The sequence below is a fragment of the Streptomyces sp. NPDC096310 genome (genome assembly GCF_044763125.1).
In the GTDB taxonomy this organism is placed as follows: Bacteria; Actinomycetota; Actinomycetes; order Streptomycetales; family Streptomycetaceae; genus Streptomyces.
Map to the genome: position 1 here is coordinate 229,204 of NZ_JBIWFO010000001.1, position 57,671 is coordinate 286,874.

Sequence of the window (57,671 nt, forward strand, 5' to 3'; positions counted from 1 at the left end):
ATCGGGTCCGGGGTCGTCGCCGCCGTACGGCGCGGCCGGCCCGAGGAATGGCTCGCCAACGCCGTCGCCCTGCTCGGGCTCTCCGTGCCCACCTTCTGGCTCGGCATCGTCCTCGTCCTGGCCTTCGCCATCGCACTGCCCGTCTTCGCGGCCTCCGGCTACGTGCCGTTCACCACCGACCCGCTCGACAACCTGCGCCGTATGGTGCTGCCCTCGATCGTGCTCGGATCCGGGCTCGCGGCGGTCGTGATGCGCCAGACCCGCGCCGCCATGCTCGACTCGCTCTCCGCCGACTACGTCCGGACGGCGCGCGCCAAAGGGCTGACGCGGCGTCAGGTCATCGGCGGGCACGCCCTGCGCAACTCCCTGGTCACGGTGGTGACCGTGCTCGGCCTCCAGCTCGGCCACCTCATCTCCGGAGCCGTCGTCACCGAACAGATCTTCGTCCTGCCGGGCTTCGGCAAGCTCACCATCGACGCCGTCTTCACCCGCGACTACGCGACACTGCAAGCCGTGGTGCTGTGCACCTCCACCGCGTACATCCTCATCAACCTGCTGGTCGACACGGTCTATTCGGTGATCGACCCGCGCATCAGGATCGGAGGTGCCCGGTGACCCCGTCCCGTACGGCGCGCGGACCGGCCGCCGCGGGGGCCGCCGCGGCGGCGAGAGCGGCCCGGGCCGTGGCACACGGTCCCCGGGCGCGGGCGCTGCGGGCGAACCGGCTCGCGCTCACCGGCTCCGTCATCGCGGTGGTGTTCGTGCTGGCCGGACTCCTCGCCCCGCTGATCGCCCCGTACGACCCGGCCCGGCCGGACTTCACCGACGCCCTGGCCCCGCCCGGTCTCTCGCACTGGCTGGGCACCGACGACCTCGGGCGCGACCAGCTCTCCCGGATGATGTACGGCGCGCGCGCCTCGCTCCAGGTCGGCCTGGTCGCGGTGGCGTTCGCCTTCGCGGTCGGCGTACCGCTCGGACTGCTCGCCGGGTACTACGGCCGGTTCGCGGACAGCGCGGTCTCCCGGCTCACCGACACCATGCTGGCCTTTCCCTTCCTGGTGCTGGCGGTCGGGCTCGCCGCCGTCCTCGGCCCCTCCCTGACCAACGCGACCATCGCCATCGGCATCGCGCAGATCCCCGCCGTCATCCGGATCAGCCGCGCCGAGACGCTCCGGCTGAAACACACCGACTACGTGGCGGCGGCGGTGGCGAGCGGCGGCGGCGACGCCACCGTCCTCGGCCGTCACATCCTGCCCAACGCGTCCTCCGCGCTCATCGTCCAGGCCACGGTCGGCATCCCCACCGCCATCATCGGCGAGGCGCTGCTCAGCTTCCTCGGCCTCGGGGTCCAGCCGCCCGAACCCTCGCTCGGTGTGATGCTCTCCGGCGCCCAGTCGTTCCTGGCCCCCGCGCCTTGGCTGGCGGTCTTCCCCGGGCTGGCGATCGTGGCCGCCACGCTGGCGTTCAACCTGCTCGGTGACGGGCTGCGCGATGTCCTCGACCCCCGGGGAGGCACCCGATGAGCACCGGTTCGGCGACCGGATCCACCGGAGTCGGCGGCCTCGGCGGCGTGGGTGACGCGTCGCCCGTCGTGGCGCCCGTACTGCGCGTACGCGATCTGTCGGTGTCGTTCCGCTCCGCCACCCGGACCGCGCACGCCGTCGACTCCGTCTCCTTCGATCTCGCACCCGGCGAAGTCCTCGCGGTGGTGGGGGAGTCGGGGTGCGGCAAGTCCGTCACCGCCCTGGCCGCACTCGGCCTCCTGCCGCCCACCGCGACGGTGACGGGCTCGATCAGGCTCGGCGGCCGGGAGCTGGCGGGTGCGCCGGACAAGGAGCTGCGGAAGGTACGCGGCAAGGACATCGCTATGATCTTCCAGGAGCCGATGACCTCACTGAACCCGGTCCTCACCATCGGCCGGCAGATCGGTGAAGTGCTGCGCAGACACCAGGGCTTGAGCCGGAGGCAGGCCAGGGCGCGAGCCGTGGAACTGCTGGCGCTGGTCGGCATCCCGGCGCCCGCCCGGCGCGTCGAGGAGTACCCGCACCAGCTCAGCGGTGGTATGCGGCAGCGCGTGATGATCGCCGTCGCCGTGGCCTGCGATCCCGGGGTGCTGATCGCCGACGAGCCGACCACCGCACTGGACGTCACCGTCCAGGCGGGCATCCTGGAGGTCCTGCACGCGCTGCGGGAACGGCTCGGCACGGCGATCGTCCTGATCACCCACGACCTCGGCGTCGTCGCCGACACGGCCGACCGGGTGCTGGTGATGTACGCCGGCCGCGCCGTCGAACAGGCCCCCGTGCACGAGCTGTTCGCCGCACCCCGGCACCCGTACACGGCGGGCCTGCTGGGCGCGGTGCTGCGCCCGGGCGAGGGAGGGGGTGTGGGGGCGGGCAGTGCGAAGCGCCGGCTGACGGAGATTCCCGGACTCGTCCCCAGCCTGGACGAACAGCCGGACGCCTGCACCTTCGCGCCGCGCTGCACCCGCGCCGACGCCGGGTGCACGGAGGCACGGCCCGTCCTCGCACCGGCGGGCGAGGCCGCGCGCCACCTCGTCGCCTGCCTCCACCCCGTCCCCGCCCCGACCGGCGCGGTGGCGGCCACCACCGGGACGCCCGTCACCGGCACACCGTCCGCCACCGCCACATCACCCGTCACCGAGGAGGACAGCCCATGACGACAGAACCACCCGTCCTCGAACTCGTCGACCTCACCCGGCACTTCGCCGCGGGCAAAGGAACGGTCCGTGCCGTCGACGGGGTCACCCTCACTGTGGGGCGCGGGGAAGTCCTCGGCCTGGTAGGGGAGTCGGGGAGCGGCAAGTCCACGGTCGGGCGGTGCGCCGTACGTCTCGACGAGCCGACCTCCGGAACCGTACGCGTCAACGGCACCGACGTCACCCGTCTTTCGCGCCGCGCACTGCGTCCCCTGCGCCGAGAGTTCCATCTGGTCTTCCAGGACCCGTCGTCCTCGCTCGACCCCCGGATGACCGTCGGCCGGATCGTCGCCGAGCCGCTGCGCCTCCACCAGATCGCCCGTGGCGAGGCCGCCCGCGTGCGGGTCGCCGCGCTCCTCGCCCAGGTGGGGCTGCGGCCCGAACACATCGACCGGCACCCGCATGAACTCTCCGGAGGCCAGCGCCAGCGCGTCTCTCTCGCCCGGGCCCTCTCCGTCGACCCGGATCTGCTCGTCGCCGACGAACCCACCTCGGCGCTCGACGTCTCCGTCCAGGCATCCGTCCTCAATCTGCTCGCCGATCTCCAGCGCGACCGGGGCTTCGGCTGCCTCTTCATCACGCACGATCTCGCGGCCGTGGAGTTCCTGGCCGACCGGATCGCCGTGATGTATCTGGGCGAGATCGTCGAACTGGCCCCGACCGCCGAGCTGTTCGCCTCTCCCCGGCACCCGTACACGCAGGCACTGCTCTCCGCCGCGCCGGTACCCGACCCGGTCGCCCAGCGCTCCCGCGAGCGCATCGTCCTCAGCGGGGAACTGCCGAGCCCGCTCGCGCCGCCGCCGGGCTGCCGCTTCCACACCCGCTGCCCGGTCGCGGTGGACCGGTGCCGTACCGAGGTCCCCGTACCCCGGACGCTGCCCGGCGCGCCGGGAGCGGCCGGCGACCGGCGGGTGTCGTGCCATCTCGTCACCGACGACGGCGCCGCACCGGACGCGGCGGCCCCCGGTCACGCCCGGCCCGTGCGACCGGGGTCAGCGCCCGGCGGCGGCTGACCCCGTCGAGAGCAGCGCGCCGACCGCCGCGACCGCGCCCGCCACCATCGCGGGGTCGGCGCCCCGCCGGGCGTGCGCGCTCATCCGGATCGCCGGGACGGGCGGCAGGTCGTGGCGCTCGGTCAGTCCCTCGGGCCCCGGGCCCACCGAGGCCAGCAGTGCGGCGCCGAGACCGGCACGGGCGGCGTCCAGGACCCCGGCGAGATAGCCCGCGTCACAGACGACGGTGGCGGGTATGGCGCGTTCCGCGAGGACGACCAGGGCCCGGCGCCGGATCGCGCAGGGCGCCTCGACCGCCACCAGCGGCAGCGGCGCCGGTGCCTCGGGCGGCACCCAGCCGGGCGCCGCGTACCAGCTCAGCGGCAGACCGCCGACCGGGGTGCCCTCCGTCGCGGCCGCCTCGGTCACGTACACCGCCAGATCGACCGTGCCCCGCTCCACGGCCTCCACCAGCCGGGCCGAGCGGTCGATCCGGAACCGCACCCGGCATTCGGGCCGCGCCTCGCGCACGGCGGCGGTCAGCAGCGGCAGGATCTGGTCGGCGGCGTGCTCGGTGGAGCCGATGACGACGGAGTCCACGGTGTCCCCGAGCAGCGTACGGACCGCCTCGTCATGTACGGCGATGATGCGGCGGGCCTGTTCCAGGAGCCGCGCGCCGTCGGCCGTGAACCGGGTGCCGCGGCCCGCGCGTTCGACCACCGGGCGGCCCAGGGTCTTCTCCAGCCGCCGTACGTGCTGGCTGACCGCCGACTGGCTCAGCGCCAGCGCCTCGGCGGCCCGGTGGAAGCCGCCGCGGTCCGCGACGGCGACGAGGCTGCGCAACGCCGTGATGTCCAGGACGGGTGCCATGGACGCACGCTAACATCGATCGATCAGAGAACGTGATCGATGATGAGTGCGAATCGTCGTTGGACGTGTGACATGTACGTCAGCCATGCTGGGGCCATGTTGCGAACCGTGCACGGGGTGGCCGTCGAGCCGCACCCCTTCGACGCCCGGCGGCGTGCCGCCGTGGGCGCGCCGCTGACGCAACGCCGCGTGGTCGACTTCGGCCTCGTCAACAGCGCTCGCTGTCGCTGAACACCCTGCTCGCGGGCTGATCCCCGGCCGCCGGCCGTCCGTCAGGACACCGCGCCGTGCCGCGCCGTGCCGCGTCGCGTCGTGCCGCGTCATGCGCGCGTCCGGCCGACGGGGCGCAGGGACGACGTCCCGCCCCGCGCCTTCCTCCCCCTTCCCTTTCCATGCCGCACCTCCTCGGTGGGCCCGGCAACCCCGGTGCGCCCGGTGCCCCCGGGCGGTCCACCCCACCCTTCCCTCTCCCGCCCGGCTGACCGCTGCCCTGCCGTGACCGCTGAGCCCCGTCGAGACCGCTGAGACCCGTCGAGACGTCCCCACCCCGCCGGAGGCGACCGTATGCCCGCGCATGTCACCACCACTCCAGGGAGCACCACCCCTCCCGGTGTCCCCGCCGAACACGACCCCGCTCCCCGTGTCCTGACCACGGTCGCCGAACTGGCGGGGCTGCTCGCCTCCGCCGACCCGCCCGTCGTCCTGGACGTACGGTGGGGCCTCGGCGACCCGCACGGTCGCGCGCACCACCGCGCCGGGCACATCCCCGGCGCCGTCTTCGCCGACCTCGGCACCGAACTCGCCGCCCCCGCCGCACCGCACGACGGTCGGCACCCGCTGCCCGCCGTCGACGTCCTCCAGGCGGCGGCGCGCCGCTGGGGCGTCAGCGCCGGGCGGCCGGTCGTCGTGTACGACGACAACGGCAACACCGCCGCGGCCCGCGCCTGGTGGCTGCTGCGCTGGGCCGGGGTCGCGGAGGTGACCCTGCTCGACGGCGCGCTCGGCGCCTGGCGCGGCGCCGGGCTCCCGCTGGAGACCGGCGAGCCGGCCGTGGAGCCCGGGGACATCACCCTCGGCGCGGGGCACCTGCCGACCGTCGACGCCGACGAGGCCGCCGCACTGGCCCGCTCCGGCACCCTGCTGGACGCCCGCGCCGCCGAGCGGTACCGGGGCGAGACCGAGCCCGTCGACCCCCGCGCCGGCCACATCCCGGGCGCCCGCTCGGCGCCCACCGGCGGGAACCTGGCCCCCGACGGCACGTTTCTGCCGCCGGACGCCCTGCGTGCCCGCTTCGCGGCGCTCGGCGCGGGCGGTGCCGGACGCGTCGCCGTCTACTGCGGCTCCGGTGTCACCGCGGCCCATCAGATCGCCGCGCTCGCCCTCGCCGGCACCGAGGCCGCCCTCTTCCCCGGCTCCTGGTCCGCCTGGTCCGCCGACCCCGCCCGCCCCGCCGCCACCGGCCACCAGCCGGGCTGATCGAGAGGAGCCGAGATGTCAGTGCAGGAGCACACCGCCCCCGGCATCGCTACCGGTACGGATACGGCTGTCGCCACGGCCGTCGAGGTACGTACGGCCCCGGCCAGGGCCCCCCGCCTCACCATCAGGCCCGCACGGCAGGCCCGGCACGGGGTGCGCGTCCCCCGGTGGGCCCGGCGCGCCAGCGGACCCGTCGGGGTGCTCCTCGTCTGGTACGTGGCGAGCCTGACCGGTGTCCTGCCGGAGAACGTCCTCGCCTCACCGGTCGACGTCCTGCGCCAGGCCTGGGACCTCACCGCCGGCGGCGAACTCCCCAGCGCCATCGCCGCGTCCGGGAAACGGGCCGCGACCGGCTTTGTGATCGGCGCCGTGATCGCGCTCTCGCTCGCCCTGACCGCCGGCCTGTTCCGGCTGGGCGAGGACGTCATCGACTCCTCGATGGGCATGTTCCGGGCGATCCCGTGGGTGGGTCTGATCCCGCTGTTCATCGTCTGGTTCGGCATCGAGGAGACCCCGAAGATCGCCCTGGTGGCGCTCGGTGTCACGTATCCCCTCTACTTCAACATCTACGGCGGCATCCGCTCCGCCGACTCCCAACTCATCGAGGCGGCCCGGATGCTGGGCCTCGGCAGGCTCGGACTGATCCGTTACGTGATCCTGCCGTCGGCACTCCCCGGTGCGCTGATCGGGCTGCGGTACGCCCTGTCCACCGCCTGGCTGGCACTGGTCTTCGCCGAGCAGGTCAACGCCGGCAACGGCATCGGCTATCTGATGAGCAATGCCCAGCAGTACTTCCGTACCGATGTGATCGTGCTCTGCCTCGCCGTCTACGCGGTCCTGGGCCTGATCTGCGACTACATCGTGCGGCTGCTCTCCAGGCGCCTGCTGACCTGGCGGGCGTCCTTCGACGGCGACGGGGCGTGAGGCACGCGATGACCACACAGACAGATACAGACGCAGCTACAGCTACAGCCACAGATACAGGTACGGAGGCCGGCGCGAGCGTGGAGATCCGGGGCCTGACCCGGGCCTTCGACGGCAGGACCGTCATCGACCGGCTCGATCTCACCATCCGCCAGGGCGAGTTCGTTGCGCTGCTCGGAGAGAGCGGCTGCGGAAAGAGCACCCTGCTGCGCATCCTGGCCGGGCTGGACGACGAGATCAGCGGCGAGGTCACCGTGCCGAGCCGCCGCTCCGCCGCCTTCCAGTCGCCCCGGCTGATGCCCTGGCTGAAGGTGTGGCGCAACGTCGTCCTCGGCCTGCCCGGCACACCGGACCGTGCACTGGCCACCCGCCATCTCGCGGAGGTCGGCATCGAGCAGCGCGCCGGGGTGTGGCCCAAGACCCTCTCGGGTGGTGAGGCGCAGCGTGTCTCGCTCGCCAGGGCTCTGGTACGGGACCCCGAACTCCTGCTGCTCGACGAGCCGTTCGGTGCGCTGGACGCGCTGACCCGGGCCAAGGCACAACGACTGGTGGGCGAGTTGTGGCAGCGCCACGGCTGCTCGATCCTCCTGGTCACCCATGACGTGGAGGAGTCGCTGCTGCTGGCCGACCGTGTCCTGGTGATGGACGCGGGCGGCATCGCGCACGAGGTGACCGTGGACCTGCCCCGCCCCCGTGCTCTCGGCTCGCCCGAATTCGTCGCCCTGCGCAGCCGGTTGCTGGCCTGGTTGGGGGTACGGGACGCCTCCGCCGACCCGGCTCCGGACCCCGTCGACGCCCAAGCCCACGCCCCTGCCAACCCCGAAGCCGTACCCGTACCCACGCCGGAAGCGGCACCGGGTACGAAGGCCCTGGAAGGAACCCCGTCATGACCCGGAGCCCCCGTGCCCTGTCCGGCCCCCGATCCGGGTCCGGCCCCGGTCCTCGATCCGGCGCCCGCGCCCTCGCCGCCGCGCTCGCCTTGTCCGTCCTCGCCCTGGTGACGGCCGGATGCGGTACGCAGGACGACGGCGGGGCGTCCGGGCCGGCGGCCGCCGCCTCCGACGTCACCCTCACCCTCGGCGACCAGGCCAAGAACCTCCAGACCCTGGCGAACGCCTCCGACGCCTTCAAGGGCGCCCCGTACCAGGTGAAATGGGCCGAGTTCGAGGGCGCCGCCCCCCTGTTCCAGGCGGCCCAGGCGGGCGCGGCGGACACCACGTACGCCGCCGATCTGCCCACGCTCCAGGCGCTCAGCGGAGGGGTGCCGATCAAGACGGTGGCCGCGCTGCGCAACGACGGGACGGCCGTCGGCATCGTCGTCCAGAAGAATTCCGAGGTCAGGAAGGTGGCGGATCTCAAGGGCCGGACGGTCGTGGTCTCCTCCGCCAAGGGCAGCATCTCCGAGTACCTGCTCGCCAACGCCCTCCAGCAGGCCGGACTCTCGTACTCCGACGTCAAGGTCAAGTACCTGCTGCCGACCGACGCGCAGGCCGCGTTCAGCGCCGGAAAGATCGACACCTGGGCGATCTTCGGCGTCTACAAGGCGGTGGCGACCCAGCAGGGCGGCCGGGAGCTCGTCAACGGCGCCGACGGCCGGGTCAGCGGCTACGGATTCATCGGAGCCACCGACAAGGCGCTGGCCGACCGAGCCAAGAAGCCGGCCCTCGCCGACGCGGTCAAGCGCCTCGGCACCGCCCTGGAGTGGGCCAGGTCCCACCCCGACGCGTACGGCGCCGCCATCCGGAAGAACAACGGCGCCTCCGCCGAGGTCGCCAAGACCATCGTGGGCCAGAGCTACGGCGAACTGGTCCCGATCACCCCGGAGGTGACGCAGGCGGTCCAGAAGGTCGCGGACACGATGCACGGCATCAAGGTCCTGGACCCGAACGTCACGGTCGCCGACTGCGTCGACACCAGCCTCCACGCCAAGTAACCCCACCCGTCAGCCCAGTTGTCAGGAGTGAGTCCGCCATGCCCGTCGAATTCATCAGCGCCGTCCACCCCCACCCCACGTTCGACGGAACCTCCACCTTCGGCCGGGGCATCGACCCCGACTTCACCCGCCGCTACGCCCGCGCGCTGGACGACGGCGGCTTCGACTACACGCTCGTCGCGTACCACTCGTCGTCCGCCGACGCGCTCCAGCTCGCCCAGTTCGTCGCGACCCACACCGAGCGGCTGAAGCCGATGCTCGCCCATCGCCCCGGTGTCATCTTCCCGACGCACGCGGCCCGCGCCTTCGCCACCCTGGACCGGATCAGCAAGGGCCGGCTGGCCGTTCACATCGTCTCCGGCGGCAGCGACGAGGAGCAGCGCCGCGAGGGCGACTACCTCGGCAAGAGCGAGCGTTACCACCGGTCGGACGAGTACATCCAGATCCTGCGCAAGGTGTGGTCCGCCGACGGGCCCGTCTCGCACGAGGGCACGCACTACCGGTTCGAGGACTTCGTCTCGGACGTCACCCCGTACCACGGCACCATTCCCGTCTCGGTCGGCGGCTCCTCGGCCGACGCGTACCGGGTCGGCGGGCAGCAGGGCGACATCTTCGGCCTCTGGGGCGAGCCGCTGAAGGAGACCTCCGAGCAGATCGCCGCCGTCAACGCCGTCGCGGACGCGGCGGGCAGGACCCGGCCGCGCATCTGGGTGTCGTTCCGGCCGATCATCGCCCCCACCGACGAGCTGGCCTGGGAGAAGGCGCACCGCATCCTCGGGCAGGCCACGGAGGGTGCCGCCGCCCGCGCGCGGAACAAGCACGCCCACCACTACCCGGCGCCCGGCGCGGGCCGACCCGCCAACGTCGGCTCCCAGCGGCTGCTGGACATCGCGGCCCGGGGCGATCTCCACGACCGGGCGCTGTGGACGCCCCTGGCCACCGCCACCAACGCGGCGGGCAGTTCGACCGCGCTCGTCGGCTCGCCCGAGACGGTGGCCGCCGCACTGCTGGACTACGTCGACATCGGCTGCGAACTGCTGTCCATCCGCGGCTGGGACCCGCTCAACGACGCCATCGACTACGCGCGGTACGTCCTGCCACTGGTACGGCGGGAACTCGCCTCCCGCGCGGCCCGCGCCGCCGCTTGAGCCCCGCTGATCGCGCCGCTGCCGGAGTCTCGCGGTCCGTGCCGCTGCCTGGAGCCCCTGGCCCCGTCGCACGCCCGCCGCTGGAGCGCCGCTTTCGCGGCCTCCGGTACGCGCCGGTGCACGCGCCCCAGGAGGACGCCGCGCTCCTGGCCATCGGGGTGTCCGCGCTGGACGCGTGGGCACGTACGGCTGCCCCCGCGCGACCGGCCCGCGGACCCCTGACCGGCCGCAGCCCCCCGACCGGAAGGACACTCCCGCCCCTCCGGAGACATCCGACCCGCCGCCGGAGACGTCCGCGCCGCCGGAGACGTCCGCGCCGACCGAGACCTCCGCCCCGACCGAGGAGCCCGCGTGACCCTCACCCACCAGCCGCCCCAACCACCCCAACCGCACCACCAGCCACCCCATCCACACCGGAACCCCGCACATCACCCTGTTCACCAGCCCACCGCGCAGGCCACCGCCGCCGCCCAGCTCCTCGGCCTGCTCGTCCGTGACCTGGCCCCCGACCGCCTCACCACCGACCCGGCCGCCACCGCCGCGTACGCCACCGACCGCTCCGGAGCCCGCCCCGACGGCCAGCCCATGGCCGTCGTGCACGCCGCGCACGCCGACGACGTACGGACCACTCTCCGCCACGCCGACGCGCTGCGTGTCCCCGTCGTCCCCCGGGGCGCGGGCACCGGACTCTCCGGCGGCGCCACCGCCCCCGAGGGCTCCCTCGTCCTCGACCTGGCCCGGATGAACCGCGTCGTCGAGCTCTCCCCCGAGGACCAGCTCGCCGTCGTGGAACCCGGTGTGATCACCGCCGATCTCGACCGGGCTGCCGCCGCGCACGGACTGCGTTACGCGCCCGACCCGGCCAGCGCCGCACTCTCCACCATCGGCGGCAACATCGCCACCAACGCCGGGGGCCTGCGCTGCGCCAAGTACGGGGTCACCCGCGACAGCGTCCTCGGTCTGGACGCCGTGCTCGCCGACGGCACCCTCCTGCGCACCGGCCGCCGTACGGTCAAGGGCGTCGCCGGCTACGACCTCACCGCCCTGCTCACCGGCTCGGAGGGCACGCTCGGCGTGATCACGGCGGCGACCGTACGGCTGCGGCCGATACCGGTCGCGACCTCGACCGTCGCCGCGTACTTCGCCACCTTCGCCGCCGCGGCGGCCGCCGCGACCGCACTCGCCACGGCCCGGATCGAACCCGCCATGGCCGAACTGCTGGACGGCCCGGTCCTCGGCGCCATCGACGACGCCCAGGGCTCCGGCCTGCGCGCCCGGGGCGCCGCGCTGCTCCTCGTCCAGTGCGACGGCGCCGGCGCGGCGGCCGAGGCGGCGCGGGTCGCCGCCCTCCTCCGCGACCGTGCCACATCCGTCGAACTGACCGACGACGCGAAGGCCGCCCAGGAACTGCTCGCCGCGCGCCGGCTGGCGCTGCCGTCCCTGGAGCGCCTGGGCCGTCCCCTCATCGAGGACATCGCCGTGCCCCGCTCCCGACTGGCCGAGGCGGTACGGGAGATCGAGACGATCGCCGCGCGCCACGGCATACCCGTCTACACCCTCGCCCACGCCGCCGACGGCAATCTCCACCCCATCCTCGTCGTCGACCCGGCGCTCCCCGAGGTCCCGGACGCGGCCTGGGCAGCCGCCTCCGACATCTTCGCCACCGCGCTGCGCCTCGGCGGCACTCTCACCGGCGAACACGGGGTGGGCACGCTCAAGCGCCGGTGGCTCGCCGACGAACTCGGCCCCGACAGCGTGGCGCTGCACCACCGGCTGAAGGCCGCGTTCGACCCGCGCGGCATCCTCAACCCCGGTAAGGCGATCTGACGAACAGACCACCCGCTCTCTCAACTCCCTATCCGGGTGAGGTTTCCGCTTCGCTCTGGCGGTCGCACCGTCCGGCATGCCATGAAGGAGGTAACGCCCAAAAGGGAAAGAGGATGACGATGTCCGCACTTCGCGTCAAGAGCCGCCTCGCCGCCGCACTCGCGGTGCTCACGCTCGCCGGTTCCGCCGCACTCGCGGCCACCCCGGCGACGGCCACCCCGGCGCCCCCGGCCGCGTCCACCGAGTCGCAGAAGCAGGAGCCCGCCACGGGCCGGGCGCCCACCGGGGCATCCGGCCCCGCCGCGGCGCCCGCGCCCGCCGCCGAGCCGAAGGGGCGGGTCGTCTCGCGGCTCACCCTGTCCATCCGCGAGCGGCCGACCTCGAACTCCGGATACCTGGGAGGTATCCGGCCGGGCACGGTCATCGCCCTGTCCTGCAAGGTCGTCGGCCAGAACGTGGACGGCAACGACCTCTGGTACCTCCTCGGCGACGGACGCCCCGGCTATGTCGCGGCCCGCTACGTCGAGAATCTGTCACCGGTGCCGTACTGCCGCTGATCCCGCCGCTCCGCCACTGGCGGCGCCCCACGCGCCCGCGCGGGCCCCACGCGCCGCGCGGGCCCGCTTCCCTCAGGCCGCCACCCGGATTCCGGGTGGCGGCCTGACGTATGTCCGGAGGGTCGAACGCCCCTCGGTGATTCATCCCAACTCTTCCCCGGTTCGCGGCTCAATAACGCTGCTGTGAGGGGAGAACCGATCCCTTGACACGCGATACATCCGATGTTTTGATCGCGGAACGCCTGGCTGACAACGCCGGGAGGTACGGGACAGTACGAGGGAGTCGCGGTGAGCCGGATCACGGGAGTGTCGACGCGGGACATCCGGTTTCCGACGTCACGGGAGCGGCACGGCCCGGCGCCGGGAGCCGCCCCGCCGGGAGCGGCCCCGCCCGGAGCGACCCGGGCTCGCGGATTCGGCGGGCGACCGGATACGCGATCCTGTGCCTCATCGCCCTGCTCTTCATGGCGCCCCTCATCTACATGGTGGCGACCAGCCTCAAGCCCGACTCCGAGACCTTCTCCAACCCGCCCACCCTGTGGGGCTCCTCGATCCAGTGGCAGAACTACGTGGACGTCTTCACGTATCTGCCGTTCGCCCCCTTCATCCTCAACGGCGTGCTCGTCGCGACCCTCGGCACCGCCGTCAACCTCGCGGTCGCGGCGCTCAGCGGCTACGCCTTCTCACGGCTGCGCCGGCGCGGCAGGAACCTCGCGTTCCTGCTCTTCCTGGTGACCCCGATGATCCCGCAGGACGTACTCGTCATCCCCATGTACGTGATGATGCAGGGCGTCGGCTGGGTCGACACCTTCCAGGCGCTGATCCTGCCGTGGGCGTTCACGGCGCTCGGCGCTTTCCTCATCCGTCAGTTCTTCCTGACGGTGCCCCAGGAACTGGACGACGCCGCCCGCGTCGACGGCGCCGGCACCGTCCGCACCTTCTTCAGTGTGATGCTGCCGCTCGCCCGCCCGACCCTCGCGGTCCTGGCCGTCTTCACCTTCATCAGCTACTGGAACTCCTTCCTCTGGCCGCTCGTCGTGATCAACGACATCGACGCGCACGCCACCATCCCGCTCGGCCTCCAGGCCTTCTTCGGCCAGCAGGGCAGCCAGTGGAACCTCGTCATGGCGGCATCGGTGGTCTCCATGCTGCCCACCGTGGTCATCCTTGTCCTCCTCCAGAAACACCTGGTCCGGGGCATTGTCACCAGCGGCCTCGGCGGTCGCTGACCCCGGCGGCCCCCGCCCCGCCGCACCCGTACGACCCACGACCCCGCCGCACGGCAACGCCCGTACAAGAACACACGCCCGCACGGAAGGAATCCGTCCATGACTGTCCCCGCCTGGTTCACCGAGGACCGCTTCGGCATGTTCATCCACTGGGGCCTCTACTCCCTGCCCGCCCGCCACGAGTGGGTGAAGAACCGCGAGCGGACCACGGACGCGGACTACGACACGTACTTCCGCCACTTCGAGCCGGACCTCTTCGATCCCACGGAGTGGGCACGCGCCGCGAAGAAGGCCGGCATACGGTACGTCGTCCTCACCACCAAGCACCACGACGGCTTCTGCCTCTGGGACTCCAAGCTGACCGACTACACGTCGATGAACACCCCCATCGGCAAGGACCTCGTCCGCGAGTTCGTGGACGCCGTACGCGCCGAGGGGCTGCGCGTCGGCTTCTACCACTCGCTCATCGACTGGCACCACCCGGACTTCACGATCGACGGCCACCACCCGCGCCGCGACGACGCGCCCGAGGAGATCCAACGGCTCAACGAGGGCCGGGACATGGACCGGTACCGGGCCTATCTCCACGGCCAGGTAGAGGAGTTGCTGACCGGGTACGGCACCATCGACTATCTCTTCTACGACTTCTCCTACAAGCAGGACGACCACCACGATGTGTGGAACGGCAAGGGCGCCGAGGAGTGGGGATCCGAGGAACTGCTCGCCCTCACCCGTCGTCTCCAGCCGGAGATCGTGGTCAACGACCGGCTCGACATCCCCGGCGACCTGGTCACTCCGGAGCAGTACCAGCCCGACCGGCCGATGGAGGCCGACGGTGTCCCCGTGGTGTGGGAGGCGTGCCAGACCCTCAACGGGAGCTGGGGGTACGACCGTGACAACGTCCAGGTGAAGAGCGTCGACCTGCTCGTCCGGATGCTCGTGGACGGTGTCTCGAACAACGGCAACATGCTGCTGAACGTCGGCCCCACCGGACGCGGCGAGTTCGACGCCACGGCGGTCACGGCGCTGGAGGGCATCGGGGAGTGGATGCGCCGCCATGAACGCTCCATCCGCGGCGCGGGCCCCGCGTCCTTCCGCGCCCCGGCCGACACTCGCTACACCCGGCGCGGCAACCGCCTCTACCTCCACCTGTTCGCCTGGCCCTTCGAGCATCTGCACCTGCCGGGGCTCGGTGGCAAGGTCGCGTACGCGCAACTCCTCAACGACGCGTCGGAGATCCCGTTCCGCGAGATCGACCCCTCGGTGAAGGCCCTCACCACCGGTCTCGGCGGTCAGCCCGAGGGCACCCTGACCCTCACCCTGCCGATCATCCGCCCCGATGTGGCCGTCCCCGTCGTCGAGTTGTTCCTGAAGGAGGACGCCTGAGGGAAGGGGCGTTACGGGAGCCCCGTGCCGGGGGCGAGCACCAGCGCCGAGTCGGTATGGAGTGTGAGGCGTACCGGGGTGAACGCGGTGGCCTCCACCGGTGACTCCCCGGTGCCGGGGCTCCGGGCGTACCGGGGGTGGGCGCCTCCGCTGATCTGCCAGCGCACGCGGTGGCCCGCGGCGAAACGGTGGGCGGCCGTGCCCATCGGCACGGTGACCCGTGAGGGGTCCTGCCCGGTCGTGCGCAGCCGGCCCAGCCCGTCGCAGACGTTGACGGAGCGGCCTCGCGCGTCCACGTCGCACAGACGGGTGAAGACATGGGCGTGGCCGGTGTCCGTGGCGACGCTCAGCCGCGCGAGGACCGGGCCGAGGACGTCCAGCGGCTCGGTCAGCGGGGCGCTGGTGAACGTCACGACGTCGTCCCTGGCCTCCAGGACGCGGTTGTCACGGGGACCGGCGGCGGGGGAGAGCAGCGGGCCGCCGACGGACGGGGTGGGGTCGGCCGGGTCGTAGCGGAACGAGACCAGCGGCCCGGAGTCGGTGGGTTCCTGCCGGATGAGACTCCCCTCCGGAGCGGGGTACCAGGACGGGGCGGCGGTCGGGGCCGGCGGCCAGTCGTCGAGATCTCGCCGGCGGTCCTCGCCGCCGACATGCACACGCACCCGGGTGGGCCGCAGACCGGAGGGGTCGTCGCACAGGTGGGCGCGCAGCCACGCGAGGCTCTCCGCGAACACCTCCGGCCAGCCCTGCCGCAGCGCGGCGGCGTGGGTCCAGGGGCCGACGAGCAGGGAGGTCTCGGCGCCGGCCGCACGGAGCCTGCCGTACTGCTCGAAGGTCTGGTCGGCCAGCGCGTCGTGCCGGCCGGAGATCAGCCCGACGGGCACACGCCCCGTCCGCGCCGGCTCCGTCAGCGCCGCGCCGTGCCAGTACGGGTTCTCGGCGTCCGGGTGCGCCATCACACCGTCCAGCCAGGGCACCTCGCCCCCGAGTGCGGGCACATACGCACCGCGCAGCGGCCGCGCCGTGACGACATCGCGCAGACGGCGCTGGAGACGCAGGGCGGACCTGAGGAACGGCGCCATCCCCTGGTGCTGGTACGTCATGCCCGCGCCGACGGCGAGCGCGGTCTCCAGCCGGAGCACGCCGTCGGAGTGGAACAGGGCGTAAGGGTCGTGCAGGCCGACCTGCACCACCATCGCCTTCAGCTCCGGCGGCGGCTCCAGGGCGAGGGCCCACTGCGTGTAGCCGAGGTAACTGGGGCCCACGGTCCCCAGCATCCCGGTGAACCACGGCTGTTCACGCAGCCAGGCGACCGTGGCCCGGCCGTCGGCAGGTTCGTTGCGCCACAGGTCGAACCCGCCGCCCGAGCCGCCGGTGCCGCGGCAGCTCTGCAGGACCACATGGAAGCCCTGTTCGGCGAAGAGCAGGCCGTACATCGGTGACCACGGCAGCCCTCTGCCGTAGGGCGACCGGACGAGAAGCGTGGGGAAGTCGCCCTCCGCGCGCGGGAAGTAGTGGTCCGTGACCAGCGGGGCGCCGTCGGCGGCGGGTACCGCCAGCCCCGGCTCCCACCCGACGGCGTACCGCCGGGCCGGAAGCCGGCGCCAGGTCGCCCTCATCATCCGTGCGGACAGCGGCGGTTTCCCGGCCGGCGGCGCCCAGGCGGGCCTCGGCACAGGGCCGTGCGTGCGTGATGACATCGTTCCCCTCCTCATTTCCGTACGGTGTACGAGAATATGGCATGCTTGGATGACGTCCACAAGGGCTGCCGTGACCGAGGAAGGGAACACGAGGACCGTGACCCGTGACGGAGGGGGCGCCGGGGGCGTCGACCCCCAACAGCTCTGGCTGGGCCCGGCCCTGCCCCGCAGAGGCCGCAGGCCCGCCCACAGCCGAGAGGCGATCACCGCGGCGGCCGTCGCCCTGGCGGACGCGGAAGGGCTCGAAGCGGTCACCATGCGGAAGGTCGCCTCACAGGTCGACGTCAGCGTCATGTCGCTCTACAGCTACGCCCCCGACAAGGGGACCCTGCTGGAGCTGATGGTCGACCATGTCAGCGGTGAACTGCTCACCGGTGGCGAGCCGGGGGGCGGCGCCCAACCACCGCCCCACGGCGGGCCGTCGGCCTCGTACGCGCCGACCGGCGACTGGCGAGCCGACCTGAAGACCATCGCCCACCTCCAACGCGCCCTCATGCTGCGCCACCCCTGGCTGCCCGCCGTCCTCTCCACCCGCCGCACCCCAGGGCCTCACACCCTGGCCTTCCTGGAACACGCGCTCGCCGTCCTGCGGCCCACGGGACTGGACGGCGCGGCGAAGCTGGAGATCTTCGCCCAGCTCACCTCGTTCGTGGCGGCGCACGTGGGCCACGAACTCGCCCAGGCCGCTACCGCGCGCTCGCCCGAACGGGCGGCGGCCGAGGCCCGCTATCTCGCCGCCGTCGCCGCCGACGGCCACCACCCGGAACTCGCCGAAGCCCTCGCCGCCCCCGGCCGCTCCCTCACCCCCGAGGCCACCTTCACCCGCTTCCTCAACCGTCTGACCGACGGCCTCGACACGAGCTGACCCGGGGGCTTCCGCGACACACGAAGTGATCGACAACCTGCTGGGGAGCTGATGGAGGGGCCTTCCGGCCCGAACTCCCCAGATGCTCCCCAGGACCGGTCCTGAGCCGCCCACGCCGCCGACATCAGCCGCCGCAACGCACCGCGCCTCAGCTCACCAACCGATCCACGCACCAGGAGCGACACCATGAGATGGGACAGCCACCGCGTCGTCATCACGGCCGCCGGCCGCGACTTCGGGCGAACCCTGGCCATCCGCCTCGCGGAGCTCGGCGCCGAGGTCTTCCTCTCCGCACGCGAACTCACCGCCGCTCAAAGGGTCCGCGACGAGATTCGCGACCGCGGCCATCAGCGGGTGCACGCCTTCGCCTGCGACCTGACGGACCCCGCCTCGATCCGCGACCTCGCTTCCGGCGTCGCGGAACACACGGACCGTATCGACGTACTCGTCAACAACGGCTCTCGCTACCTCGAAGGGCCGGACCTGCTGTCCGCAAGCGACGCCGACGTCGTCGACACCATCGCCTCCGGCGCCACCGGCACGGTCCTGACCACGAAAAGCTTCCTCCCCCTCCTCCTCAAGTCGGAGATGCCAGACGTCGTGACGATGGTCTCCGCCTGCGGAACACCGGGCCACCATCGCTCGGACGCACACAACGCCTTCTACGCGGCCAAGAGCGCCCAGGCAGGGTTCACCGAGATCCTCTCCAAGCGCCTGCGTCCTCAAGGGGTCCGGGTGATATCGCTCTACCCGCCCGACTTCGACAACGCCGACCCGCTCTCCGAGGAGTGGGAGACCACCCCGCGCGAGGCCAAGGACGCCCTCACCGCGCACTCGCTCGTCGAGTGCGTCCTCTTCGCCGTCGCCCAGCCTCGCGACTGCTTCATCAAAGCGTTCCACTTCGAACAGGTCTGACCCGTGCCGCCGGCCCGGCCCGTGGGGTCCGGTTCCGAATCCGCTGCGGCCCGCCGGGCGCGTTCCCGTGCCGCGTCCGCCAGGGCCCGGCGCCGGCGCGACTCGACCAGTTCCTCGGGAGTCGCCCTGCACACCCGGGCGAAGCGGGCGACGGCCGCTTCAACTCGCGCAGCAGCTCCGCGAAATCAGCGACCTCTTCAGCCGCCCTCACCAGTCCTCCATTCCGTTCGACATCCCAGAAGGCTCATGTTGTGCCTGGTCAGGACCAGTTGGCGCATCCCAGCGTCCCGAAATTCCCGATGGAAGGGCAGCTGGGACGCCGCATGGCACAGGCTTGGGGCATCTAAGCACGGTGCCGACACGGTGATCCGCCCACTCAACTCGGCGTTCCTGGCCCGCGCTTCCGGCGCGCCACCCGCACGCCATGCGGCACGGCACAGGACGAGATCGGCCGACCGGCACAGTTCACAAACGGAAGAACGCCTTCCCGATGTTCAGAGAAAGCAGTCCATTCATGCGTATCTCCACTCGTTCCGCCTCCCGCGCGGCAGCCTCCTCCATGGTCGTCGCCGCCGCCCTCGCGTTCGTCGGCTTCCAGGCCACCGCGCAGACCGCCTCCGCCGCCACGAAGGCGGCCCCCTCGGCCGTCACCTGCACCCCGGCCAACACCCAGGTGACCGTCAGCGAGGTGTCCCGCCCGATCAACCACCTGCTGCTCAGGGCCACCAACACCGGCACCAAGCCCTGCTTCGCCTACTCCGCCCCCTACCTGAGGGCCGGCGCCGACGCCCAGGCCCCGCTGTGGTGGGCCGAGGAGACCACACCGCAGGCCGTGGTGACGCTCCAGCCCGGCGAGTCCGCCTACGCGGGCATCACGACGTCCTCCCCTGACGGCGAAGGCGGCGGCAACGAGAAGACCCTCGGCGTGATCTTCGCCGACAAGAAGGGCAACGCGATCGACAACGAGAAGACCCTCAAGCTGCCGAACGGCGGCGTCTTCTTCAACAGCTCCGCCCAGGTCACGTACTGGCAGGACAACCCGGCCGACGCCCTCGCCTGGTAGTCGCCCTCGCGTCCCACGACGCAGCCGCCGCCCGGCCGCACCGCGCCCCGCCTTCACCGGGGGCGCGGTGCGGCCGGCGGGGCCGGGCTCCCCGAGGAGCCGGACGGGGGCGAGTGAACCGATGGTTTCGCACAGTTGAACCTTTGCGGCTGAAGGGAAGTTGGGGCGGCGACAGCGCAACCTCTGCGGGGGCCGGGACGATCTCCTCAGCCGAGGCATGTCAGTCACCCCGAGGAGTCACCTGGTGTCGAGCGTCAAGTCCGCCGAGAGTTCCGTCTCGGCGAGCGGCAGATCCGCACCGCGCCAAGGCCATGCTCCGCGGCTCGACATCCAGGGGCTGCGTGCGGTGGCCGTCGGGCTGGTGGTGCTCTCCCACGCCGGAGTGTCCCAGGTCAGCGGCGGTTACATCGGTGTCGACGTCTTCTTCGTGATCTCCGGCTTCCTCATCACGTCGCTGCTGCTGCGGGAACTCGCCACCACCGGCCGGGTGTCGGTCCGTACCTTCTACGCCCGCCGGGCACTACGGCTGCTTCCCGTGTCGTCCCTGGTCATCGCCGTCACGCTGGGCGGGGCGCGGCTGTTCCTGTCGAAGGCGCGGCTCGCGGAGTACGCGGGCGACGCCCTCGCCAGCGCGCTCTACGCCGTGAACTTCCGGCTGGCGGCGGCCGGTACGGACTATCTCGCCCAGAACAGCCCGCCGTCGCCCCTCCAGCACTTCTGGTCGCTCGCCGTGGAGGAGCAGTTCTACCTGGTGTGGCCGCTGCTCCTGCTGGTCACCTGGCGGGTCGCCCGCGGTCGGCGCCGACTGGTCGCCGTGCCGCTCGGCGTACTGTGCCTGGGGTCATTCGTGGTGGGCGTCCTGGTGACGAACTCCTCGGCGCCCTGGGCGTACTTCGGCTCCCTCACCCGGGCCTGGGAACTGGGCGCTGGCGCGCTCCTGGCGCTGGGCGCCGCCCGGCTGGAACGGCTGCCCGCCGCCCTCGCGGCCCCGCTGACCTGGCTCGGCCTGGCCTGTGTCACGCTGGCGGCGGTCCGGTACGACGACCAGACGTCCTTCCCCGGCTACCACGCCCTCCTGCCCGTCGCCGGTACGGTGTTCGTCCTGGCCGGCGGCTGCGCGCCCGCCCCCCACGGCGCGGGGTGGCTGCTGGGGCGGCGACCGCTGGTGTGGCTCGGCGGGCTCTCGTACGGCTGGTACCTGTGGCACTGGCCGCTGCTGGTCATCGCCCCGGCGGCGCTGGGCCGCGCCGACGGCACGGCCGACGTGCCGCTCGCGCTCGGGCTGTCCGCGGCGGCGCTGGGCCTGGCGTGGCTGACCCTGCGTCTCATCGAGAACCCGGTCCGCTTCCACCGGGCCTTCCGCGGGCGCCCCCGCCGCGCCCTGGTTCTCGGGGCCGCGCTGTCGGCCGGCGCCTCGGCGCTGTCCGTGACGGCGACGGCGGTCCCACCGACGATCGAGGTGGGCGCCCCCGCGCCCGCGCTGGCGCGGGCTCTCTCCGACGCACCGGCCCCGCGGGCGCGTCTCGCCGAACTCCTGGCGTCGTCCCCCACCGCCCTGCCGGGCAACCTTCTCCCGCCCCTGCCGAAGGTGCGGTCCGCCCGCTCAGCGGTCTACCGGGACGGCTGCCACGCCGACTACGCCGCCACCGGCACCCGGCCCTGCGTCTACGGCGACCGGAGGTCATCCCGTACGGTCGTCCTCTTCGGCGACTCCCACGCGGCCCAGTGGTTCCCGGCCCTGCGACGGCTCGCGACCACACGCGGCTGGAAGCTGGTCTCGCTGACGAAAGCCTCCTGCAAGGTCGCCGATGTGACCATCGTCAGCGGCCACAAGCCGTACACCGCCTGCGACACCTGGCGCTCCCACGCCATCGCGAGAATCAAGACGCTCCGCCCCGACCTGGTCGTCGTCTCCTCCTCGGACGCCGGAGACCCGGCCCGCCCCGCCGCCGATCCGGTCCGCCAGTGGACCACCGGCTTCGAGAACACCTTCCGCGGCCTGGGGACCTCCGGCGTCCGTGTCGCCGCTCTGCTCGACACCCCGTGGCCCAAGGCCGACCCGATCGACTGCGCCGCCAGAAACTCCCTGCAACTGCGCGCCTGCGCGAACCACTTGCCGGACGCGATCCACGACGCGACCCGCGGCAGCGCCCTCCGTGCCGCCGCATCCACCACAGCCACCACCGTCATCGACCCGACCCCCTGGCTCTGCGCCCCCCACACCGGCATCTGCCCCGTGGTCGTCGCCGACACCGCCGTCTACCGCGACGGCAGCCATCTCTCGGAGGCGTACGCCGATGCGCTTGCCCCGGTTCTGGCGCCCTCGCTGGACCGCCTCGTCGCGGCGCCCTGAACACACCGGGTGATCAGGGCGGCTCGGGCAGATCTCGCTGCTGTCGCCGCAGGACGACGAAGGAGCGTCCACCCGCCGTCCACCGTTCCGTCGGTGTCCAGCAGGTGGTGCGGCTGTAGCGGGCGAGTGCTTCGGCTCCCAGCCGCGCCCAGGTGAACACCGGCCCCGATGCGCCCGCGCCGTTGTCGACCTGTGCCTGGAACCGTTCGTCCAGGTCGTCGGTCTCGGCACCGTCCGGCCACGCGGTTTCCACGATCAGTGAGGCCGATGGTCCGAGGATGTGAGTGGCGCGGGTGAGCAGAGCCCCGGGATCGCCGCCGATGCCGATGTTGCCGTCGAGGAGGAGCCCTGTGTCCCAACTCCCCTCGCGCGGCAGAGGTTCGAACACCGAGCCGACCATCGCCCTGCCGCCGGTGTGGACGGTGCGTGCCACGGCCGCCGGACTGACGTCGATGCCCAGCACGGTGGCGCGCCGGGCGGCCAGCGCCGCGACGATCCGGCCGGGGCCGCAGCCGATGTCGAGCACCGCGCCGCGACACCGCTCCAGCACGGTCAGGTCCGCCGCGTCCGGCGCCGCGCACCAGCGTTCCACCTCCAGCGGCAGCAGGCGGCCGTCGGAACGCCGCAGGAAGAGCGGGCCACGTCCCGCGCGCAGGGCCTCGGTGTACGGATCGGCCTGCCAGGGCGTCGTGGGGCGGGTCCGCACCGCCCCGTGGCCGGTACGGGCGTGGGTCACCGCACACCCGCGGCGGCGAACCGGCGGTGGGCCGCGGCGAAGCGGCTGTCCGCGGCGATGGCCGCGACCAGCGCCGCGTCGTGCGCGGTGTCCACGTCGCGGAGCTCCGGCAGATCCCGTACGAGGAGTCCCGCGGCGGTGAGCCGACGGCGTTGCACCGCCCCGGTCTCGGGCAACGACATGGGGACGCCCCGCAACAGCTCCGGTTTCGGCGCGGCGAGTCCCAGTGCCCAGAATCCGCCGTCGGCGGCGGGCCCGAACCAGGCGTCACACTCCTGCCAGGCGTCCGGCGCCAGGGCGGGGGCCAGCAGTTCGGGGGTGAGCTGCGGCGTGTCCATTCCGACGAGCAGCGCCGGCCCCGCGCACCGCCCGAAAGCGGCGGCGAGCCGTTCGTCCAGCGGGCCCGCCGACTGCGGGACCACTTCGATGCCCGGCGGCAGCCAGGGGCCCGGGGCGCCGTCGAGAACGAGCACCCGGCGGTCGGCGGGGGCGGCCAGCACCGTGGCGAGGGTGTCGGCGAGCGCCGCCTCGGCGAGGGCGGCGGCCTCCTCGGGGGTGAACGGCGGGGTGAGCCGGGTCTTGACCCGGCCCGGCAGGGGCGCCTTGGCGATCACGAGCAGGGTGGTCATCGCGGCCCCGTCGTCGCTGTGGCTGTCGCCGTGGTCGTCGCTGTCGCGCGCGGCGGCCCGGCGAGCACGCCCCGCATGTCACGCACCGCCTGCCAGGTACCGCGCCAAGTGCCGGTCACCTTCGACTTCCCGGCCCGGGACAGATACGGAACATCGTGTTCCGTGACCCGCCACCCCGCGTCGGCCGCCCGTACGACCATCTCCAAGGGGTAGCCGCTGCGCCGGTCGGTGAGCCCGAGCCCGAGCAGCGCCTCACGGCGGGTCGCCCGCAAGGGGCCGAGGTCACGCAGCGGCAGCCCCGTTCTGCGGCGCGTCATGCGGGCCAGTGCGAGATTCCCGGCGCGCGCGTGCGCAGGCCAGGCGGAGTGTCGCTCGGGACGCCGGCGGCCCAGCACCAGATCGGCCCGGTCCGCCGCCACCTCGGCGACGAAGGGGGGCAGCAGCCGGGGGTCCAGGGACGCGTCGCAGTCGCAGAAGCAGACGAACTCCGCCTCGGCGGCGAGCAGTCCGGCATGGCAGGCGGCGCCGAAACCACGCCGGGGCTCATGCACCACCGTCGCGCCGAGCGCCGCGGCGATCTCCGCGGAGCCGTCGGACGAGCCGTTGTCGACCACGATCGCGCGCCAGCCCGCCGGCAGGCGCTCCAGGACCCAGGGCAGGGCGAGGGCCTCGTCGAGACAGGGCAGCACGACATCGGCCGTGGCGGGGACGGCGCCCGGCGCGGGAACGCCGGACTCCGCGGGGAGAGGGTGGGTCACAAGTATCTCCGCATGGATTCCGTGGGATGGACCGGGAGGGTGCGACGAGCAGGGGGACAAGAGGAACAGGGAGGCAAGAGGAGCAGGGGGACAAGAGGAACAGGGGGACAAGAAGAGCAGGGGACAAGACGCGCAAGGGGGCCGACCGCGGTACGCGGTCCGTTCGGGTCAGGAGGCCGGCGCCGCCACGGAGTTCTCCGCGACCTCGGCCCCGCGCTGCCCCGCCTGGGCGAACTCCGCCATGCCCGCCGCGAATCCCACCGTGGATCGCCAGCCCAGCTCCGTTCGGAGCCGCCGCGACGAGGCGGTGATGTGCCGGACGTCGCCGAGCCGGTACTCCCCGGTCACCACCGGCGCGGGTCCGCCGTACGCGTCCGCCAGGGCCGTCGCCATCGCGCCGACCGTGCGCGGTTCCCCGCTACCGGTGTTGAAGGCGCTCAGCACACCGGGCTCCCGCTCCGGTACGGCCGTCAGCGCCAGCGCGTTCGCCGCCGCCACGTCGCGCACATGGACGAAGTCCCGGCGCTGGCACCCGTCCTCGAAGACCCGTGGCGCCTCGCCGCGCGCCAGTGCGGAGCGGAAGAAGGAGGCGACGCCCGCGTACGGAGTGTCGCGCGGCATCCCCGGCCCGTACACGTTGTGGTAGCGCAGCGACACGGCTCGCCCGCCCGTCGCCCGGGCCCAGGCCGCCGCGAGGTGTTCCTGTGCCAGCTTCGTCGCCGCGTACACATTGCGCGGATCGGGCGCCGCGTCCTCGCCGATCAGGCCGGGAGACAGCGTCGCGCCGCACTCCGGGCACCGGGGCTCGAAGCGCCCCGCCGCCAGATCGGCCGCGGCGCGCGGCCCGGGTACGACCCGGCCGTGCCGGGGGCAGTCGTAACGGCCCTCGCCGTACACGACCATCGAACCGGCCAGCACCAGAGCCCGTACGTCTGTCTCCGCCATCGCGGCGAGCAGGGTGGCGGTGCCCAGATCGTTGCAGCCCACATAGGCGGGTGCGTCGGCGAAGTCCTTGCCGAGCCCCACCATCGCCGCCTGGTGGCAGACGGCGTCCACGCCGCGCAGCGCCTCGGTGAGGGCGGCCCCGTCCCGGACGTCCGCCTCCGTCCACTCCACTCCGGGGGGACGCGGCGGCGGCACCGGGTGGGCCGTGGGCAGCAGGGCGTCCAGGACCACGGGCTCGTGGCCGGCCGCGGTGAGGGCAGTGACGATGTGCGAGCCGATGAAGCCCGCGCCTCCGGTGACGAGTACGCGCATATCGGTGACGCTATGCGGCGGGAGGCCCGTCATGACGGTTCCGCGCCGGGCCGTCGGAGCTCCGGAGGACCGGCAGCCCCGAGGATCACCCCTTCGGCCCCGCGCGCGACCGGTATCCCGCCGGGGCACGTTCATGGCCGGACAGGTGGGCCCGGGTGCCGCTGGGCCGCTCATCGGTCGGCGGAGCGTCGTGCGAAGCGGCTCCTGATGTACCGGACGCGGCGGACCACCCGGCGGGGGTCAGGTCGCCACCTGCGGATGACCAGCAACACCCCGGTCGCCGCGAACAGTACGGCCGAGATCAGCAGCCAGCGGCCGAGGAACACATCCGTGGACAGGCCGGTGGTCAGCTTGTAGCCGGGCGAGTCGCGTAGCACCAGCGGCCAGTAGACCAGGAGGAGCAGCAGGGAGAGGAAGAACGGGACACGGAGCCAGTTGATGTCCTTCCAGGAAGTACGCCGCCGGCCGCCGAGGACCTTGTGCGTCAGCCAGTCCGCTCCCGTGTACAGCGGCACCAGGACCAGGTCGTGCAGCAGGGCCGCGCCCACGAACCAGACGGCGATGGCGGGCCAGTCGCCCCGCAACAGTCTGACCAGCGCGTAACCGCACAGCGCGAGGGAGGCGAGCAGGACGACGAGATGGAGCGGCGACTCTCCGTACACCCCGCGGAAAGCGCCGGCGGCGCTCCGGCGCACGCCCTTCCAGTTCGTTTTTCTCACGCCGTCGCCCCGAAGGTCAGCCGGCGCACCCATTTGGTGTTCATCACCCCTGGCGCGCCGGGCATGATGATCCGCGCCGGACTGCCGTGGTCCGCCGACAGCGGGGCGCCGTTGACGCGCAGCGCGAGGAGCGAGCGAGGATCGCGGACCTGGTTGTCGCGGAGCGCGACCGCGCGGAAGGCGCCGTGACGCTGGATGGATTCGACGAAGACCCCGGGCGGTTCGTGCCCCAGGCCGACCAGTCCCGCCAAGTCGGCCAGCCGGACGCCCTCCCAGTGCTGGTTCTCGGTCGACCAGCCCTCGACGCAGGCGATCGGCAGCGCGGAACGGTGTTGGGGGAGCCGTTCCACCTCGGCCCGCGTGAGGGTCACCTGCCGGCCCGCGCCGCTGACCACGAGCCGCCAGTCGGCGCCGATGTCACGGGCGGTGATGTGGGCCAGCGCGGCGGTCTTGTTGACAGGGAATCCGTTGGGGCCCGAGCCCGGCTGTCTGCCGTGCGGGGCGAGCAGGGCCGTTCTGCGCCAGGGACCGCCGATGCTCTGCCCGACCGTCACCACCAACAGGACCAGGGACCCCGCACCGGCCAGTGCGAGCGCGCCGCGCCGCGAGATGGTCGGCGCCGCGGGAAAGGGCGTGACCAGCCCGGTGGTGTCGGAGGGTTCCGGACTCGTCGTGGCCACCGGGGTCCGCAGCTCTGTCCTTGCGTTTCTCGTGCGCAGCGCCCGCACCATCCGGGGCAGGCGCAGGAGTACGTGGGCGATGAACGCGCCGACGAAGACCCAGGCTCCGTAGAAGTGCAGGGGGTAGAAGGAACCGGGGAACAGGTAGGCGAGCTGGATGTTGAGCAGCCCGGTGACGAATTCGAACAGCGCGCCGCCGACCAGCAGGAGCAGCGACAGCCGGTCGAGGGCGTGGCCGAGCGACCGTACCGGAGGCACGACGAACAGCTTCGGCACCACCGACCACAGCTTCGCCAGCAGGATGGGGACGAGCACGACCCCGAGCGTGACATGGACGCCCTGGGTGACGCGGTAGAGCCAGTACGGGTCGGTCGGCCAGGCGAAGAGGTAGAAGCCCAGCAGGCCCTTGTCCGGCGTCTTGTCGTTGACGGGATCGAGATCCGGGTTGTACGCGGCGTACGACAGCAGCCCCGTCACGAACAGCACGGGGATGCCGACGAGCAGCACCAGCCCGAACACGGACGTCAGCCACGGACCCCTGACCGGACTGCGCCAGAAAACGCGCCGCAGGGCGGTCCCGGTCCGGGAAGAGACATTCATGGCAGGACCGTACGCCGACCCCGTCGCTACTTACTGGTATGAATCATGACGAAATTCGCGCCCGGGTGACCTGTCGTGGCCTTCCAGGATCGCGGTTCGGCGGACATAACGTGACGGCGTGACCCTGCATTCGCCCCCGCGCCGTTCCTCTTCCGCCGAGGCCGAACCGGCCGCGAGCTCCGCCCGCCGCCCCGACCTGCTCACGGCCGCCGCGGCCGCCGTCCTGTTCGCCGCCGCGGCGGTGGCCGGCGCGGTCATCGAGCACACCACCGGCAGCCTGCGCGCCCCCTGGCCGCCGCTGCTCGCCCACTGGATGCCCCACGCGGGCCCGGGGACACCCGCCGCGCTGCTCGTCGCGGCGCTGGTCGTGCTGTACGGCCCGGCGGTGGCGGCACACCTGTCCTGGCCTCGCCTGACCTGGGCGGTCTGGCTCTCGGCCATGGCCTGGACCTGGTCCCTCGCCCTCGTGGACGGCTGGCGGACCGGGGTCGCGGACCGGCTGACGACACGCTACGAATACCTGCGCGGGGTGGGCCGGTTCGACGACGTGGGCGCGGCCCTGCGTGACTTCAGCAACCACATCGCCGGCGGTACCCCCGGCAGTTGGCCGCCGCACATCGCCGGACACCCGCCCGGCGCCGTACTGACCTTCGTCGGTCTCGACCGGATCGGCCTCGGGGGCGGCGGCTGGGCCGGGGCCTTCTGCATCGTCACCGGCAGCTCGGTGGCGGCGGCCGTCCTGGTCACCCTCCGCGCACTCGGGGCGGAGCGCACCGCCCGATCCGCCGCCCCCTTCCTCGTCCTCACGCCCGCGGCGGTCTGGGTGGGCACCTCGGCGGACGGCTACTTCGCGGCGGTCGCCGCCTGGGCCCTGGCCCTCCTCGCCGTCGCGACCCGGCGGGGCGGACGGCACGGCGCGCCGGCCGCGCTGGGCGCTGGACTCCTCTTCGGGCTCACCCTCTATCTCTCCTACGGCCTGACCCTCCTGGCCCTTCCCGCCCTGGCGATCCTCCTGTGCGCCCGCACCGCACGCCCGGTACCCCTCGTCCTGCTGGGCCTCACCGCGGTCGCCGCCACCTTCACCCTTCTGGGCTTCCGCTGGTGGGAGGCGTACCCGCTGCTGGTCGAGCGCTACTACCAGGGATCAGGCGGGGTACGGCCCTACACGTACTGGATCTGGGGCAACCTCGCCTGCGTCGTACTCTGCTCGGGACTCGCCGCGGTGGCAGGCATGCGCCGCGCCCTGGTCGCCGCCCCGCTCCTGCTGCGCCGGCACCGTGACGTCCCGGCCACGGACGGCGATCGAGTGCCGCGCTCCTCCGCGACCAGCTCCGAACAGGCCCTGCCCGCCCAGCACCTCACCCCCGTCGTCCTGATGATGTGTGCCGTCCTGGCAGCGCTGCTGGCAGCCGATCTCTCCGGCATGAGCAAAGCCGAAACCGAACGAATCTGGCTGCCCTTCACCCTGTGGCTGCCGACGGCCGCGGCGCTGCTCCCCGCCCGCGGCCGACGGGAATGGCTCATCGCACAAGCCTCACTCGCCCTGCTCACCAATCACCTTCTCCTCACCTACTGGTGACGTCATGACCTTGAGTCAGTGGTCGGTAACAGGCAGGCCACCCCGGCCGCATCGAGGGACGACGGGCGATCGATCGTGTGACCCGCGCTCGTCCTGAAAGCCGTGTGATCGATGGGCAACCATTGCCGCGACCCGATGGTCTTGTCCGTGCCACCCGCGTACCGGGTGGGCATTGGCAGCTCCGCCTCGGGACGCTCCTGAGGCGCTGGAACATGAGGGAAACGCCTTCATGCATCACCGCACCGCCATGGCAGGCTTCGCCGGGGCCCTCGCTCTGTCCCCGCTCACGGTTCCGGCGGCCGCCCAGGCGGATGACTCCTCGGGTGACATCAGGATCACGAAGGTGGTCGTCAACGGAGGGAAGGACATCGTCCTGGGGACCACGGACGTGAAGACGTTCACCATCGCGGTGACCGCCACGGACGACTCGGGCATCGAGGCCGGAAGGACCTTCCCGGTCATGTGGCACACGCCTCTCCCGTACGGCGACTTCCACGGTCTCGTGATCCCCGACAACATCGCGGGCAAGTGCGTGCTCCAGAACTCCACCACGACCACCTGCACCTACTCGCTGAAAATGAACCCACGCATCCACCCCCAGGACAACACCACGGCCGGGACCTGGACCGTGACGGCCCATGCCCTGGCCAACGACGGTGACTACATCACCAAGAATTCCGCCGCCAAGGCGAAGGTCCTGCGCAACTCCAAGCTGACGGTCAACGCCTCGCCGGAACCGGTGAAGAAGAACAAGGCGATCACCGTCACGGGCGCCCTGACTCGAGCCAACTGGGAGACCTACAAGTACGGAGGCTACGCCAAACAGCCGGTGAAGCTCCAGTTCAAGAGGAAGGGCACCAGCACCTACACGACGCTCAAGTCCGCCACGACGGACAGCAAGGGCAACCTGAGAACGACGACGAAGGCCACGGCGGACGGCCACTTCCGCTATTTCTTCGCAGGCACGCCCACCACCCCGGCGGTCGCCTCTGCGGGGGACTACGTCGACGTGAAGTAACTCTCGGGAGGGTAGCCGCGACCGGCCCACCCCCGCCCGTGCTGGGCCATACCGTGCTCGGTCTCCGGCACCGGGGGCAGCCAGTGCACGGCGTTGTCGCGGAAGGACGCATGGATCGGCACGAGGTCTGCGCCGCTCGTGTCGTCGAGGGCGGTGACGTTGATGCCGATCTCTGGGATGTCGCTGTCGATCGCCGCGAGGCGGCTGCCGCAGGTCGGGCAGAAACCGCGCTTCGCCTCTCCTCCGAAGGTCTCGTACCAGGTCGGCTCGCCGCCCTCACCGGTCCAGGTGACCGTCTCGAATCCGACCCACCACATCACTGGCGTGCCGCCAAGTTTTTGACAGTGGCGGCAGACACAGGTGTGGGGGAAGACGACCGCACCTCGGGTGGTGAAACGGATGCGGCCGCACAGACAGCCGCCGGTACGTTCCCGAGCTGTTTCGGCTCCCTGGGCGTCGTCGGCGGGGGTGCCGCTCATAAGGTGATCTCCCTGGTCACTGGGGAAGTTGGGCCCGTCAGTGTGCCATCGCTTTCATGATCGTCAGGACGATGTTTGGCAGCTCTGGCGTGGCCCCTGCGTGCGCCGATCGCGGAGGCGTCACGGACGGGGCGACGAAACCGCGGCTCAGGGGCGTCCGAGGGCACGGACGGTCCATCCGGCGTCGCGCCAGGTGTCAGCGTCAGCCGGCGCGTCTGGAGCGTTGACCTGCGAGGAAGGGTCTCGCTCTTCCCCGTCCCGGCCGGTTGCGCCCCGATCGCGGTCGATGGAACCCAAGTAGGCGCTCCCGCAGGAGCGCACCCCGGAATGCCGGAGGCGGACAGCCCGAAAGCCAAGGGCCGTCTGCCGGGCCTTCGTCCGTTTTTGCTCCACCGAACTCGCCAACAGGCCGTCGCGGTCCGGCGATACGGTCCGCGGTCCCTCGGAAACGGGTTTTGTCAGAAGCGTTGACTAATCGTTTCGGACGCTCCTACCTTCTTCGCGTCACACATCGTACGTCATATACGAGGCCCGCTATGGAGGGAGTAGGGGCCCATGTTCGCTATGTCCGCTTGGGATCGTCAAACGCGTTTGAGGCTCAACGGCGCGGCTCCTGCCGCCCGTTGGGCGTCGGCGGACGGTCCGGGCCGGCTGATCGGACAACAGCCGCTCACCGGCTGACGCTGACTGACGATGTGAGGTGCGGCCCGTTCACCGCCAAGCTCCCGGGCCGCGACAGGAGAGTTCCGATGCTCCCTTCGGGGAGCCTACCCAGTTTCGGGAGCGATGGTGCCCCCTCTTTCCCCCGTGCCCTTGTCCAAGACAGGGAGCTCGCCGGCCCGGCAGCGCAGCGGTATGCGCTGGACGATCGTGGGCTTCTCGGCCCTTGGCCTCACGATCGCCTATCTCGACCGCGCCGCGCTGAGCGTGGCCATGCCCTACATGTCGAAGGAGTTCCACATCAGCCCATCGGTTCAGGGCGTGATGCTTTCGGCGTTCTTCTGGACCTACGCGCTGTTCCAGATTCCCTCGGGCCGGCTGCTTGATCGTTTCGGCCCGAGGATCATCTATCCCGTCGCCGTCGGCTGGTGGTCGATCTGGACGGCGCTGACCGCCCTCGCACAGGGCGTGGGATCCGTCATGCTGTTCCGCCTCGGTCTGGGAATCGGTGAGGCGCCGGTTCAGCCGGCGAACATCAAGGTCGTCTCACGGTGGTTCCCGCGTAAGGAACGGGCGTTCGCGTCAAGCCTGTTCGACATGGGCCAGCAGATCGGAACGGCGCTGTCGATACCGGTGGTGACGGCATTGGCCCTCTTCGGTGGCTGGCGCCTGTCCTTTGTCGTGATCGGTGCCGTCGGGCTGCTGTGGGTCGTGGGCTGGGCGGCCGTGTACCGCGACCCCGAGGAGCATCCGCGTGTTTCCGCCGCCGAACTGGCCCACATCCGCTCCGATCAGGGCGCTACGGCCTCGTCGGAGTCGGGCGGTGCCCACGTGCCGTGGCGGGAGTTGCTGAGTGACTCTCAGGTGTGGGCGCTGATGACCGGCTATGTGTTCCGCTCGCTCGCCGGAGCGTTCTTCCTCACCTGGTATCCCAGCTATCTGCTCGACGACCGCGGATTCTCCGAGAAGGACTTCGGCATGGTGGGCTGGGTCCCGGCGCTCATCGCGATCGGCGCCACGGTGCTCGGCGGCATCGTGTCCGACCGGATGCTGGCGTCCGGAGCCTCCGCGAATCTGGCCCGGAAGGTTCCGATCGTCTCCGGGCTCGCCCTGAGCGCGTGCATCGGGTTTGCCCCGTTCGTCGAGAGCAATCTTGTGCTGATGGTCGTACTCACCGTCAGCAGCGCCACGCACTCGTTCGCGGGCGCGGCGATCCTGAGCCTGCCGGCGGAAGTGGCTCCCTCGTCGGAGTCCGTCGGCGCGGTGGCCGGCTTCCAGAACTTCGGCTCCCAGGTGGGCAACCTTCTCAGCCCCATCGCCATCGGGCTGTTCCTGGCTTCCAGCAACGGGTCCTATGTGGGCCCCTTGCTCGGCGCGGCGGCGTGTTCTCTGGCAAGCGCGGCGATCTACCTGTTCTGGGTACGCGTCAAGCCCCTCACGCCGTATCACGTACTCCCCGCGGATCTTACCGAGCACGGTGAAAGGACCACTTCGTGAGCACCTCGTTGAACGCCGGCCGCCTGGTCGAGCAGCTCAGCACGGTCATCGGGATCCCCGTCGTTCCGTATGACGAGGACGGCGAGGTCGACCGGGACCTCACGGTCGCACTGACGGCACGTCTGGTCCGCAACGGAGTGACCGCGTTGACCCCCAACGGCAACACCGGTGAGTTCTACGCGCTCTCCCCGGACGAACGCCGTCACGTTCTGACGAGCGTCCTCTCGGCGCGCGCGAGCGCCACGACGATCGTCGCCGGAGTGGGGTTCGACCTGGGGACGGCCGTGGCCGACGCGCGCTTCGCCCGTGATGCGGGTGCGGACGCGATCATGATCCATCAGCCCGTCCTGCCGTATCTGACGCCGAACGGCTGGGTCGAGTACAACGCGAGGATCGCGGCGTCCGTACCCGATATCGGAGTGTTGCCCTACCTCACCCATCGCGCGGTCACCGGTGCGCACATCACGCGCCTGGCGGAACGGGCGCCGAACGTGGTCGGGTTGAAGTACTCCGTCCCCGATCCGGTCGTGTTCGCCTCGGCGAAGGCGGAGGCGCCGGACCGGCTGCTGTGGATCACCGGCCTGGCGGAATCGTACGCTCCGGCCTACTGGCAGGCAGGGGCACGGGCCTTCACGTCGGGCCTGGTCAACGTCGCTCCGGCCGTGTCCCTGGAACTGCTCGAAGCGCTCCGGCACGGCGACTACGGCGCCGCCACCCGGCTCTGGCAGCAGGTCCGGCACTTCGAAGAGCTGCGAGCCCGCGACGCCTCGGCCAACAATGTGTCGGTGGTGAAGGAGGCCATGCACCAGCTCGGTCTGTGCCGGCGCGACGTCCGTCCGCCCAGCTACCGGTTGTCCGACGCGCTCGCCCGCGAGGTCACCGCGGCCATGGCACAGTGGCGCTCAGCGGTGCCCGAGGCGGCCGGGGAGCGTGCGGCGTGAAGATCGAGTCGCTGCGGACCTTCCTCCAGCGGGTGGGTGACCGGCCCAGAGTGCTGGTCAAGATCAGCACCGAGGACGGGATCGACGGATGGTCGGAGGTGTACAACCACGGCCCCGACCTGGCCTACCCGCCGCTGCTGGACTACCTGTTCGAGCAGATCAAGGGTATGGACGCCCGGTGCCCGAGCCGGGTCAACCAGTTCCTCCTTCAATCCGCCCGCTTCCCTCAGGGGGCGCTGGGCCTCGCCGCCGTCGCCGCCATCGACCACGCGCTGTGGGACATCGCGGCCAAGGCCGTGGGTGTGCCGGTCTACCAGTTGCTCGGCGGTGCGGTACGCGACCGGGTGCGGGTCTACGCCGGTCTGTACTCCGCGCCGGATGTCAGGGAACTGCGGGACACCACCGCGGCGCTGCACGATCGCTTCGGCTTCACGGCGTTCAAGCTCAGTCCCTACCGGACGGACCCGCACCGGACCCGGTTCGGGCTCGTGGTCCGCGAACTGGGCGAGTACTTCGGCGGGGTCCGCGACAGTCACCCCGCGGAGTGGGACTTCGCGTTCGACGCGCACGCGTGCCTGTGGGAACCGCGGCAGGCGGTCGAACTCGGCGCCGCGCTCGCACCCAACCAGCCGCTCTTCCTGGAGGAGCCCATACGGCCCGAGCACATCCCCGCCTGGGGCAGGATCCGCTCCGAGATAGCCGTGCCGCTGGCAACGGGGGAGTGCCTGTACTCCCCGCATGAGTTCCTGGCGCTGCTCGGCGCGGGCGGAGCCGACATCGTGCAGCCGGACATCTGCGTGGTCGGGGGCCTCACCCAGATGGTGAAGATAGCCACCATCGCCGACGCGCACTACGTCCCGGTCGCGCCGCACAACCCGCTCGGTCCGCTCGCGACCGCGGCGAACGTGCACTTCGCGGCCGCGACGACCAACTTCAGCATCCTTGAGTACAAGCCGGACGACGTGCCGTGGTGCCCCGACCCCTATCTCCCGGTCGACGGCCACCTCGCACTGCGCCCGGACCGTCCCGGGTGGGGCATCGAGATCGACGAGGCCGCGCTCACGACCGACGACTGGACCACCTGGAAGCGGAAGGTGCCGGTTCGATCCGACGGCTCGACGGCATGGATGTGAAGCGGGCGACCGCCGCGGTATGAGCGTCGCGGCGGTATGAACGGCGCCGCACAGAGACGGCGCGGTTTGTCCCAGATCGGGACGATCGGGCCGCCGAGCCGCCGGAGTGCGGCGTCGAGCAGGCGGGCGCAGTCGGTCCCCGTGAAGCCCTTGCGCCGGCCTTCGGCGGGACCGCGGTCGAGGTGGATACGGTAGCTCAGCCGGGGCCGGCGGCCGGGCCCGGTGCGGACCGGCGGCGCCATGAGGACGCGTTTGGTACCCGCGGCAGTGACTCGCGATGCTGCTGGAGCGGGTTCAGCCATCAACGCCGGCGGAGGTCTGCGACGGCGATGAGGTGATGACGGTCGCGGGGCGGATCAGCCCGGCGCGTCCGGTGCGGTACGTCGCAAGACGCCGGAGCGCCCGCACGGTGGTTTCCTGTGGGCGCTCCGGCAACGCGGCGAGGTGTCGCCTGCCGCGGCAGCGGCTGATGTCACCTCGGAGTTCCGGCCCCGGCAAAGACCGGCCGGACAGGGCTCAGCTAGTGCACATTATGGATCTCGGCGGGGCAAAGAAGCGGCATTCATCGGATGTTGGGGGGAGATCCGGATGCCACAAATCCCCCACAGCTCCCAATAGCCTGCCGCCACGGCCCATTCACCCGATCGATTATGTCCAGAGGCTTGACGAGTACATGCAATCTCGCCGATTCTGCGGGTCATCCAATGTATCGGCGTGAGGAGACGGTGCATGCCCGGATCACCCTCGTCCAGACGCATATTCCTCGGATCTCTGACGGCAGGAGGGGCACCAGCAGTGCGGGGAGCCCCCACCCCGGCCTCCGCACCAGACCACGCAGGGCTGCCGCCTGTCCGCGAGCTGCCGCCTGTTCGCGACGGAATACACCGCGGTGGCGCCAACGGCTCCGACGTGGAAGTGGACGTCGCGCCAACGGACTGGCGAGGGCAGCCCGTCGCCGGTGACAGCAAGGTGCTCCGCGCCACCCACCGGCACGGAGCGAGCGGTCAGGGCAGCACCGAGGTCAGCGTCTTCACAAGCGCGGTCGCCCTCGCCCCGGCCGGAGAGCCGCGCGCCCTCACCCTCACGGGGACCACCCGCCCCCGACCGCGCCTGTTCGCCCTCTCCTCGGAAAGGCCGAAGCCATGACCCCGATCTCCCGGCGGGCTTTCGTCGTGGGCAGCTCAGGAGCCGTGCTCACAGGCGGCTCCCCTGTGGCCTGGGCAGGTCGTTCGCACCACCGCGACGTGCACGGGGGCCTGCTCGACGACGCCGCGATGGTCTGGAAACGCGTCCCCGACAGCTGGCAGGAAGCGCCCTTCCTGGGCAACGGCCGCATGGCGGCGCACATCTACCGGAAGCCGGGAGAGGGCAACATCCTGCGCATCATGATCAACAACGGTCTGGTGCAGGACCAACGCGGCCAGTGGGAGGCCGCGATCGGATACTCACGGCTGGGCGTCGGCTGTCTCACGCTCACCTTCGCCGGTGCCATCACCGACGTGGACTGGCGGCTCGATCTCGACGACGCCGAGCTGACCGGCACGATCACCACCACGCAGGGCAGCGCAACGTTCAGCTCCCTGATCCTCAACCACCGCGACGTGCTGCTTGCCCGGCTCCAGCCCACCGCGGGCGAGGAATCCGCGGCATGGGGTTTCACCCCACTGCCCGCACGGACGACCCGCACCATCCGGCTCCCGCCCGACTACACCGCCAACCCGGACCCGGCCGTCGCCCCGGGCCTGGTCGAGCAGCCACTGCACGCCGGTGGCGGCTACTCCACCGCCTGGCGCGAGGTCCGCTCCGGTACGCAGCGGCTGCTGGTCGCCTCCATCGCGTACGGCCATCCGCACTCGACGGGCCGCGAGGAGGCGGTCCGCACCGTCGACGAAACCCTCGACGGCTCCCCGGACCGCGACATCGCCCGGCACCGACGCTGGTGGCACAGCTTCCACCGGCGCAGCCTGGTCTCCGTACCCGACAAGAAGGTCCAGCGCTTCTACTGGATCCAGCTCTACAAGCTGGCCTGCGCCACGCGCGCGGGCGGCCCGGTCACCCCGGTCTTCGGCCCCTGGTTCCCCGAGTCGGGCAACGGCTGGACCAACATCTGGTGGAACACCAACGTCCAGGTCACCTATCCGGTGGCCAACGGCTCCAACCACCGCGAGCTGGACGCCATCACGCCCACTTTCGCCCGCTACCACGAGAACCTGGAGACCAACATCTGGCCGGAGCTGCGCGACGGCGAGACGTACGCGCTCTGCCACCCCGGCGACTGGAAACTGCGTTCCGGCCCGCGCTACGTCGGCCGTCCCGGCATCAACCCCAACGACCACACCGGAAACCTCATCTGGGCGCTGCACAACGCCTGGGTGACCTACCGCCACCACATGGACGACGAGGTGCTGCGCCGCGTCATCCACCCGGTGCTCACGAAGGCGGTCAACCACCACGCCCGCTTCCTCACCGAAGGAGCGGGCGGCAGGCTGCACCTGCCCGAGACCCGCTCGCCGGAGTACGCCGACGCCGCCGACTGCACCTACGACCTGTCGCTGCTGAAGTGGGGCTGCGCGACGCTGCTGGCCTCGGCGAAGCGGCTGCGGCTGGACGACCCGCACGTCGCCCGGTGGCGCGACATCCTCGCCCGGCTGGTCCCGTACCACGAGAACGAGAACGGCGTGATGATCGGCGCCGACGTCCCCCTCGCCGAATCCCACCGCCACTTCTCCCATCTTCTGTGGCTGTACCCGCTGCAGGAAAAGCTGGAGCGGCACACCTTCGATCACTGGACATCGATGCAGGTGCGCTGGCACGGCTACAGCTATGCCATCGCCTCGTCCATGGAGACCCTGTTCGGCAACGCGAAGCAGGCGCTGTCCTATCTGCGGTTCTTCCTGGACGGCAACGTCGTCGACGATTGCGCCCTGACGCCGAACACGATGTACCGCGAGGGCTCCAACTTCGCGCTGGAGAGCCCCATCGGCGCAGCCCAGTCGCTGCTCGACATGGTCACCCAGAGCCACGGCGGCGTGGTGCGGGTGTTCCCCGCCGTCTCCTCGGCCTGGCCGGACGTCTCCATCTCCCGGGTCCGTACGCAGGGCGCCTTCCTGGTCGACGCCTCCCGGCGCAACGGGCGAACCGACTGGATCGCCGTGGCGAGCGAGGCGGGCGAACCGCTGGTGCTGCGGCACGGAATCGACGGCGACATCGAGGTCCGCGACAAGGCGAACGGCGCCCGGATCCCGTGCCGCGACCGGGGCGACGGCACCATCGCCGTCGGCGTACGCCGGGGCCGCACGGCAGTGGTGACCCGCCGCGGCGAACGACCGCGCCTCGAACCTCGGAACGTCCCGGCCGACGGCCACGCCCCGCCGTGGGGACTGACCTGACGACACCCGATCCCCCACCGATCGACACAGGAGGACACGTATGAACAACAAGCGCTTAGGACTCGCCTCGGTCTGCACCGCGGCTGCGGCCGTCATGACCCTGCTGGCCGGACAGGCACAGGCCACGGTGATCTGGGACGGCGGCGCCTCCCGGGGCACCGGTGTCTTCGCCCACATCGGCAGCAACTGCGCCGCACCCGGCGGCGTGACCGCGGTGGACGACTCCGAGCGGGGCGAGGTGTGGCGCTACCGCAAGCCGGCCGGCTCCAACCGCTGCGAGAGCCGCGGCATCGCCGTGGGCGGCGACGACTACACGTTCACCAACGGCAGCACCCACTACCTGGGCTGGGCGAGCAAGCTCTCCAGCACAGCCGACAACAACGCGATCTTCCAGTGGAAGTCCTACGGGAACCACCAGCAGAACTGGCCCGTCGTGCTCAAGATGATCGGCGGCAGGCTGACGATGATCCAGCGACAACCGGACAGCACCGTACACACGATCTGGTCCAGGTCCGTCTCCGCCGGCGCCTGGAACCACATCGTCGTCGGCCTCCACCTGTCCGACCAGACCCTCGGCGGCTGGGTCGAGCTCTGGTTCAACGGCGCCAAGCAGACCTTCAGCAACGCGACCCAGCGCTGGAACTGCCGCACCTTCGACAACGAGAACCATCCGAAGTGGGGCGTCTACGGCGCCGGCTCCAGCTCGGTGGACCACTACGTGGACGCTCTGAAGGTCGGAACGTCCTACGGGGACGTCGACTGACGCGGCACCGGGCCCGGAACGTCCGGCACGGCACTTCGCCGCCTCAGCATCGCATGCGGTGCGGCGCTGGTCTGCGGTGCGGCTCTGGTCATTCCGCTCCAGGATCTCCGCGTTTGCGTCAGCGATGGTGGTGAACATCCGCCCATCCCCGTACGCAGGTTGTCCACCGACCGGCGGGCCCACCTCTGTGAGCCCGTCCGACGTCGACCCCAGCCGCCCGCACGCACCCTGCCGGCCCGCGAGCCGGGGCCGTGGAGGGGGCAGGGGGCCGGCGGCTCAGCGGGCGGCGGCCAGGGCCTCGAAAGCGGGGACCAGCTCCGCGGGCGAGGGGAGGGCCGCGATCTCGGCGCGCAGGGCGGCGGCCGCTTTTCTCAGGCCCTCGTCGTTCAGCAGCACGTCCAGCAGGTCGCCGTCCACGGCGTCGGCGGCGGCGGACAGGGCGAAGCCCGACGCCTCGGCAGCGGCGGCGTTCTCGAAGTGGTCGGCGCCCTGCGGCAGGATCAGTTGCGGGGTGCCGACGGCGGCCGCCGTCATCATCGTCCCCGAGCCGCCGTGATGGATGATGGCGTCGGAGGCGTCCAGCAGTTGGGCAAGCGGCACCCACGGCAGCGGCCGTACGTTCGACGGCAGCGTGCCGAGGGGCGTGAGGTCGGCGTCGCCGACAGCGAGCAGGAACTCCGCGTCGACCGCCGCCGCGTGCTCGATCAGCCGGACGATGGACCGTAGACCGTCCAGCTCCGTCAGCACCGTGCCGAGCGTTACCGCGATTCGCCGTCGTTCTCCGCCACGGCCCGCGGCCAACTCGGCGGGGACCACACCGGCACCGTTGAACGGCACGTACCGGACCCGCCAGCCGGTGCCGTCGCCGCCGAGCGAGGCCGGCACCACGTCGAGGACGGTGCGGTCGGCCGGTGCCGTGACCCCGTGGGCCCGGTAGTCGTCGGCCAGCTCGGCAGCCATCAGAGCGGCCAACGCCACCCCGGATGTGACACCGAAGTTGTGCACCACGGCAGGGATGCGCAGCGCCGCCGCGACAAGCGGGGCCCCGGCGTGGAACGAGTCGTGCACGAGGATGTCCGGGCGCCAGCTCTCCGCCAGCCGCAGCAGACCGGGGACAGCGGTCTTGCCGTGCCGGGCGAAACCGCGCACCGCGATCCGCAGCTTCTCCTCCTGCGGCTGCCCGTCGTCCACGTACTGGACGGGGCCGTCCAACACCTGGCGGAAGGCGTCGGTGAGCGTCGATCCGTCACCGACCTCGACGGCGGGAATCCCGGCCGTGCGCAGCAGGTCGACCGGAGGCAGGGCGGCGAACAGGACGTCGTGCCCGGCCGCACGCAGTGCCTGAGCGGTGGGGATCATCGGGAAAAGGTGACCGGCCTGACCAGGCCCGGCGAACAACACTCGCACGGTGGTGTGCTCCTCGCTCAACTCGCGTGCGTACGCCTTCGTATGCGTACTCAGGGGAACGAGAATGCCACGCGGACGAGAAGGGGCACCGCCCGGGCCCCTCTCGCGAGCCACCGACAACACACCGCGCCCGAACAGGCTGTGCGGCTGACGGCCACCGTGCTCCGACCGCCCCGGGCATGCCGCTGCCGCTGCCGCACCGATGAGCGGGCCGGCCGCACCACGCCGTCAGGGGGTGATGGCCGTAGGTCTTCTTCCAGGTCGCGGCCGCGTCCTCCTTGTCGCAGTGGGCGATCACGAGGACGCCCCTTCGAGATCGATGACGACCTGTCCGTCTGCGTCCGGTGCGTCCATCAGTGCAGCTCAGTCGTCGAAGCAGGCGAGTCGGTCGTGACCCTCGCCAAGTGGTGGGGGCGCTCGTCGCCGACCATCACCCTCGACCACTATGCCCACTTCATGCCGGAGGCGGGGAAGAAGGGGCGCAGGGCGATCGATAGCCTTCTGGGGGAGCGGGAGAGGGAGGCCGCTGGCGCAAACTCCCCAGATTCTCCCCAGGCCCCGTCCTGAGCGCCCACTGTTCGGGCTGGTACACGTAAACAGCGAGGTGAGAGGCACTATGTTCACGACCCGACCCACCCTCCAGGGCACCTTCGGCATGGTGTCCTCCACCCACTGGCTCGCCTCGCAGTCCGCGATGGCCGTCCTGGAACGCGACGGCAACGCCTACGACGCCGCCGTCGCCGCCGGATTCGTCCTCCACGTCGTGGAACCGCACCTCAACGGCCCCGCCGGAGAAGTGCCCATCATCCTCGCCCCGGCCGACGGCGAGGTCCGGGTGCTCTGCGGGCAGGGGCCCGCGCCCCGGGGCGCCACCATCGAGCACTACCGCTCCCTCGGACTCGACCTTGTCCCCGGCACCGGGCCGCTCGCCGCCGCCGTGCCCGGCGCCTTCGACGCCTGGATGGTGCTGTTGCGCGACCACGGCACCCTGTCGCTGGCCGAGGTGCTGCGATACGCCATCGGTTACGCCGAGGACGGCCACGCGCCCGTCGAACGCGTCGGCGGGACCGTCGAGACCGTCCGGGAACTCTTCGAGACCGAGTGGACCTCCTCCGCCGAGGTCTACCTGCCCGGCGGCAAGGCGCCCGCACCTGGTGAGCTGTTCCGTAACCCCGCGCTCGCCGCCACCTGGCGCCGGCTGATCACGGAGGCCGAAGCCGCCGGAGCCGGCGACCGTAGCGCCGAGATCGAGGCCGCCCGGGAGATCTGGCGCACCGGCTTCATAGCCGAGGCGCTGCTCGCGCAATCCGCCCGCCCCACCCTGGACACCAGCGGCTCCCGCCACACCGGCACCCTGGCCGCCGCCGATCTGGCCGGCTGGTCCGCCTCGTACGAAGCGCCCGTCACCTACGACTGGAACGGCTGGACCCTCTGCAAGGCGGGCGGCTGGAGCCAGGGCCCCGCCTTCCTCCAGCAGCTCGCCCTGCTGCCCGCCCGCGCCGCCGACCTGCCCCGCTACGGCTCGGCCGACTACGTCCACCTCCTGGTCGAGGGGTGCAAGCTCGCCATGGCCGACCGCGAGGCCTGGTACGGAGACGCCGCCCCCGTACCGCTCGACACCCTGCTGTCCGAGCCGTACAACACCGCCCGCCGCGCGCTGATCGGCGAGCGGGCCTCGTACGCGCTGCGCCCCGGCAGCCCGGACGGGCGCGAGCCCGTGCTCAGCGGCCACGCGCGCGGCGTCGCCGCGGGCGAGCCCGGCTTCGGCACGCCGGGCGCCCCGGCCGCGGGCGCCGGTGAGCCCACCGTCGCCAGGGACGGTGCCACCCGGGGCGACACCTGCCACCTCGACATCGTCGACCGCTGGGGCAACATGGTCGCCGCCACTCCCAGCGGCGGCTGGCTCCAGTCCAACCCGGTCGTCCCCGAACTCGGCTTCCCGCTGGGGACCCGCCTCCAGATGGCCTGGCTCGACCCCGGCCTGCCGAACTCCCTGACCCCGGGGCGCCGCCCCCGCACCACCCTCACCCCGTCCCTCGCCCTGCGCGACGGCACCCCCGTGGTGGCCTTCGGGACGCCGGGCGGCGATCAGCAGGACCAGTGGCAGCTCCACTTCTTCCTCGCGCTCGTCCTGCGCGCCCCGGTCCGCGGCGGACTCGACCTCCAGGGCGCCGTCGACGCCCCCAACTGGCACAACGACAGCTTCCCCGGCTCCTTCTACCCGCGCGGGATGCGCCCGGGCAGCGTCACCGTGGAGGAGCGCATGGACCCCTCCGTCGTCGCGGAACTGCGCCGCCGTGGCCATGACGTCACCGTCGGGGACCCCTGGTCGGAGGGGCGGCTCTGCGCCGTCGCCAGGGACCCGGAGACCGGCGTACTCTCCGCCGCCGCCAACCCGCGCGGCATGCAGGGATACGCCGTGGGACGCTGACCGGCCCCGCGCCCCCGCGCCCGCCCCGGCCGCCGGATGTCAGAGGTCCATGATTGGCTGGACACATGGTCGACGACTCGGTGTACGGAACGGTTCCCCTGCGCGGGACGGCTCACGCCGTCCAGGTCTCCGCCGTGGAAGAGGCGGTACGCAAGGCGGCGGCGGCCGAGATCATGCCGCGCCACCGGCGGCTCGCCGCCCACGAGATCACCGAGAAGAGTGCCCCGCACGACCTCGTGACCGTCGCGGACCGCCGCGCGGAGGAACACCTCACCGCCGCGCTCACCGCGCTGCTCCCCGGCTCCGCGGTGGTCGGCGAGGAGGCCGTCCACGCGGACCCGGCCCGGTACGAGGCGCTGCGCGGCGACGCCCCCGTGTGGATCGTGGACCCGGTGGACGGCACCCGCCAGTTCATCCGCGGCGAGGACGGCTTCTGCACCCTCGTCGCCCTCGCCCAGGGCGGCGAGCTGGTCGCGTCGTGGACGTACGCGCCGGCGCTGGACGAAATGGCGATCGCCGTACGCGGCCGGGGCGCAGTCCTCGACGGTGTGCCCCTGCGCCCGGGGCCGCCCGGGGCGGGCGCGCCGCTGCGGGTCGCGACGTCCCACCCGGACTACACCACGCCCGAGCAGAAGCGCGCCCTGCTGGGGCTGGGCGTGGCGGGGATCGAGGCCCGGCCGTGCGGCGCGGCGGGGCTGGAGTACCTGGCCGTGGCGCGTGGCGCGCTCGACGCGGTGGCCTTCGGCTGGGAGCTGGCGTGGGACCACGCGGCGGGCCTGCTGCTGGTGACGGAGGCGGGCGGCGCGCACGCGACGCTGACCGGCGAGCCGTACCGCATCACGGGCGGCAACGCGCTCCCGTTCACCGCCGCCCGGGACCGGGAGACGGTGGAGCGGATACGGGAGCGGCTGCGCGCCGGGGTCTGAGCGTCGCGCGGGGCGGGTCAGGTGAGCAGGCGCAGCAGGTGCGCGCAGGCCGCCGACTCGCTCGTGTGCCGGGCGATGGTCTCGCTGGTTCCGCGTTCGTACGCGCCGGTCTCCCACGCGCCGTCGGCGGTCCTCCGTACGAAGAGGAAGTCGACGGGGGTGGGGGCCGGTTCATGGACCCCCTCGATACGGTAGTAGCCGTCGGGTACCCCGGCCGCGCTCAGCGCGGCACGCAGCGCGTGGCGGTCCATGGCGGCGTCGTCACCCGCTCGCGGAGACCAGATAGCCGTGATCCAGCAGCCACTTCACATTGAGCCGCAGGCCCTCGCCCGGGTCGAGGAAGACCGGATCGAGCTTGATCTGCTGTCCCCGGCCCGGCTGTTCGAACCACGGGGCGATGGAGCCCTGCCATACGGAGAACGGCTTGACGACCCGGTAGACGCGGTAGTCGCACGGCACGGCCGGCTCCCGCGTGCTGAGGTTCTGCGGGGGCAGCGCGCGCCGTGCGTACGCGTCACCGGCCGGGGCCAGGTAGCCGCCGTACTCGGAGCCGAAACGGTCCAGCTTCTCGCCGGTGCGCAGCTCGGTGGCCTTCTTGTCGAGCTCGCCGTTCACCTCGGCGAACCCGTCGTTGGGCGGGTACTTCCAGCTTCCCGAATCCGCCGGGCCCTCCCAGTACTTCTTCAGGAAGGCCGAGGGCGACAGCCTCCCGGTGCGGTGGTACCCCTTCAGCAGCGGGCCGACCGGCTTCTGCCAGGTACGCGGCAGATACTCGGGCCCGAGGCGGGCGTCGCCGCCGAACTCCCCGGTGCACGGCTCGGGCGGGGCCGGCGCGCCGACCGGGCCCGGGGCGATGTCCGTGACGGGCAGCGGGGAGGCCGTCGTGACGGGGAGCGGGGAGGCGGCCGGGGGCGTCCGCTCCGCGTCGTGCAGGGGGGTCGCGTTCGCGGCGGGCGCCATGACCAGCGTGGCGGCCACGCCGAGCCCGGCGAGCGCGGTGCGCATGCGGTTCACTCAGGGGATCCCTTCAGGTCCGATGCCGGCGGGATCCTGTCTCCCACCGGGCATCGTGACGAAGGGTAGTTGATCCGGTGCGTGCGGTGAGCGCGTACGGGAGATGTCCTCACGCCTCCCGTACGGCTGCCAGGACGGCCACCGTCTCGCGCACCAGCTCCGCGGCCGGCGCCACCGCCTCCGGGCCGGCGCCGGCAGGGCCCGCTCGATCCGGTCGGCGAAGCCCCCGCCCGGGTCACCTTGCGGGCCCCGGCGACCGAGAACTCCGCTGTCCCGGACGGCCCCGGTGAGCGCGGTGAGCAGCGGCTCGGGACAGCTCGGCGCCGCCGTGCGCAGCGCGGTCAACTCGCCGTGCGGGTCGGCCAGTACACGGCGGCGCGCCACCTCCCCGGCGCCAGCCCGGGCGCCCCCGTCGACCCAGGGTCCCCAGCCGCCGGGGCCCGCGACCTCGACCCGGGAGCCGGTCACCTCGGCGGCCAGGGCCGCGAGCGCCGGTCCGTTCGCCCTGCCGTCCATCTGCGCGGACCGTACCCGCCGTCGGGCTGTCGGTGCCCGGGAATATCCTGGGTTTCCTTGTCACCGGCTGATGAAGGAGTCCGAGGTGACGTCGATGCTCGATGCCGTCGTCGTGGGGGCGGGACCCAACGGCCTGACCGCCGCCGTCGAGCTGGCCAGGCGGGGGTTCTCCGTGGCCGTGTTCGAGGCCAAGGAGACGGTGGGCGGCGGGGCCAGGACGGAAGAGCTGACCCTCCCCGGATTCCGCCACGACCCCTGTTCCGCCGTACACCCGCTGGGGATCGGTTCGCCCGTCTTCAAGACCATGCCGCTCGACCGGTACGGCCTCCACTGGCTGCACCCCGCCCTGCCCATGGCGCACCCCTTCGACGACGGGACGGCCGCCGTGCTGTCCCGCTCCGTCTCCGAGACGGCCGCCTCGTTCGGCCCGCGCGACGCCGGCGCGTACCGCCGGCTCGTCGCGCCCTACCTCGGCAAGTGGGACACCCTGACACGGGACTTCATGTCCCTGCCGCTGACCGCGCTGCCCCGGGACCCCGTCACACTCGCCCGCTTCGGCCTCGCCGGACTGCCCCCGTCGACCTGGCTGATGCGCCGCTTCCGCGACGAGCGCGCCAAGGCCCTGTTCGCCGGGCTCGTCGCCCATGTGATCGCCCCGCTCGACGGCCTCGCGACCGGCGCCGTCGGTCTGATCTTCGCCCTCGCCGCGCACGCCGGCGGCTGGCCCGTGGCGCGTGGCGGCTCCCAGTCGATCTCCGACGCGCTCGCCGCGTACCTCCGCGACCTGGGGGGCACGATCCACACCGGGTACGAGGTCAAGCGGCTGGACGACCTGCCGCCCGCCCGCGCGTACGTCTTCGACACCTCCCCGACCGCGCTCGCCAGGATCGCCGGTCTCGGCAGGGCCTACGACACCTACCGGTACGGCGCCAGCACCTTCAAGATCGACTACGCGCTGGACGGGCCCGTCCCGTGGACCGCCGAGGAGCCGCGCCGCGCCGGCACCGTCCAGATCGGCCCCACCAGCGGGGAGATCGGGCTCGCCCTGCGCCAGGCCTCCGGCGGACAGGCGCCCGGCACACCGTTCCTGATCACCGCCCAGCCCAGCCTGGCCGACCCCTCGCGCGCGCCCGAGGGCAAGCAGGTCTTCTGGGCGTACGGCCATGTACCCAACGGCTGGGACGGCGACCTCACGGACGCCGTCGAGCGGCAGATCGAACGCTTCGCGCCCGGCTTCCGCGACCGCGTCCTGGCCCGCGCCACCGCGGGACCGCCCGAGCTGGCCGCCCGTAACGCCAACTACGTGGGCGGGGACATCGCGTGCGGCGCCGCCTCGGGGCTCCAGCTGATGCTGCGCCCCAAGATCTCCCTCTTCCCGTACGCGACCGCGCACCCCGCGGTCTTCCTCTGCTCCTCCGCGACGCCGCCGGGACCCGGGGTGCACGGCATGTCCGGGCACAACGCGGCGAAGGCCGTCTGGCGGCGGCTGCGGGCGCAGGGCCGAAGCTGAGACCGGCCTCGGCGCCCGGGGCCGGTCAGACCTGGGGGACCTTGAGCCGGTCCCAGCTCGTCCGGCCCGGGACGCCGTCGGCGTCGCCGCCCTCGAACCCCAGCTTGCGCTGCCACGCGGCGTACGAGGCACGGTCGGCCTCGGACCAGTCGGGACCCGGCCCGACCTGATACCTTCCGCACCCCTCCGCCACCAGCCGCCTGCCCATCGCCGTGACGACCGCGCTGCGCCGCCCGGCCGCGAAGAACGCCGCTCCGGGGAACGGCTCGTACGCCGTCGGGGGCTTGGCCGGGGGTTTGGCCGGAGGCTTCGACGGGCTCTCGGGCTTGCCGCCGAGCCGGCTCCCGATCCGGGCGCGCATCGCGTCCATGGTGAAGCCGCGCGGATCGATCTTCCCTGGCTGCCACTCCTTGTGGCCGATCACCGAACGCTGACTCCAGCCGTGCGCACGGCAGATCGCCGCCGCGGCCTTCTCGATCGCTTCGAGCTGGGCGGCCGGCCACGGGTCCTCGCCATTGCCCAGGTTGACGCATTCGAAGCCGTAGAAATGGCGGTTGCCGTCGGTGTTGGCCTCGTTGTCGGCGGGCAGCGCCGTCTCGTTGATCACCGCGCGCAGCACGTCGTCGTCGCCGAGACCGGCGTGGTTGGCCCGGCCGTTGCCGACGAGATGGACCGAGCCGTCCTTGGCGATCACCCCGTGGCAGAGCGGCCCCGGGAGTGCGGAGTGGCCGTTGTAGCAGAGCTCGACGGAGCTCTCGGTGCCGGCGGTGACGGTGTGATGGATCATCACTCCGTGCATCGGCCCCCCAGGACCCCTTGTGGTTGCGGTTGTGGGTGCGCCAGCTCCGGTGTTCGACGACGCTCAGCCCCTCGTCACGGAGGGCTTTGAGCAGTCTGGCGGCGGTCAGGGGCGTGGCCATGGCGGTGCTCCTTCAGGGGTGTTCGGATGTGCTGTTCCCGCGTTCCTGCTGTTCCCGTTGTAGTTGCTGTGTCCGCTGTCTCCGCTGTCTCCGCTGTGTCCGTTGTGTCTGTTGTTTCCGTTGTTCCTGTGGTTGCCGCTCGGCTGTCCGTGCGGGATCAGCCCTCGGACCGGTCCGAGGTGTCCTGACCCGATTCCGGCTCCGGGGCCTCCGCCGGGGGCTGACCGGCCGCCCGCGCCGTGGCCCGTTCCGCGGCCACGGTCTCCTCCTCCGCCGCGCGCTCCGCGGCCAGGGCCGCCTCGCTCGCCGCCGGGACCGGCGCGGCCAGCGGGCCGAACGCCAGCCGCAGATCGGTCACCGCGCTCTCGCTCAGCACCCAGGCCAGCGGCGCGTAGTGCGTCGCGATCCCGTGCGGGGAGCGCAGCAGCGGCCGTCGGGCCGCGTCCGTCGGCCACTCGACGTCGCCGGTGGCCGTACGCGCGGGAACGGTCCAGAAGTCACCGGAGCGGTAGGTCCGCCCCGGTTCGAAGTAGACGTGGACGCCGTCCTCCAGCGGTACCCAGCCGCCCTCCTCGATCCGCAGCGCGCCGCCGCGCGTCCCCCCGGCGCCCTGCTTCGTCCGGTCGGCCCCGCCCGTACCGCCGCTCCCGGTGTGGCGCGTGCCGGGCCGGTGGTCCCAGCGCCGCAGGAACGGGTGGAGTTCGGGGCGCCGTCCGACATGGCGTTCCGGCTCGCCGGAGAGCCGTACGCGCCGGCCCGGCAGGTCGACCTCCTCCACCCGCAGCAGTGGCAGCGGCTCGCCCCGGCCGAGGGCGCCGCTGTCGGTGAACTCGACCAGGTCACCGACGTTCAGGTCGAGTTTGTCGTCACTGCCGAGGGACGCCAACTCCACCCACGTACCGTCGAGTTCGTCGACGGCGAAGGTCACGGAGCCGTTCTCCCGCGACCACTTGAACGTCGCCTCCTTCGCCGTGCCGCCCTCGTGGATCTCCACGCGGTACATCTGGTTCTCCGGGCCCCGGTACCGGGCGTCCGGCCGTACCAGGCACGGCTCGTCGTCCGCGTGCTCCGGCCGCCGGCTGCGTGCCGCCATCCGGGCCGTCGGCGTCTGCGCCGCCGCCCACCGGGCGAACGCCTCCCGCACCTGATCCTGGTTCCGGGGCGATCCTTCGGCCGTGTCCAGCTCCAGTGTGGCGCCGGGCAGCGGCAGCACCTGCCAGACGACCTTGAGCCGGGCCGCCGTGTCCGGCAGCGCGGAGCCCAGCGCCACCTCGCGCAGCAGCGGGTCCTCGGCGGCGGTGACCGAGCGCTCCCACACCTTCAGATAGGCCAGATAGGGGAATTGGGCGGGCAGCCGGTCGCCGGGACGCTCCGGGTCGCGGTACGCGTCCGGCTGGTCCCAGTACGTCCAGCCGGCCGGCGGCCCGGGCGCGGCGGGCGTCCGACCCCCGTCGCCGTCCGTGCCGCCGTCGCCGTCCTCGGCGGCGGGCTGTCCGGGCTCGTCGTCCGTGACCGGGACGCCGGGCTCGGGACGGGTCGCGTCCAGCAGGATGCCGTCCACGTAGTAGCGGCCGCCTCCGATGGTCAGATCGTCCAGCTCCCGGTTGCCCGGTACGAAGTCCACCGCGAAGCCGGTGGCGTCGCGCGGACCGCCGTGCTGTCCGATCAGATCGGCGGCGACGGTACGGGCGTGGGCGAGCTGGATCGCGGCCTGTTCGTTGGCGTCCGCGTCGAGCTGGACACGGCCCTGCTGCGCGAGCACGGCCGAGTAGTGCCGCTCGGGCCGGAAGGTGTCGCGGGAGATGTCTGCGTGCATGGGAAGAGGTCCCCTTCGGACGTTCGGTACGGCATGGGGCGATGGGCGGGCCGGTGCGGCGACGGGCGGGGTGGCGGAGGGACGGACGGTCAGGTGACGCGGATGATCCCGGCGTCCGTACCCGCCGGGGTGTACTCGGCGAGCCGGGCCCGCAGGCTGTCCAGGCGCTGCGGCTGGTACAGGTCGTGGAACGCGCCCATCTCGGAGCCGTCCTCCGCGCCCCGCCCGATCTCTTCGGCGCACCCGTCCGCGAGCTGCCCGTACGCGGGCGTCCCGTACCGCTCGCTGGTGAACAGCGGCCGTACGAGCGGAGCGTTCTCCCGGCCCACCAGGTCCGGCTGGCAGCGATGGCGGCGCGGGGTGCGTGATCCCGGCGGTACGTACGAGAACCGCAGGCAGCCGATGCCCCGCCGGGCCACCCGGACCACCCCCGTGACGATGCTGTTCGCCATGATCTCCACCGCGTGGGTGTGGATCTCGCCGATCACCGTGGTGCGGTGCGCGTGCAGGACGGCGTGGGCGTGGCGACAGTCCGGCGCGGACAGGGCGGCCCGGTCGTGGCCGGTGGCGTCGAGGACGCTGTCGCGGATGTGGAGGTCGAGCGGGTCGTGCCGTACCTCGTCACCGATCACCTCGATGGTCCCCAGGACGCTCCGCTCGATCTCCACACACGCGGTGGTGCGGTCCAGCACCAGGCTCGGTTCCTCGGGGGAGTGCGGCTCGCAGCGCGGCTCCAGCGACCAGCCGGGTACGAGGGTGCAGTGCCGCAGAACGAGCGCGCCGAGGGGCCCGGAGACATGGAGGCCGCGTCCGGTGATCAGCAGGCCGTCCAGCACGATCCGCGGGGGCGCGGGCCGTCCCGGGCCGCCGTCCGGGCGGTCGCCGCCGGCATCGTCGTCCGAACAGGCCTCCGAAGCCCGGATGTTGAGCGCGTCGGGCCGGTTGCTGTACCAGTCGAGCAGCCGGATCACCGGCCGCGCGCCCTCCGCCGCCCGTACCTCCAGACGGTCGCCGGGATCCAGCTCGAAGTCCAACTGCTCCTGGTACGCGCCGCTGTGCGTGATCTCGATGACGCCGTCGGGGCCGCAGCGCCCGCCGCGCCGGTCGTCGCGCCACGCGCCGTAGGCGTCCATGATCCGCTGGTAGGCGCGGCCGGGCCCGACCTGGTAGACCGTCGCCGTGGCCGGCGTCTCGCGCTCGCGCGGGTACTCGCCGCCGCCCGTGTCGTCGGAGAACGCGGTGTGATAGCTGACCCAGACGCCCTGGCGCGGCGCCGAACGCGCCCCGAACGCGATCCGTCCGAGCACCGGGTCGACGGCCACCTGCCCGCGCGCGGGTCGGTAGCGCCAGTCCGTCAGGTCCGCCACGACGAGGTCCGACAGCGGCACCGGCTCCCGCCCGCCGTCGCGCCGGATCGTGAAGCTCTTCCCGGGCCCGTAGTAGTCCACGAGCCGGTCCGCGAGCTGCCTGCGGCGGATGTACGCGGGCACATGGTCGATCGTCGCGACATGGGCGGGCGACGGCTCGGGCACCGGTTCGGTGACCAGCGGGGTGTCGTTGCCGAGAATCGAGAACGTGTAGAGGTTACGGGCCCGGTCGACGCAGTACGCGGGCGAACCGGTCACCGGATGCGGCTTCAGCCGCCATACGAACAGTCCCACCCCGGCAGGGGAGTTGCCGCCCGGCCGGCGCGCCGAAACGGCCCGCCGTACCTCCGCCGTCCGCGCCACCGCGCCGAACGGGCCGCCCGCCAGATCCAGCGCCGCGCCGTCCCGCACGTCCGCGAGCCGGCCGCGCTCCAGACGGCGCGCCCGGGTGGCGTCGGTCGCCGATCCGTACAGCCTGACCGGCTGGTGGTGGGCGACGAGCCGGGAGAGCTCCACGGCCCGCGACGGCCAGCCGGCCACCCCTTCGGCCAGCTCCTCCAGGAGGGCGAGGGTGCCCTTGCGCCGCCTGTTGGCGACCGTCGCGGCGACATCGCGGCGCGGCGCCAGCGCCTCCGCGAGCCGCGCGCGCGTGTCCGTCTCGCCGTCCGCGCCGAGCCCTCGCGCCTGGACGCGCTCGTAACCCGGCAGCGGGGTGTGACCGACCAGATCGCCGAGGTACGGCAGCACCCACGGCGCCGCCGTCTCCACGAACCAGTCCTCGTACCCCTGCTCCACCCCGTCCCGTACCCGGTCCACCTGTTCGGCGATCACCGCGAGCAGGGCGCGCAGCGGCTCACCGTCCTCGGCGTCGCGCAGCCGGTGCCACTGCGGAAGCAGCTCCGCGAGCCCGTCCGGTTCCCTGCTCATGCGGTGACCTCCGTCAGAATCAGTGTGTCCGCGATCTCCGGCGTCAGCACGGCGAGTTGCGCCGGCCTGATGCCACGGAAGACCACCACCACCCGGCCCCGCTCCAGCCGTCGGGTATCGGTGATGTCCGGGTTCAGGCGCAGCAGTTCGGCCAGCGGTATGCCGTACCGCGCGGCGATCCGGGTGAGTGTCTCGCCGTCCGCCGCCGTGACCCGGTGGGTGTCCACGTCGTACGTGGCGAGCCGGGCCGGGACCGAGGCGCGCGGCCGGGTCAACTCGCCCGCGAGCCCGGCCAGTCCGTCGGCGGTGACCGATGCGGGAACACCGGTGAGGACATCGACGTCGACATACTCCACACCGGGCACCCGATGGGCGGTCGCCAGCACGTCGGAGAGCTGGACGGAACGGCCCAACTCCCGCCGTCCGCTGCCGAACGCGTACAGCAGCGCCTGCCGCAGCCGGGGCTCGACCACGGTCCAGGTGTGGTCGGGCGCCACCTTCACCCGTGCCGCCAGCAGCAACAGCACCAGCTCGCGCACGTCGACCCGGACCGGGAGGCGCGCGTCCCCGTACCGTACGAGCGAGGAGCGCAGCGCGCGCAGCACCTCGGAGTCGTCGGCGATCGCGATGTCGTCCGTGCCCGCGACCGTCATATGCAGCACCCGCCGGCGGCCGTCGAAGATCTCGCGGGCCGCCGCCCGGCCGATGCCCGCCCGTGAACGGGCGAAGTCCTCGTAGTCCTTCAGGGAGACGAGACGGTCGAGCGCGGAGACCGCGAGAGGGATCGTACGACGGGTCAGACCGGGCCCGTCGCCGTCCGCGCCGCCCGTCGCGGCCAGCGGATTGGTCACGGCGGTGACACCCAGCGGCCGGGTGATGGCCTGGGTGACGCGGTGCGCGGGGACATTGGCGGCGCGACCGGTGCCGAAGCGGTAGCGGGCCCGTACGTTCTCGTGCCCGGTGGGCAGCCGCGCACCGAACACCCCGTCGCCGAAGGTCACCGTGGGGCGCCCGTCCGCGTCCGTCCCCGACACGTACACCCTGTCGCGCGGCCCGTGCCCGGCCAGGCTGTCCACCTCGTGCCACAGCAGCCCGTCGACGCGCACCTCCAGGGTCGGGACGGCGCCCAGCGGATTGTCGGCGGGCAGCCAGGTCAGCGGCGACTGCCAGAGGGTGAACGTCTGGTGGATCCGGCTCGCGTCGCCGTTGCCGAGGGGTTCGTCCCGGCTCTCGCCACGCGTCGCCGGGACCACATTGCCCTGTACGCGCACCGTGTCACGCCGGTAGCGGTGGGCCAGATCGGCTGTGAGCGTCAGTACCGTACGGACCCGGTCCCCGGGCAGAGTTGGGTCCAGACGCTGCTCCACGGCGGCGATCACCGCCAGTTCGGTACCCCGCACCCCGGCCGTACCGGGAATGTCGGTGCGCTCCCCGGACACGACAAGATGGCGCCCGGGGGTCAACCCGTCGTAGAGAGCGGCGAGTTCCAGTTCATTGCCGCCCACGTCGGCGCCCAGCGGTTCGTCGGCGAGGACCAGCGGCTCGCCGCCCGTGTGCACGACCGTGTCCCGGATCGTGGAGAGCAGCACGTCGTGAGTGTCGAGCCACGGGTCCGCGAGGGTCAGCTCGGTGCCCCGACCGGTGATGCCGTAGTCGGTGTACACGGCGGTGCGTACGGCGGTGACCCTGGTCGCCACGGAGGCGAGCGCCCGGTCGCCGGGGATCCCGTCGGGGCCCGGCGCACCCTTGCGGGGGCGCTCGATGACGACCCAGCTCCCGACCGTGACGCCGTCCTGCACGGAGTCGAGCGCGAGGACATGACGGCGAGGCTGTTCGGGGACGGTCGCGATGCCGACCTCGACGTTCGCGGGCTCGCTGCCGATCGCGAACCGTACGGTCAACTCGTAACCCTCATGGGCTTCTTGGTGCCGCTCGCCGGGCGCCAGGGACCACTCCTTCGGCTCACCGTTGCGGACGGTGACCCGGACGCGCCCGTCGTCCCCGGGGAGCGAGACAAAGAGGTTCAGCTCGGGGAGGCCGGGCAGCAACTGGACGCTCACGCCGGGCTGTCCGGGCTCGGCGCGGTCGCCGCTGTCCGCTTGGTCGTCGGCGTTCGGCGCGGGGCGGCTGCTCAGGGCGATCCGGCCCGGGCCGAGATCGAAGGTCTTCTCGGCGGGCAGGTTCTCCGAGGTCTGCACGGAGGAGCCGTGCTCCGTGTGCTGGAACTCGGCCCGCACCGGCACCTTGCCCGCCGTGTCCAGGACGACCCGCACGGTGGTCAGCGCCGATCCGGTGAGCGGCCAGTCCGTCTGACGGATGACCCGGCCGCGCTCGTCCTGTACGGGCTGGAGCGGCGCCGTCGCCCCGAAGGGGGCGGCCGTCACCCGCATCGCCTGAAGTTCACGCAGCAGGGGGACGGCGGCCTCCGCGGCGGTGGCCGCCGGGGAAGCGCTCCGCCACGCCGTGTACAGGCCGTCCGCCACCCGGGGATCGAGCGCGGCCAGCAGCCGTGCGCCGAGGTCGGAGCCGGGTGCGAGGAGGTGCCCGGGGCCGGGCGACGGTGCGTGCCGCCCGGACGGCGGCTTCGCGGCGCCGGCGCGCAGCGCGGGGAGTACGGCGCCGAGCGCCCGCAGGGCGGCCCCGGCCGTGGCACCGGCGGTGCCGGGCGGGAAGGGCTGGTGCCCCGGTACGGCCCGGTGCTGGGATACGGCCCGGTCCTGCCGTACGGACTGGTCTTGCCGTACGGCCCGGTCCTGCTGTGCGGACCGGGCCGGGTCCGGGTGCTGGGGATCGGGCTGGTCGGGCTGGGAGGTCTCCAGATCGGCGACCCGTTCGGCCAGTTTGGCCACCATCGCGCCCAACCGCGAGAACCAGGCGGCGACTTCCTCGTGGGCGGCGGCCACGGCCACCGCCTCGGCCAGGCGTTCACGCGGATCCGTGAGCCGCCGTACGAGCTGTCCCGGAGAGGTGATCCCCGCCAGGTCCGCGCGCAGCGGGGCCAGTACCTGGTCGTCGAAGTCGGAGATGATCATGCTGACGGGGCGCGGGTTGGGGTTGTCCGGGGACGGGTCGCCGTCCTCCGTCTCCCGGTCGTCCTCGGTGATCCACTCAACCAGCTCCGCGACCAGTTCGCCGAGCGACGGCGGCGGGGACTGCGGCAGCCCGATCGCCGTCACCTCGTCCTCGCGGTCGATCCGGACCCGCGCGACCGGCAGCAGCAAGGGCTGCCCGCCCTGCCCCTGGCCCGAGCCCGCCTCCTCTGCCGCCGTACCGAAGACGAACAGCAGCTTGTCGCCGGTCCGTAGCCCGGTGTCGGTCCCCGCGACCTGGATCTCGGACCGCCGGCCCAGGTCGTCAGGTGTGAGCAGGGCCGGCCGGCGACGGCGTACCGCCAGCTCGTTCCAGGCGGCGCGCGCGGTGAGGTCCGCACTGGTCTCGAACGCCTGCGACTCCTCGTCGGCGCTGGCGGGCACACTGTTGGCGCGCGCCCCGCGGGGGATCAGCACCGGAAGGTCCTCGGCGCGCGGATCGCGGTCCAGTGTGTACGCGAGGTGGGTGTCGGCGGCGATCCCCGGCCGGGGCCGGTGCCCGACCAGCCGCCCGAGCAGTGCCAGCGAACGGTGTTCGTCCGCCGTGCGCAGATACCCCTCGTCGGCCACGCGCTCGCTGTGGAACGTCAGCAGGTCACCGACGACCGCCGAGGCGTCCAGCAGCCCGATCGCCGGGTCGTCCGGCGTGCGGACGGTCAGCCCGCGCAGCGCCGGGTAGGCCGGGGAGGCGAGCCGGTCGAGCATGGCGGCGAGAAACGAATCGTATGTGCCGACACGGTAGTCGAGCGCGGTGCGGCCCGGCGGGTTGTACAGCGCCTCGGGCGCGTATCGCTCGTCGTGGCCACCACATCCGCAACCACAGTCGCGGCCCGAGCCGGTTCCGGGGACGCCGTTCATCGGGCACCTCCGCCCAGCTCGATCGAGAGCCGGCCGTTCTCGGGCCGGTCGGGGTCGTTGTCGCAACGCGCGATCTCCAGCGGTCCGAGCCGCAGCACGCCGTCCTCCAGTGCGGTGTCATCGTCGGGATCTCCGTGGAACAGCCGGCGCAGCCGGGTCACCCGGACGCTCTCCACGCCCGCCACGCCCGCCGCCACCGCCACCAGCCTGCTCAGCCGGACGGGTTCGCCGAAGGTCAGCGCGTCCGGGTGGAAGAAGCCGAGCCGGCCGCCTTCGGGCAGCCGCCGGCCGCCCAGCAGCCGGTACAGCTCGGCCAGGATCTGCCCGTGCTGATGGCCGGGCCCGGCACACACCGCGAGACCGATGTCCAGCGGTACGGTACGGGCGGGCCCGACCACCAGGTCATGGCCGATCCGGCGGTAGCCCTCCAGCGCGTACGACACGGAGTCGAGCAGTTCGGCGGAGGGCTCACCGGTCCCCAGCGCGTCGACGGCGACATGCGCCTCCCGGACACTCCCGGTCCAGCGGATCTCCGCCGCCGCCCGCTGCACCCCGGGCAGGGCGCTCGCCAGCGCCGCGTAGTCCTCGGCGGTGACCGCGCGCAGCCGTGAGCGCTTCAGATCGAGCGGCGCCAACTGCCGTACCTGATTGATGGGTTCCGGATCCGTACCGCCGACGGCGGGCAGCGGGTTTCGTACCCCGCGCACCCCGTGCACCCCCTGCACCGACGTCAGCTCCTCGACGCCGGATGTCTCCGAGGCGTCCGGGTCGCGGTACACCACCAGGTGGTTGATGGCCTCGGCCCCGACATTGCCGGCCGTGCCGCCGCCGAGCCGGTAGCGCGGCTCCAGCCGGGCACCCGGCCGAGGCCGCGCCCCGTACCGTCCGTCGCCGAACCGCAGCGCGATCCGCCCGTCGTCCTCCAGCTCGCCCACGAAGTGCCGATCCCGTGGCCCGCTGCCGAGCAGATCCCGGCGCGGCGCCCAGCACGCGTCGCCGTCCTTCACCCGTACGGCGGGCAGCGCGGCACGCGGATCCTGGACGAGGGCGGCGGCGGGGCCGTGCAGCACCGGATCGGCCGGGTGGAGCCCGGCCGCGTACTCCGGGCCCCAACTGTGCTCGATCTCCCAGACGATGGCGCCGCCGAGCACCGCGCCCGCGCGGGCCCGCGCGCTCAGTACCTCGATCCGGCGCAGCTTGGCGGCCAGTAGCCGCTCACTGCGGTGCAGCAACTCCCGCAGCGCCCGCACCGGTTGACGGCGCAGCTCGAAGCGTTCCAATACCCGCAGCCCGAACAGCACGGTCAGTTCCCGGACTTCCGGCTCCGCCAGCCCGTCGTGATCGCGGGCGCTGCGCCACAGCTCCACGAGCCGCAGCCGTACGCGGCCGGGAATCGCCGCCAGCCGGTCGGCCTGCCCCGCCGAGACATGGCGGGGCTCGGGGAACGGTACGGACTGGACCACGGGGGAGCGGTGCAGCACCGGCCGGAAGCGCGGCTCCACACCCGGGTAGGTGGTCTGGGCCAGCAGCGCCGCAAGCGCCTCGGCCTGGGCGTACGCGGTGCCCGGGACGACCTTTTCCCGCTTGCGTCCCGCCTGTTCCAGCCCGATGCCGACGCGTTCGGTCGCCGCCTCGCCGACGACGGCGAACAGCTCACGTACCTGGTGGGGGGTGAGCGAACGCCCGCAACGAGTCTGGTCGAGAAGCGCGTTGAGGAGCGCGGCGGGCGCGTTGCCCTGGTCGTGATCGCCGCAGCCGAAACCGGCGGGCGCGCAGGACCCGAGGACGGTCGGCGCGGGCGGCACGACGACCGTCTCACACCTACCGCTCCCGTCCCCGGGGCCGAAGTCCGGCGACCGGCCGTGGTCGACGAGCACCACATTGCCGCGTGCCACGCTCACATCCTCGACCGGCTCGCAGCGCGGCCCGCCGAGGGTGGAGAGGCAGACGGGGAAGGTGAGCGCGTCCCCCGCCGCCCAGACCACCTCCAGCACGGGCTGATCCGCCAGCCGGTCCACGGCGGGGGTGACGGACAGCAGGCGCACGGCCTGCCGGTGTGCCGGGTCGGCGTCACCGGGCGTGCCGGTGCGCGCGC

General features: G+C 72.5%; 45 protein-coding genes and 3 pseudogenes (2 of these 48 only partly in view). 30 read left to right on the forward strand and 18 right to left on the reverse strand.

Going from position 1 to position 57,671, the window contains the following annotated elements; all coding sequences use genetic code 11:
* From ACIQ7D_RS00940 to ACIQ7D_RS00955, 4 genes are all read left to right on the forward strand, one after another.
* On the forward strand, positions 1–615 hold the 3' portion of the coding sequence (locus ACIQ7D_RS00940; protein ID WP_403931935.1) for an ABC transporter permease. Its footprint begins 339 nt before the window's first position; the window shows 615 of its 954 coding nt (coding positions 340–954); its start codon lies beyond the left edge, outside the window; the stop codon is at positions 613–615.
* 68 nt (positions 616–683) lie between these two features.
* On the forward strand, positions 684–1,523 hold the full coding sequence (locus ACIQ7D_RS00945; RefSeq protein ID WP_403933741.1) for an ABC transporter permease: 840 nt from the start codon (positions 684–686) through the stop codon (positions 1,521–1,523).
* Positions 1,520–2,680 (forward strand): ABC transporter ATP-binding protein, encoded by a 1,161-nt coding sequence (locus ACIQ7D_RS00950; RefSeq protein ID WP_403931937.1) that lies wholly within the window; start codon positions 1,520–1,522, stop codon positions 2,678–2,680. Before ACIQ7D_RS00945 ends, ACIQ7D_RS00950 begins: the two co-directional genes overlap by 4 nt.
* Positions 2,677–3,732, forward strand: coding sequence for an ABC transporter ATP-binding protein (locus ACIQ7D_RS00955; RefSeq protein WP_403931939.1), 1,056 nt, complete (start codon positions 2,677–2,679; stop codon positions 3,730–3,732). Before ACIQ7D_RS00950 ends, ACIQ7D_RS00955 begins: the two co-directional genes overlap by 4 nt.
* Here the strand turns inward: ACIQ7D_RS00955 and ACIQ7D_RS00960 are convergent.
* Positions 3,712–4,581 (reverse strand): LysR family transcriptional regulator, encoded by an 870-nt coding sequence (locus ACIQ7D_RS00960; RefSeq protein ID WP_403931942.1) that lies wholly within the window; start codon positions 4,579–4,581, stop codon positions 3,712–3,714. The genes ACIQ7D_RS00955 and ACIQ7D_RS00960 overlap by 21 nt on opposite strands.
* A gap of 96 nt (positions 4,582–4,677) precedes the next feature.
* On the opposite strand from ACIQ7D_RS00960, the gene ACIQ7D_RS00965 reads away from it, so the two are divergent.
* The 10 genes from ACIQ7D_RS00965 to ACIQ7D_RS01010 all read left to right on the forward strand — a co-directional run bounded on the left by ACIQ7D_RS00965 (position 4,678) and on the right by ACIQ7D_RS01010 (position 15,061).
* Complete coding sequence (locus ACIQ7D_RS00965) at positions 4,678–4,812, forward strand: hypothetical protein (RefSeq protein WP_403931944.1); 135 nt, start codon at positions 4,678–4,680, stop codon at positions 4,810–4,812.
* Between the two features lie 333 nt (positions 4,813–5,145).
* Entirely contained in the window at positions 5,146–6,057 is a 912-nt protein-coding gene (locus ACIQ7D_RS00970; RefSeq protein ID WP_403931947.1) for a sulfurtransferase, read from the forward strand.
* A gap of 15 nt (positions 6,058–6,072) precedes the next feature.
* Positions 6,073–6,981, forward strand: a complete 909-nt coding sequence (locus tag ACIQ7D_RS00975) for an ABC transporter permease (RefSeq protein ID WP_403931949.1) — start codon at positions 6,073–6,075, stop codon at positions 6,979–6,981.
* An 8-nt stretch (positions 6,982–6,989) separates the two neighbouring features.
* Positions 6,990–7,871: an ABC transporter ATP-binding protein gene (locus ACIQ7D_RS00980; protein ID WP_403931952.1), complete on the forward strand. Its 882-nt coding sequence runs from the start codon at positions 6,990–6,992 to the stop codon at positions 7,869–7,871.
* Positions 7,868–8,914, forward strand: coding sequence for an ABC transporter substrate-binding protein (locus ACIQ7D_RS00985; protein ID WP_403931955.1), 1,047 nt, complete (start codon positions 7,868–7,870; stop codon positions 8,912–8,914). The genes ACIQ7D_RS00980 and ACIQ7D_RS00985 overlap by 4 nt, the downstream gene beginning before the upstream one ends.
* Positions 8,915–8,952: 38 nt before the next feature.
* Complete coding sequence (locus ACIQ7D_RS00990) at positions 8,953–10,062, forward strand: LLM class flavin-dependent oxidoreductase (protein ID WP_403931958.1); 1,110 nt, start codon at positions 8,953–8,955, stop codon at positions 10,060–10,062.
* Positions 10,063–10,545: 483 nt separating this feature from the next.
* Positions 10,546–11,889: an FAD-binding oxidoreductase gene (locus ACIQ7D_RS00995; protein ID WP_403933743.1), complete on the forward strand. Its 1,344-nt coding sequence runs from the start codon at positions 10,546–10,548 to the stop codon at positions 11,887–11,889.
* A gap of 119 nt (positions 11,890–12,008) precedes the next feature.
* Positions 12,009–12,446: an SH3 domain-containing protein gene (locus ACIQ7D_RS01000; RefSeq protein ID WP_403931961.1), complete on the forward strand. Its 438-nt coding sequence runs from the start codon at positions 12,009–12,011 to the stop codon at positions 12,444–12,446.
* 464 nt (positions 12,447–12,910) lie between these two features.
* Complete coding sequence (locus tag ACIQ7D_RS01005; protein ID WP_403931963.1) at positions 12,911–13,675, forward strand: carbohydrate ABC transporter permease; 765 nt, start codon at positions 12,911–12,913, stop codon at positions 13,673–13,675.
* 99 nt (positions 13,676–13,774) lie between these two features.
* A complete protein-coding gene (locus ACIQ7D_RS01010) occupies positions 13,775–15,061 on the forward strand; it encodes an alpha-L-fucosidase (RefSeq protein WP_403931966.1) in 1,287 nt (428 codons plus the stop codon).
* 11 nt (positions 15,062–15,072) lie between these two features.
* Here the strand turns inward: ACIQ7D_RS01010 and ACIQ7D_RS01015 are convergent, their stop codons facing one another.
* Positions 15,073–16,680 (reverse strand): CocE/NonD family hydrolase, encoded by a 1,608-nt coding sequence (locus ACIQ7D_RS01015; protein ID WP_403933745.1) that lies wholly within the window; start codon positions 16,678–16,680, stop codon positions 15,073–15,075.
* 178 nt (positions 16,681–16,858) lie between these two features.
* On the opposite strand from ACIQ7D_RS01015, the gene ACIQ7D_RS01020 reads away from it, so the two are divergent.
* From ACIQ7D_RS01020 to ACIQ7D_RS01035, 4 genes are all read left to right on the forward strand, one after another.
* Positions 16,859–17,626: a TetR/AcrR family transcriptional regulator C-terminal domain-containing protein gene (locus ACIQ7D_RS01020; RefSeq protein WP_403931969.1), complete on the forward strand. Its 768-nt coding sequence runs from the start codon at positions 16,859–16,861 to the stop codon at positions 17,624–17,626.
* 186 nt (positions 17,627–17,812) lie between these two features.
* Complete coding sequence (locus ACIQ7D_RS01025; protein ID WP_403931972.1) at positions 17,813–18,541, forward strand: SDR family oxidoreductase; 729 nt, start codon at positions 17,813–17,815, stop codon at positions 18,539–18,541.
* Between the two features lie 514 nt (positions 18,542–19,055).
* A complete protein-coding gene (locus tag ACIQ7D_RS01030; protein ID WP_403931973.1) occupies positions 19,056–19,604 on the forward strand; it encodes a DUF4232 domain-containing protein in 549 nt (182 codons plus the stop codon).
* A gap of 244 nt (positions 19,605–19,848) precedes the next feature.
* On the forward strand, positions 19,849–21,957 hold the full coding sequence (locus tag ACIQ7D_RS01035; RefSeq protein ID WP_403931975.1) for an acyltransferase family protein: 2,109 nt from the start codon (positions 19,849–19,851) through the stop codon (positions 21,955–21,957).
* Between the two features lie 13 nt (positions 21,958–21,970).
* Here the strand turns inward: ACIQ7D_RS01035 and ACIQ7D_RS01040 are convergent, their stop codons facing one another.
* The 6 genes from ACIQ7D_RS01040 to ACIQ7D_RS01065 all read right to left on the reverse strand — a co-directional run bounded on the left by ACIQ7D_RS01040 (position 21,971) and on the right by ACIQ7D_RS01065 (position 27,336).
* Positions 21,971–22,693 (reverse strand): class I SAM-dependent methyltransferase, encoded by a 723-nt coding sequence (locus ACIQ7D_RS01040; RefSeq protein WP_403931977.1) that lies wholly within the window; start codon positions 22,691–22,693, stop codon positions 21,971–21,973.
* Complete coding sequence (locus ACIQ7D_RS01045; protein ID WP_403931980.1) at positions 22,690–23,322, reverse strand: DUF2064 domain-containing protein; 633 nt, start codon at positions 23,320–23,322, stop codon at positions 22,690–22,692. Before ACIQ7D_RS01045 ends, ACIQ7D_RS01040 begins: the two co-directional genes overlap by 4 nt.
* Positions 23,319–24,080: a glycosyltransferase family 2 protein gene (locus ACIQ7D_RS01050; RefSeq protein WP_403931983.1), complete on the reverse strand. Its 762-nt coding sequence runs from the start codon at positions 24,078–24,080 to the stop codon at positions 23,319–23,321. The genes ACIQ7D_RS01045 and ACIQ7D_RS01050 overlap by 4 nt, the downstream gene beginning before the upstream one ends.
* A 168-nt stretch (positions 24,081–24,248) precedes the next feature.
* On the reverse strand, positions 24,249–25,337 hold the full coding sequence (locus tag ACIQ7D_RS01055) for an NAD-dependent epimerase/dehydratase family protein (protein WP_403931985.1): 1,089 nt from the start codon (positions 25,335–25,337) through the stop codon (positions 24,249–24,251).
* Between the two features lie 170 nt (positions 25,338–25,507).
* On the reverse strand, positions 25,508–26,056 hold the full coding sequence (locus tag ACIQ7D_RS01060; protein WP_403931988.1) for a hypothetical protein: 549 nt from the start codon (positions 26,054–26,056) through the stop codon (positions 25,508–25,510).
* Positions 26,053–27,336 (reverse strand): molybdopterin-dependent oxidoreductase, encoded by a 1,284-nt coding sequence (locus ACIQ7D_RS01065; RefSeq protein ID WP_403931991.1) that lies wholly within the window; start codon positions 27,334–27,336, stop codon positions 26,053–26,055. The genes ACIQ7D_RS01060 and ACIQ7D_RS01065 overlap by 4 nt, the downstream gene beginning before the upstream one ends.
* 124 nt (positions 27,337–27,460) lie before the next feature.
* Here ACIQ7D_RS01065 and ACIQ7D_RS01070 point away from each other — a divergent pair, with 124 nt between their 5' ends.
* Positions 27,461–28,915 carry a hypothetical protein gene (locus tag ACIQ7D_RS01070; protein WP_403933747.1) on the forward strand — a complete coding sequence of 485 codons (1,455 nt, stop codon included), beginning with the start codon at positions 27,461–27,463 and terminating at the stop codon, positions 28,913–28,915.
* Positions 28,916–29,144: 229 nt separating this feature from the next.
* A complete protein-coding gene (locus ACIQ7D_RS01075; protein WP_403931994.1) occupies positions 29,145–29,933 on the forward strand; it encodes a calcium-binding protein in 789 nt (262 codons plus the stop codon).
* Here the strand turns inward: ACIQ7D_RS01075 and ACIQ7D_RS01080 are convergent.
* Positions 29,915–30,412, reverse strand: a complete 498-nt coding sequence (locus ACIQ7D_RS01080; protein ID WP_403931996.1) for a GFA family protein — start codon at positions 30,410–30,412, stop codon at positions 29,915–29,917. The genes ACIQ7D_RS01075 and ACIQ7D_RS01080 overlap by 19 nt on opposite strands.
* An 855-nt stretch (positions 30,413–31,267) precedes the next feature.
* On the opposite strand from ACIQ7D_RS01080, the gene ACIQ7D_RS01085 reads away from it, so the two are divergent.
* From ACIQ7D_RS01085 to ACIQ7D_RS01110, 6 genes are all read left to right on the forward strand, one after another.
* Positions 31,268–32,569, forward strand: a complete 1,302-nt coding sequence (locus ACIQ7D_RS01085) for an MFS transporter (protein ID WP_403932000.1) — start codon at positions 31,268–31,270, stop codon at positions 32,567–32,569.
* Positions 32,566–33,510 (forward strand): dihydrodipicolinate synthase family protein, encoded by a 945-nt coding sequence (locus ACIQ7D_RS01090; RefSeq protein ID WP_403932003.1) that lies wholly within the window; start codon positions 32,566–32,568, stop codon positions 33,508–33,510. The genes ACIQ7D_RS01085 and ACIQ7D_RS01090 overlap by 4 nt, the downstream gene beginning before the upstream one ends.
* Positions 33,507–34,643 carry a mandelate racemase/muconate lactonizing enzyme family protein gene (locus ACIQ7D_RS01095; protein ID WP_403932006.1) on the forward strand — a complete coding sequence of 379 codons (1,137 nt, stop codon included), beginning with the start codon at positions 33,507–33,509 and terminating at the stop codon, positions 34,641–34,643. The genes ACIQ7D_RS01090 and ACIQ7D_RS01095 overlap by 4 nt, the downstream gene beginning before the upstream one ends.
* A gap of 915 nt (positions 34,644–35,558) precedes the next feature.
* A complete protein-coding gene (locus ACIQ7D_RS01100) occupies positions 35,559–35,789 on the forward strand; it encodes a hypothetical protein (protein WP_403932009.1) in 231 nt (76 codons plus the stop codon).
* On the forward strand, positions 35,786–38,032 hold the full coding sequence (locus ACIQ7D_RS01105) for a glycosyl hydrolase family 95 catalytic domain-containing protein (protein ID WP_403932012.1): 2,247 nt from the start codon (positions 35,786–35,788) through the stop codon (positions 38,030–38,032). The genes ACIQ7D_RS01100 and ACIQ7D_RS01105 overlap by 4 nt, the downstream gene beginning before the upstream one ends.
* Positions 38,033–38,072: 40 nt before the next feature.
* On the forward strand, positions 38,073–38,795 hold the full coding sequence (locus ACIQ7D_RS01110; protein WP_403932015.1) for a hypothetical protein: 723 nt from the start codon (positions 38,073–38,075) through the stop codon (positions 38,793–38,795).
* 276 nt (positions 38,796–39,071) lie between these two features.
* Here ACIQ7D_RS01110 and ACIQ7D_RS01115 read toward each other — a convergent pair whose 3' ends face one another.
* A complete protein-coding gene (locus ACIQ7D_RS01115; protein ID WP_403932018.1) occupies positions 39,072–40,154 on the reverse strand; it encodes a glycosyltransferase in 1,083 nt (360 codons plus the stop codon).
* A 408-nt stretch (positions 40,155–40,562) separates the two neighbouring features.
* Here ACIQ7D_RS01115 and ACIQ7D_RS01120 point away from each other — a divergent pair.
* The 3 genes and pseudogenes from ACIQ7D_RS01120 to ACIQ7D_RS01130 all read left to right on the forward strand — a co-directional run.
* Positions 40,563–40,769 (forward strand): annotated as a pseudogene (locus ACIQ7D_RS01120) (integrase); the annotation flags it as partial.
* A gap of 49 nt (positions 40,770–40,818) precedes the next feature.
* Positions 40,819–42,633: a gamma-glutamyltransferase family protein gene (locus ACIQ7D_RS01125; RefSeq protein ID WP_403932020.1), complete on the forward strand. Its 1,815-nt coding sequence runs from the start codon at positions 40,819–40,821 to the stop codon at positions 42,631–42,633.
* A gap of 65 nt (positions 42,634–42,698) precedes the next feature.
* Positions 42,699–43,559 (forward strand): inositol monophosphatase family protein, encoded by an 861-nt coding sequence (locus tag ACIQ7D_RS01130; protein ID WP_403932022.1) that lies wholly within the window; start codon positions 42,699–42,701, stop codon positions 43,557–43,559.
* A gap of 17 nt (positions 43,560–43,576) precedes the next feature.
* On the opposite strand, the gene ACIQ7D_RS01135 is transcribed toward ACIQ7D_RS01130, so the two are convergent.
* The 3 genes and pseudogenes from ACIQ7D_RS01135 to ACIQ7D_RS01145 all read right to left on the reverse strand — a co-directional run.
* On the reverse strand, positions 43,577–43,810 hold the full coding sequence (locus ACIQ7D_RS01135; RefSeq protein ID WP_403932025.1) for a hypothetical protein: 234 nt from the start codon (positions 43,808–43,810) through the stop codon (positions 43,577–43,579).
* Between the two features lie 10 nt (positions 43,811–43,820).
* Entirely contained in the window at positions 43,821–44,573 is a 753-nt protein-coding gene (locus ACIQ7D_RS01140) for a TNT domain-containing protein (protein WP_403932028.1), read from the reverse strand.
* 224 nt (positions 44,574–44,797) lie between these two features.
* Positions 44,798–45,062, reverse strand: a pseudogene (locus ACIQ7D_RS01145) (DNA polymerase subunit beta); the annotation flags it as partial.
* A 112-nt stretch (positions 45,063–45,174) separates the two neighbouring features.
* Here ACIQ7D_RS01145 and ACIQ7D_RS01150 point away from each other — a divergent pair.
* Complete coding sequence (locus ACIQ7D_RS01150) at positions 45,175–46,599, forward strand: phytoene desaturase family protein (RefSeq protein ID WP_403932031.1); 1,425 nt, start codon at positions 45,175–45,177, stop codon at positions 46,597–46,599.
* A gap of 25 nt (positions 46,600–46,624) precedes the next feature.
* On the opposite strand, the pseudogene ACIQ7D_RS01155 reads toward ACIQ7D_RS01150, so the two are convergent.
* From ACIQ7D_RS01155 to ACIQ7D_RS01175, 5 genes and pseudogenes are all read right to left on the reverse strand, one after another.
* Positions 46,625–47,519: pseudogene (locus tag ACIQ7D_RS01155) on the reverse strand (peptidoglycan-binding protein).
* A 157-nt stretch (positions 47,520–47,676) separates the two neighbouring features.
* Positions 47,677–49,335 (reverse strand): DUF6519 domain-containing protein, encoded by a 1,659-nt coding sequence (locus ACIQ7D_RS01160; RefSeq protein WP_403932034.1) that lies wholly within the window; start codon positions 49,333–49,335, stop codon positions 47,677–47,679.
* A gap of 89 nt (positions 49,336–49,424) precedes the next feature.
* Positions 49,425–51,629 (reverse strand): hypothetical protein, encoded by a 2,205-nt coding sequence (locus ACIQ7D_RS01165; RefSeq protein ID WP_403932037.1) that lies wholly within the window; start codon positions 51,627–51,629, stop codon positions 49,425–49,427.
* On the reverse strand, positions 51,626–55,576 hold the full coding sequence (locus ACIQ7D_RS01170) for a putative baseplate assembly protein (RefSeq protein WP_403932040.1): 3,951 nt from the start codon (positions 55,574–55,576) through the stop codon (positions 51,626–51,628). The genes ACIQ7D_RS01165 and ACIQ7D_RS01170 overlap by 4 nt, the downstream gene beginning before the upstream one ends.
* Positions 55,573–57,671, reverse strand: the 3' portion of a protein-coding gene (locus ACIQ7D_RS01175; protein ID WP_403932044.1) for a putative baseplate assembly protein. 1,129 nt of this gene lie beyond the right edge of the window; only the last 2,099 of its 3,228 coding nucleotides appear in the window; its start codon lies off the right edge, out of view; it ends in the stop codon at positions 55,573–55,575. Before ACIQ7D_RS01175 ends, ACIQ7D_RS01170 begins: the two co-directional genes overlap by 4 nt.

What these genes read in the sequence shown, in the direction of transcription:
- ACIQ7D_RS01005 (WP_403931963.1), top strand. Translation starts at nt 12,911, where the DNA reads ATGGCGCCCCTCATCTACATGGTGGCGACCAGCCTCAAGCCCGACTCC.
- ACIQ7D_RS00985 (WP_403931955.1), top strand. Translation starts at nt 7,868, where the DNA reads ATGACCCGGAGCCCCCGTGCCCTGTCCGGCCCCCGATCCGGGTCCGGC.
- ACIQ7D_RS00980 (WP_403931952.1), top strand. Translation starts at nt 6,990, where the DNA reads ATGACCACACAGACAGATACAGACGCAGCTACAGCTACAGCCACAGAT.
- ACIQ7D_RS01160 (WP_403932034.1), bottom strand. Translation starts at nt 49,335, where the DNA reads ATGCACGCAGACATCTCCCGCGACACCTTCCGGCCCGAGCGGCACTAC.
- ACIQ7D_RS01045 (WP_403931980.1), bottom strand. Translation starts at nt 23,322, where the DNA reads ATGACCACCCTGCTCGTGATCGCCAAGGCGCCCCTGCCGGGCCGGGTC.
- ACIQ7D_RS01165 (WP_403932037.1), bottom strand. Translation starts at nt 51,629, where the DNA reads ATGAGCAGGGAACCGGACGGGCTCGCGGAGCTGCTTCCGCAGTGGCAC.
- ACIQ7D_RS01130 (WP_403932022.1), top strand. Translation starts at nt 42,699, where the DNA reads ATGGTCGACGACTCGGTGTACGGAACGGTTCCCCTGCGCGGGACGGCT.
- ACIQ7D_RS01080 (WP_403931996.1), bottom strand. Translation starts at nt 30,412, where the DNA reads ATGAGCGGCACCCCCGCCGACGACGCCCAGGGAGCCGAAACAGCTCGG.
- ACIQ7D_RS00955 (WP_403931939.1), top strand. Translation starts at nt 2,677, where the DNA reads ATGACGACAGAACCACCCGTCCTCGAACTCGTCGACCTCACCCGGCAC.
- ACIQ7D_RS01125 (WP_403932020.1), top strand. Translation starts at nt 40,819, where the DNA reads ATGTTCACGACCCGACCCACCCTCCAGGGCACCTTCGGCATGGTGTCC.
- ACIQ7D_RS01055 (WP_403931985.1), bottom strand. Translation starts at nt 25,337, where the DNA reads ATGCGCGTACTCGTCACCGGAGGCGCGGGCTTCATCGGCTCGCACATC.
- ACIQ7D_RS01015 (WP_403933745.1), bottom strand. Translation starts at nt 16,680, where the DNA reads ATGAGGGCGACCTGGCGCCGGCTTCCGGCCCGGCGGTACGCCGTCGGG.
- ACIQ7D_RS00975 (WP_403931949.1), top strand. Translation starts at nt 6,073, where the DNA reads ATGTCAGTGCAGGAGCACACCGCCCCCGGCATCGCTACCGGTACGGAT.
- ACIQ7D_RS01105 (WP_403932012.1), top strand. Translation starts at nt 35,786, where the DNA reads ATGACCCCGATCTCCCGGCGGGCTTTCGTCGTGGGCAGCTCAGGAGCC.
- ACIQ7D_RS01030 (WP_403931973.1), top strand. Translation starts at nt 19,056, where the DNA reads ATGCGTATCTCCACTCGTTCCGCCTCCCGCGCGGCAGCCTCCTCCATG.
- ACIQ7D_RS00970 (WP_403931947.1), top strand. Translation starts at nt 5,146, where the DNA reads ATGCCCGCGCATGTCACCACCACTCCAGGGAGCACCACCCCTCCCGGT.
- ACIQ7D_RS01025 (WP_403931972.1), top strand. Translation starts at nt 17,813, where the DNA reads ATGAGATGGGACAGCCACCGCGTCGTCATCACGGCCGCCGGCCGCGAC.
- ACIQ7D_RS00950 (WP_403931937.1), top strand. Translation starts at nt 1,520, where the DNA reads ATGAGCACCGGTTCGGCGACCGGATCCACCGGAGTCGGCGGCCTCGGC.
- ACIQ7D_RS00990 (WP_403931958.1), top strand. Translation starts at nt 8,953, where the DNA reads ATGCCCGTCGAATTCATCAGCGCCGTCCACCCCCACCCCACGTTCGAC.
- ACIQ7D_RS01110 (WP_403932015.1), top strand. Translation starts at nt 38,073, where the DNA reads ATGAACAACAAGCGCTTAGGACTCGCCTCGGTCTGCACCGCGGCTGCG.
- ACIQ7D_RS01065 (WP_403931991.1), bottom strand. Translation starts at nt 27,336, where the DNA reads ATGAATGTCTCTTCCCGGACCGGGACCGCCCTGCGGCGCGTTTTCTGG.
- ACIQ7D_RS00960 (WP_403931942.1), bottom strand. Translation starts at nt 4,581, where the DNA reads ATGGCACCCGTCCTGGACATCACGGCGTTGCGCAGCCTCGTCGCCGTC.
- ACIQ7D_RS01135 (WP_403932025.1), bottom strand. Translation starts at nt 43,810, where the DNA reads ATGGACCGCCACGCGCTGCGTGCCGCGCTGAGCGCGGCCGGGGTACCC.
- ACIQ7D_RS00965 (WP_403931944.1), top strand. Translation starts at nt 4,678, where the DNA reads ATGTTGCGAACCGTGCACGGGGTGGCCGTCGAGCCGCACCCCTTCGAC.
- ACIQ7D_RS01000 (WP_403931961.1), top strand. Translation starts at nt 12,009, where the DNA reads ATGTCCGCACTTCGCGTCAAGAGCCGCCTCGCCGCCGCACTCGCGGTG.
- ACIQ7D_RS01010 (WP_403931966.1), top strand. Translation starts at nt 13,775, where the DNA reads ATGACTGTCCCCGCCTGGTTCACCGAGGACCGCTTCGGCATGTTCATC.
- ACIQ7D_RS01170 (WP_403932040.1), bottom strand. Translation starts at nt 55,576, where the DNA reads ATGAACGGCGTCCCCGGAACCGGCTCGGGCCGCGACTGTGGTTGCGGA.
- ACIQ7D_RS01085 (WP_403932000.1), top strand. Translation starts at nt 31,268, where the DNA reads ATGCGCTGGACGATCGTGGGCTTCTCGGCCCTTGGCCTCACGATCGCC.
- ACIQ7D_RS01075 (WP_403931994.1), top strand. Translation starts at nt 29,145, where the DNA reads ATGCATCACCGCACCGCCATGGCAGGCTTCGCCGGGGCCCTCGCTCTG.
- ACIQ7D_RS01115 (WP_403932018.1), bottom strand. Translation starts at nt 40,154, where the DNA reads ATGATCCCCACCGCTCAGGCACTGCGTGCGGCCGGGCACGACGTCCTG.